This window comes from Pseudomonas sp. NBRC 111127 (assembly GCF_001320345.1).
Taxonomy (GTDB): domain Bacteria; phylum Pseudomonadota; class Gammaproteobacteria; order Pseudomonadales; family Pseudomonadaceae; genus Aquipseudomonas; species Aquipseudomonas juntendi.
This window is the reverse complement of sequence record NZ_BCBD01000032.1, coordinates 1-42,278: the sequence shown is the minus strand read 5'-3', so window position 1 is coordinate 42,278 and position 42,278 is coordinate 1. Positions and strand designations below refer to the sequence as shown.

The 42,278-nt window shown below is 63.6% G+C and carries 34 protein-coding genes and 2 pseudogenes; 24 read left to right on the top strand and 12 right to left on the bottom strand.

The window, feature by feature from the left end; all coding sequences use genetic code 11:
- From APH30_RS08715 to APH30_RS08635, 17 genes are all read left to right on the top strand, one after another.
- Positions 1-1,510 (top strand): glutamate synthase-related protein (locus APH30_RS08715; protein ID WP_256221976.1); only part of this gene is annotated, 1,510 nt, incomplete at its 5' end.
- 123 nt (positions 1,511-1,633) lie between these two features.
- The gene (locus APH30_RS08710) at positions 1,634-3,052 is read left to right on the top strand and encodes an FAD-dependent oxidoreductase (RefSeq protein WP_009684959.1); all 1,419 of its coding nucleotides are present in this window, start codon (positions 1,634-1,636) and stop codon (positions 3,050-3,052) included.
- 194 nt (positions 3,053-3,246) lie between these two features.
- Positions 3,247-4,311: a uroporphyrinogen decarboxylase gene (hemE, locus tag APH30_RS08705; protein WP_054904621.1), complete on the top strand. Its 1,065-nt coding sequence runs from the start codon at positions 3,247-3,249 to the stop codon at positions 4,309-4,311.
- Between the two features lie 197 nt (positions 4,312-4,508).
- Positions 4,509-5,972: an N-acetylglucosamine-binding protein GbpA gene (gene gbpA / locus APH30_RS08700; RefSeq protein WP_029886143.1), complete on the top strand. Its 1,464-nt coding sequence runs from the start codon at positions 4,509-4,511 to the stop codon at positions 5,970-5,972.
- Between the two features lie 51 nt (positions 5,973-6,023).
- Positions 6,024-6,536: a cytochrome b gene (locus tag APH30_RS08695; protein ID WP_009684962.1), complete on the top strand. Its 513-nt coding sequence runs from the start codon at positions 6,024-6,026 to the stop codon at positions 6,534-6,536.
- Between the two features lie 5 nt (positions 6,537-6,541).
- On the top strand, positions 6,542-7,036 hold the full coding sequence (locus tag APH30_RS08690) for a type II secretion system protein N (protein ID WP_054912256.1): 495 nt from the start codon (positions 6,542-6,544) through the stop codon (positions 7,034-7,036).
- Complete coding sequence (gene gspD / locus APH30_RS08685) at positions 7,033-8,874, top strand: type II secretion system secretin GspD (RefSeq protein ID WP_054912255.1); 1,842 nt, start codon at positions 7,033-7,035, stop codon at positions 8,872-8,874. Before APH30_RS08690 ends, gspD begins: the two co-directional genes overlap by 4 nt.
- Positions 8,871-10,334, top strand: a complete 1,464-nt coding sequence (gene gspE, locus APH30_RS08680) for a type II secretion system ATPase GspE (protein ID WP_054912254.1) — start codon at positions 8,871-8,873, stop codon at positions 10,332-10,334. The genes gspD and gspE overlap by 4 nt, the downstream gene beginning before the upstream one ends.
- A 1-nt stretch (position 10,335) precedes the next feature.
- Complete coding sequence (gene gspF, locus APH30_RS08675; protein WP_054912253.1) at positions 10,336-11,541, top strand: type II secretion system inner membrane protein GspF; 1,206 nt, start codon at positions 10,336-10,338, stop codon at positions 11,539-11,541.
- A gap of 1 nt (position 11,542) precedes the next feature.
- Entirely contained in the window at positions 11,543-11,989 is a 447-nt protein-coding gene (gspG, locus tag APH30_RS08670; RefSeq protein WP_054912252.1) for a type II secretion system major pseudopilin GspG, read from the top strand.
- Positions 11,986-12,450 (top strand): type II secretion system minor pseudopilin GspH, encoded by a 465-nt coding sequence (gspH, locus tag APH30_RS08665; protein WP_054904614.1) that lies wholly within the window; start codon positions 11,986-11,988, stop codon positions 12,448-12,450. The genes gspG and gspH overlap by 4 nt, the downstream gene beginning before the upstream one ends.
- Positions 12,428-12,811 carry a type II secretion system minor pseudopilin GspI gene (gene gspI, locus APH30_RS08660; protein ID WP_054912251.1) on the top strand — a complete coding sequence of 128 codons (384 nt, stop codon included), beginning with the start codon at positions 12,428-12,430 and terminating at the stop codon, positions 12,809-12,811. The genes gspH and gspI overlap by 23 nt, the downstream gene beginning before the upstream one ends.
- Positions 12,798-13,376 carry a type II secretion system minor pseudopilin GspJ gene (gene gspJ, locus APH30_RS08655; protein ID WP_054912250.1) on the top strand — a complete coding sequence of 193 codons (579 nt, stop codon included), beginning with the start codon at positions 12,798-12,800 and terminating at the stop codon, positions 13,374-13,376. Before gspI ends, gspJ begins: the two co-directional genes overlap by 14 nt.
- On the top strand, positions 13,373-14,230 hold the full coding sequence (locus tag APH30_RS08650; RefSeq protein WP_054912249.1) for a general secretion pathway protein GspK: 858 nt from the start codon (positions 13,373-13,375) through the stop codon (positions 14,228-14,230). Before gspJ ends, APH30_RS08650 begins: the two co-directional genes overlap by 4 nt.
- Complete coding sequence (gene gspL, locus APH30_RS08645; RefSeq protein WP_054912248.1) at positions 14,223-15,332, top strand: type II secretion system protein GspL; 1,110 nt, start codon at positions 14,223-14,225, stop codon at positions 15,330-15,332. Before APH30_RS08650 ends, gspL begins: the two co-directional genes overlap by 8 nt.
- Positions 15,329-15,808 carry a hypothetical protein gene (locus APH30_RS08640; protein ID WP_054912247.1) on the top strand — a complete coding sequence of 160 codons (480 nt, stop codon included), beginning with the start codon at positions 15,329-15,331 and terminating at the stop codon, positions 15,806-15,808. The genes gspL and APH30_RS08640 overlap by 4 nt, the downstream gene beginning before the upstream one ends.
- 61 nt (positions 15,809-15,869) lie before the next feature.
- Complete coding sequence (locus APH30_RS08635; RefSeq protein ID WP_047149598.1) at positions 15,870-16,217, top strand: YgiW/YdeI family stress tolerance OB fold protein; 348 nt, start codon at positions 15,870-15,872, stop codon at positions 16,215-16,217.
- A gap of 36 nt (positions 16,218-16,253) precedes the next feature.
- Here APH30_RS08635 and APH30_RS08630 read toward each other — a convergent pair whose 3' ends face one another.
- Positions 16,254-17,498 (bottom strand): MFS transporter, encoded by a 1,245-nt coding sequence (locus tag APH30_RS08630; protein ID WP_029885849.1) that lies wholly within the window; start codon positions 17,496-17,498, stop codon positions 16,254-16,256.
- A 107-nt stretch (positions 17,499-17,605) separates the two neighbouring features.
- On the opposite strand from APH30_RS08630, the gene APH30_RS08625 reads away from it, so the two are divergent.
- The 4 genes and pseudogenes from APH30_RS08625 to APH30_RS08615 all read left to right on the top strand — a co-directional run bounded on the left by APH30_RS08625 (position 17,606) and on the right by APH30_RS08615 (position 19,816).
- Positions 17,606-18,535 (top strand): LysR family transcriptional regulator, encoded by a 930-nt coding sequence (locus APH30_RS08625; protein ID WP_054912246.1) that lies wholly within the window; start codon positions 17,606-17,608, stop codon positions 18,533-18,535.
- Between the two features lie 16 nt (positions 18,536-18,551).
- Positions 18,552-19,325, top strand: a complete 774-nt coding sequence (locus tag APH30_RS08620; RefSeq protein ID WP_054912245.1) for a ParA family protein — start codon at positions 18,552-18,554, stop codon at positions 19,323-19,325.
- A gap of 13 nt (positions 19,326-19,338) precedes the next feature.
- Positions 19,339-19,470 (top strand): annotated as a pseudogene (locus APH30_RS27710) (type II toxin-antitoxin system HigB family toxin); the annotation flags it as partial.
- Positions 19,460-19,816 (top strand): type II toxin-antitoxin system HigA family antitoxin, encoded by a 357-nt coding sequence (locus APH30_RS08615; protein ID WP_054912244.1) that lies wholly within the window; start codon positions 19,460-19,462, stop codon positions 19,814-19,816. The pseudogene APH30_RS27710 and the gene APH30_RS08615, both read left to right, overlap by 11 nt.
- Before the next feature lie 3 nt (positions 19,817-19,819).
- Here the strand turns inward: APH30_RS08615 and trxC are convergent, their stop codons facing one another.
- From trxC to betI, 7 genes are all read right to left on the bottom strand, one after another.
- Positions 19,820-20,254 carry a thioredoxin TrxC gene (gene trxC, locus APH30_RS08610; protein WP_054912243.1) on the bottom strand — a complete coding sequence of 145 codons (435 nt, stop codon included), beginning with the start codon at positions 20,252-20,254 and terminating at the stop codon, positions 19,820-19,822.
- Between the two features lie 78 nt (positions 20,255-20,332).
- Positions 20,333-21,793 carry a protein adenylyltransferase SelO gene (gene selO / locus APH30_RS08605; RefSeq protein WP_054912257.1) on the bottom strand — a complete coding sequence of 487 codons (1,461 nt, stop codon included), beginning with the start codon at positions 21,791-21,793 and terminating at the stop codon, positions 20,333-20,335.
- A 127-nt stretch (positions 21,794-21,920) separates the two neighbouring features.
- On the bottom strand, positions 21,921-25,229 hold the full coding sequence (mscK, locus tag APH30_RS08600; RefSeq protein WP_054912242.1) for a mechanosensitive channel MscK: 3,309 nt from the start codon (positions 25,227-25,229) through the stop codon (positions 21,921-21,923).
- Positions 25,230-25,264: 35 nt separating this feature from the next.
- Complete coding sequence (locus APH30_RS08595; RefSeq protein WP_054912241.1) at positions 25,265-27,007, bottom strand: potassium/proton antiporter; 1,743 nt, start codon at positions 27,005-27,007, stop codon at positions 25,265-25,267.
- 196 nt (positions 27,008-27,203) lie between these two features.
- A complete protein-coding gene (gene betA, locus APH30_RS08590) occupies positions 27,204-28,895 on the bottom strand; it encodes a choline dehydrogenase (protein ID WP_054912240.1) in 1,692 nt (563 codons plus the stop codon).
- A gap of 157 nt (positions 28,896-29,052) precedes the next feature.
- Entirely contained in the window at positions 29,053-30,525 is a 1,473-nt protein-coding gene (gene betB, locus APH30_RS08585) for a betaine-aldehyde dehydrogenase (protein WP_009684988.1), read from the bottom strand.
- A 38-nt stretch (positions 30,526-30,563) separates the two neighbouring features.
- Positions 30,564-31,220, bottom strand: coding sequence for a transcriptional regulator BetI (gene betI, locus APH30_RS08580; RefSeq protein ID WP_054912239.1), 657 nt, complete (start codon positions 31,218-31,220; stop codon positions 30,564-30,566).
- 533 nt (positions 31,221-31,753) lie between these two features.
- On the opposite strand from betI, the pseudogene APH30_RS08575 reads away from it, so the two are divergent.
- The 3 genes and pseudogenes from APH30_RS08575 (at position 31,754) to APH30_RS08570 (ending at position 38,477) form a co-directional block, all read left to right on the top strand.
- Positions 31,754-33,291, top strand: a pseudogene (locus APH30_RS08575) (BCCT family transporter).
- 52 nt (positions 33,292-33,343) lie between these two features.
- Positions 33,344-33,700 carry a hypothetical protein gene (locus tag APH30_RS29930; protein WP_370593771.1) on the top strand — a complete coding sequence of 119 codons (357 nt, stop codon included), beginning with the start codon at positions 33,344-33,346 and terminating at the stop codon, positions 33,698-33,700.
- Positions 33,701-34,307: 607 nt separating this feature from the next.
- A complete protein-coding gene (locus tag APH30_RS08570) occupies positions 34,308-38,477 on the top strand; it encodes a dermonecrotic toxin domain-containing protein (RefSeq protein WP_256221974.1) in 4,170 nt (1,389 codons plus the stop codon).
- 7 nt (positions 38,478-38,484) lie between these two features.
- Here the strand turns inward: APH30_RS08570 and APH30_RS08565 are convergent, their stop codons facing one another.
- The 4 genes from APH30_RS08565 to APH30_RS29925 form a co-directional block, all read right to left on the bottom strand.
- A complete protein-coding gene (locus APH30_RS08565; protein WP_054912237.1) occupies positions 38,485-39,252 on the bottom strand; it encodes a divergent polysaccharide deacetylase family protein in 768 nt (255 codons plus the stop codon).
- Positions 39,253-39,260: 8 nt separating this feature from the next.
- Positions 39,261-40,577, bottom strand: coding sequence for a S41 family peptidase (locus APH30_RS08560; protein ID WP_009684994.1), 1,317 nt, complete (start codon positions 40,575-40,577; stop codon positions 39,261-39,263).
- A gap of 78 nt (positions 40,578-40,655) precedes the next feature.
- Entirely contained in the window at positions 40,656-41,969 is a 1,314-nt protein-coding gene (locus APH30_RS08555; protein WP_054912236.1) for a murein hydrolase activator EnvC, read from the bottom strand.
- 173 nt (positions 41,970-42,142) lie between these two features.
- Positions 42,143-42,278, bottom strand: a 136-nt coding sequence (locus tag APH30_RS29925) for a hypothetical protein (RefSeq protein WP_177333717.1), incomplete at its 5' end; no start/stop codon positions are given.

The following is a 42,278-nucleotide window of genomic DNA, read 5'->3' as shown; positions in this document are numbered from 1 at the left end:
GGCCCAGCTGATCTACGACCTCAAGCAGGTCAACCCGCAGGCCCTGGTGTCGGTCAAGCTGGTGGCAGAGGCCGGCGTGGGCACCATTGCCGCCGGTGTGGCCAAGGCTTATGCCGACCTGATCACCATTTCCGGCTATGACGGTGGTACCGGTGCGTCGCCGCTGACCTCGATCAAGTACGCCGGCGCCCCGTGGGAACTGGGCCTGGCCGAAACCCACCAGACCCTGCGCGGCAACGACCTGCGCGGCAAGGTGCGGGTACAGACCGACGGTGGCCTGAAAACCGGCCTGGACGTGATCAAGGCTGCCATCCTCGGCGCCGAAAGCTTCGGCTTTGGCACCGCGCCCATGATCGCCTTGGGCTGCAAGTACCTGCGCATCTGCCACCTGAACAACTGCGCGACCGGCGTAGCCACGCAGAATGACAAGCTGCGCAAGGACCACTACATCGGCACCGTCGACATGGTGATCAATTTCTTCACCTTCGTCGCCGAAGAAACCCGTGAGTGGCTGGCCAAGCTGGGCGTGCGCAGCCTCGGCGAACTGATCGGCCGTACCGACCTGCTCGACGTGCTGCCAGGCGACACCGAGCGTCAGCGGTACCTGGACCTGTCGCCGCTGCTGGGCAGCTCGCACATTCCGGCAGACAAGCCACAGTTCTGCGAAGTCGACAGGAACCCGCCGTTCGACGAAGGCCACCTGGCCGAGAAGATGGTGGAAATGGCCATGCCGGCCATTCGTGACCAGGCCGGTGGCGAGTTCAGCCTCGACATCTGCAACTGCGACCGTTCCATCGGTGCGCGTGTATCGGGCGAGATCGCCCGCCTGCACGGCAACCAGGGCATGGCCGCGGCGCCGATCACGTTCCGCTTCAAAGGGACCGCGGGCCAGAGCTTCGGTGTGTGGAACGCCGGTGGCCTGAACCTGCACCTGGAAGGCGACGCCAACGACTACGTCGGCAAGGGCATGACCGGTGGCAAACTCACCATCGTGCCGCCTGCTGGCAGCCCGTTCGCCACCCAGGACAGCGCCATCCTCGGCAACACCTGCCTGTACGGTGCCACTGGCGGCAAACTGTTTGCCGCCGGTACTGCCGGCGAGCGCTTCGCTGTCCGTAACTCCGGCGCCCACGCTGTTGTCGAGGGTACCGGCGATCACTGCTGTGAATACATGACCGGCGGCTTTGTCTGCGTGCTGGGCAACACCGGTTACAACTTCGGTTCTGGCATGACTGGCGGCTTCGCCTACGTGCTCGACATGGACAACAGCTTCGTCGACAAGCTCAACCACGAGCTGGTGGAAATCCAGCGTATCAGTGGGGAAGCCATGGAAGCTTACCGCAGCCATCTGGCGCGGGTCCTTGCCGAGTATGTGGAGGAGACCGGCAGCGAGTGGGGGCGTGAGCTCTCGGAGAACCTGGACGACTACGTGCGGCGCTTCTGGCTGGTCAAGCCCAAGGCAGCCAACCTGAAGCAACTGCTGTCCAGCACTCGCGCCAACCCGCAGTAACAACAGCTGCAAGTGGCAAGCCTCAAGCTGCACGCAGAAGCAGCACGAGGTTTGCCCGGCTTAAGTGATCGTCTTGCAGTTTGCAGCGTGTAGCTTGCAGCTGCTGTAAAGAGGTTTTGAAAAATGGCTGAACGTCTGAACAACGACTTCCAGTTCATCGAAGTGGGCCGCAAGGACCCGAAGAAAAAGCTGCTGCGCCAGCGCAAGAAAGAGTTCGTGGAAATCTACGAGCCGTTCAAGCCGCAGCAGTCCGTGGAGCAGGCGCACCGTTGCCTGGGCTGCGGTAACCCGTACTGCGAGTGGAAGTGCCCGGTGCACAACTTCATCCCCAACTGGTTGAAGCTGGTTTCCGAAGGCAACATCCTGGCGGCGGCGGAGCTGTCGCACCAGACCAACACCCTGCCCGAAGTGTGCGGCCGGGTGTGCCCGCAAGACCGCCTGTGCGAGGGTGCCTGCACCCTGAACGACGGCTTTGGCGCGGTGACCATCGGCTCGGTGGAGAAGTACATCACCGATACCGCCTTTGCCATGGGCTGGCGCCCGGACATGTCCAAGGTCAAGCCCACCGGCAAGCGCGTCGCCATCATTGGCGCCGGCCCAGCGGGCCTGGGCTGCGCCGACGTGCTGGTGCGCGCCGGGGTTACCCCGGTGGTATTCGACAAGAACCCGGAAATCGGTGGCCTGCTGACCTTCGGTATTCCCGAGTTCAAGCTGGAAAAGAGCGTGCTCAGCAACCGCCGCGAAGTGTTCACCGGCATGGGTATCGAGTTCCGCCTCAATACCGAGGTGGGCAAGGACGTGACCATGGAACAACTGCTCGCCGAGTACGACGCAGTGTTCATGGGCATGGGTACCTACACCTACATGAAGGGTGGCTTCCCGGGTGAGGACCTGCCTGGCGTGCATGACGCGCTGGACTTCCTGATTGCCAACGTCAACCGCAACCTGGGCTTCGAGAAGTCGCCTGAAGACTTCATCGACATGCAGGGCAAGAAGGTTGTGGTGCTGGGCGGTGGCGACACTGCCATGGACTGCAACCGTACCTCGATCCGCCAGGGTGCCAAGGCAGTGACCTGCGCCTATCGCCGTGACGAAGCCAACATGCCGGGTTCGCGCAAAGAGGTGAAGAACGCCAAGGAAGAAGGCGTGAAGTTCCTCTACAACCGCCAACCCATCGCCATTGTCGGCGAGGACAAGGTCGAGGGTGTGAAGGTGGTCGAAACCCGCCTGGGCGAGCCGGATGCCCGTGGCCGTCGCAGCCCCGAGCCGATTCCGGGTTCCGAGGAAATCCTGCCGGCCGATGCCGTGGTGATCGCCTTTGGCTTCCGCCCAAGCCCGGCGCCGTGGTTCGAGCAGCATGACATCCAGCTGGACAGCCAGGGCCGTGTGGTGGCGCCGGAGAAGGGCAAGTTCAAGCACCAGACCAGCAACCCGAAAGTGTTTGCCGGTGGCGACATGGTGCGCGGTTCGGACCTGGTGGTGACGGCGATCTTCGAAGGGCGCACTGCTGCTGAGGGTATCCTGGACTACCTGGAAGTCTGATTCTCGACCTGTTCGCGGGCACGCCCGCTGCCACAGGGTTCGGCGCAGAACCTGTGGGAGCGGGCGTGCCCGCGAAGCTTTTGTATACAAAAACGCTTGATCTGTGGCATCCAATAGACAAAACGCATGGCCATGGCCGTGCCTTTTGCGCTGGCGTCTGAGAAAATGCCCGCACTATTTTTCCGGATGCCGACATGACTGCCCTGAAGAACGATCGTTTCCTGCGTGCACTGCTCAAGCAACCCGTAGACGTCACCCCGGTGTGGATGATGCGCCAGGCCGGGCGCTACCTGCCGGAGTACCGCGCCAGCCGTGCCAAGGCAGGCGATTTCATGAGCCTGTGCATGAACCCGCAGTTCGCCTGCGAGGTTACCTTGCAGCCGCTGGACCGCTACCCGCTGGACGCGGCGATCCTGTTCTCCGACATCCTCACCATCCCCGATGCCATGGGCCTGGGCCTGTACTTCGAAACCGGCGAAGGCCCGCGTTTCAGGAAGGTCGTCAGTACCCCGGCCGATATCGAAGCCCTGCCGGTTCCCGACCCGCAAAAAGACCTGGGCTACGTGATGGATGCGGTCAGCACCATCCGCCGCGAACTCAACGGCCGCGTTCCGCTCATCGGTTTTTCCGGTAGCCCCTGGACCCTGGCCACCTACATGGTCGAAGGCGGGTCGTCGAAGGACTTCCGCAAGACCAAGGCCATGGCCTATGACAACCCGCAAGCGCTGCACCTGCTGCTGGACAAGTTGGCCCAGTCGGTGACCAGCTACCTCAACGGGCAGATCCTTGCCGGTGCCCAGGCCGTGCAGATCTTCGACACCTGGGGCGGCAACCTGTCAGCGGCGGCCTACCAGGAGTTCTCCCTCGCCTACATGCGCAAGATCGTCAGCGGCCTGATCCGCGAGCATGAAGGGCGCAAGGTGCCGGTCATCCTGTTCACCAAGAACGGTGGCCTGTGGCTTGAAAGCATCGCCGAGGCCGGTGCCGATGCCCTGGGCCTGGACTGGACCTGTGACATTGGCGACGCCCGTCGCCGTGTGGGCGACAAGGTGGCCTTGCAGGGCAACATGGACCCGACCGTGCTGTACGCCAAGCCAGAGGCCATCCGCCAGGAAGTGGCGCGCATCCTGGCCAGCTACGGCCACGGCAACGGCCACGTGTTCAACCTGGGCCACGGCATCACCCCGGAAGTCGACCCGGAGCACGCAGGCGTGTTCATCAACGCGGTGCACGAGCTGTCGGCGCAATACCACGTTTGAGTTTCCAGGCTCCCCGAACCAGGGTTTGGGGAGCCTGTGGCTGCCGCTGCCGTGCATTTCAGAAAATGTGTCGAACGTTCAGCCGTATTCCTACATATAGGCACAGATGTTTCTTCTAATGTCCGACCTCCCTTGAGCAGAGGGCACATTCGCCGCAAGTGAATGTGCCCTTTTGCATTCAACCTTCGGAGTTCGTGATGAATACAAGAAAAACCCTGCGCAGAAGCGTTGTTGCCACCGGTGTGTGGATGGCTATCGCAGGTGCAGGTTTGCAGGTTCAGGTTGCTCAGGCACACGGCCATCTGGCTGACCCGCCTTCACGTGCAGCGCTGTGCCATGCCAACCACAAGAACCTGAACAGCAACTGTGGCGGCGCTCAGTACGAACCGTGGTCGGTCGGTGAGGCCATTGGGCGTTTCCCGGCGGCCGGCCCTGTTGATGGGAAAATTGCCAGCGGTGGTGTCCGTGGCGATTTCGGTGCCCTCGACGAGCAGTCGGCCAACCGCTGGCATCTGACCCCCATCGTTGACCGGAACATTCAGTTCGACTGGCATTACCAGGCGCCGCACCCGGTAACCACGTGGGAATACTTCATAACCAAAGCCGACTGGAACCCCAATACCGCACTGAGCCGCGCCTCGTTCGACGACGCGCCGTTCTGTGTAGTCGATGGCAACAACCAGGTGCCTGCCAGCGGCACTGGCACCAACCCCAAGCATAGCTGCACCTTGCCAGCCGACCGTGCAGGCCAGCACGTGATCCTGGGTGTCTGGAAAGTGGGGGATACCGACAAGGCCTTCCATAGCGTGGCTGACGTCGATATTCAACTCGACGGCGGGCCTGCGCCCGAATGGCCGCGCCTGGCCGAGATCAGCGCCAGCCGAGACCTTGAAGTGGGCGACCAGGTGACGGCCCGCGCATTCGATGCCAATGGCGAGCGTCCGTCGCACCATGTGAGCGTCACCATCGACAACGCCGAAGAAGGTATCGCTGCCAACTGGGCTTACAAGCTCGCCAGGCAGATCAACGAAACCCAGACGCTGGTCCGTGCCGGGCAAATGGATGCCGACGGCAACATCGAGCCTGTCCAGGGCTCCAACAGCATCTTCGCCAAAGCCGAAAGTGGCCTGACCAACTACATCCTCGACTTCAAGGCCGCTGCCGGTGAGCCCGCCACCCTGCACCTGCATGATGTCAAACCTGAGTACACCATCGCTGATGGCCAGGGTAGCGTGGACTTTACCGTCATGACCAACAAGGCCTTGACCGTATCGGCGCGGCTGTTCGACGCCAGCAACAAGCAGGTCGCCTACGCACGGCAACTGGTCAACGGCAGCGCGCCGTTCGCCTTGAACGTCGCCAGCGTGCCGGGTGAGCACACCCTCAAGGTCGTCGGCGTGGACAAGCGCGAGCGCGAGCTGCTGCAGGATGAGCGCACGGTCCAGCTCAAGGCGTCGGGTGACGGGTCGTACGACTTTGTCTTCCCGGAGTCGCTGTCGAGCTACCAGGCCGGCACCAAGGTACTGCAGCCCAAGAATGGCAAGGTCTACGAGTGCCAGCCCTTCCCGAACTCGGGTTACTGCGTGCAGTACTCCGCCAATGCCGCCCAGTTCGAGCCAGGTACCGGCTCTCACTGGAACATGGCCTGGACCGAGAAGTAATGCAGCACACCTGGCCCCTCGACGGGGGGCCAGGCCCTTCGAGTACTGTTTATGCAAGCACGAAAATATGCCTGGCAGCAGATCCTCCTGCACTGGGTCTCTGCCTTGGTCATCATTTGGGTACTGCTCAGCGGCTTCTACGTGGCGCACCTGAGTGTCACCCCGACCACGTTTCACTTGGTTGCGTTCGTCAACGTGGCCATGACCACCCTGTTCATCCCGATATTCCTGCTGCGCTGGCTGCTGCGGCGGACCCTGTTCAAACCCGGCAGCCTGGAGGGTGCAGCCAGGGGCGAGCGGATCGCCCATCTTGTCCATGAAGGTTTGTACTGGACCACCGCGATCGTGCTGCTGTCCGGCGTATTGATGATGGACCGGCCCATCGACGTGTTCGGCTGGTTCACCCTCGCGCCGCTGTTGAGCGAACCGTTCTGGCACGGCCTGTGGTTCAAGGTCCACATCTGCGCGTGCCTGCTGCTGGCCCTGGGCGTGTCGGTGCACATTGGCGCCGTGGTGCTGCATGAGCTGGCCGGGCGCCGTGTACTGCGGCGCATGCTGCCCTGATTCGGATGAGGCGCTCATCGCATGTGATCTGGCTGGCGCTGGTGCTGGTAACGCTTGCCGGGCTGATAGCGCGGGAACGGCTGTATCCGTTAACTGCGCCCCCGCTGTTGCCGGCTCCGGCGCTGGTCATGGCAGCCGCCCCGGAGCAACCGTTCTCGACGACCGCCCTGGCCTTGGCATTCGGCTTTCAGCCTGAGCGCCAGCGGTCTAGCCGGGCGGACATCACGCTCAAGGCCTGCTTCGTATCCAGCCAGGGCGGGGCGCGGGCGTTGGTGAAAAGCGCTGGGGGCGAGGCTGTCTACCGGGTGGGTGAGCGGATTGCGGGCCACGGTGTGCTGCGCCGTATCGATGTGCGCTCCATCATGCTGTGGGTCGACGGCCGCGAGGAAGTCGTGGCGTTGGCTACCCCTGGCCCCAGCGTTTTTCTGCCCATGGGGGCGGCCCCTCGCCCGCGCCCGGTTTCTGATCCTTCATCCCGCCTGTTGCGGGAGGTGCAATGACTTTCAAGCGATATTTGCAAGGCGCCTCGTTCGGCGCCTGTTTGACCCTGTGCTGTTCCCTGGCGCTGGCTGAAATGCCCACCTGGCAACTGGCGATGAGCGATGCCGACGTACGCGAGGTGGTGCGTGAGGTGGGGGAAATCCTCGACCAGACCATCATCCTCGACCCCCGCGTGCAGGGGCGCATCACGGTGCTTTCCAACGAAGCCCTGGATCGTGAAGGCATACGCCGGCTGTTCTACTCGGTGCTCAATGCCCAGGGCTTTGCCGCCGTGAACGACGGCGACCGTTTGCTGGTGCTGCCGGCCAGCGAAGCCAAGGCCTGGGCCAACCAACAGGTGGAGGCCATACCGGCCGCGTTCACCACCCGCGTCTTTACCTTGTCGGGCAGCGTCGCTGCCGACCTGGCCGGCCTGTTGCGGCCGTTGGTGTCCAGCAGCGGCTACATTGGCCCCTCCAGCTCGGCCAACGCCTTGGTGGTGACCGACTCTGCAGCCAACCTTGAACGCTTGGAGAGCCTGGTCTTGCAGCTGGACAGCGGCCAGCGGCACGACTATGAGCTGGTGACCCTGCATAACGCCCAGACCGAGGCCGTGTTCGCCGTGGTCGAAGCGGCCGCCGGGGGGCCGGACAGCGGTGTGCAGGTGGTGGCCGACGCCAACGGTAGCCGCCTGCTGATCCTCGGCCCGGCCAAGTCCAGGCAGCGCCTGGCACAACTGACCCGTTCGCTGGATGTGGCGGCACCCGCCACCGCGCAGAACTGGCGTGTGGTGCGCTTGCAGCACAGTAACGCCGAGCAGCTTGCCGACGTGCTGGGTGAGGTGGGCAAGCGCCTGGATGGCGCGCCGGGCACCCGTGACTTGGGCGCCAACCTCACTGGCGACGCCGTGGTCAAGGCCGATGCCGACCAGAATGCGCTGGTGCTGCTGGGCGAGCCGCAGACACTGGGCAGCGTCGAGCAGATCATCCAGCAATTGGACCAGCCACGGGCGCAGGTCCTCATCCATGCGGCAATCGTCGAAGTCAGCGGCAGCATCGATGAAGCGTTGGGTGTGCAGTGGGGCGTGGGCACCGGCGGGCTCAACGGCGGGGTCACGTTCAGCGAAAGTGGCACCGTGCTGGCCGACCTGCTGGGCAAGGAGGCCAAGCTGCCGGGTGGTGCTGCCCTGGCCATTGGCACGGACCGTTTTGCCGCGCTGATATCGGCCTTGGCCAGCAGCCGCCGCAGCAACCTGTTGTCCACGCCAAGCCTGTTGACCCTGGACAACCAGGAGGCGCATATCCTGGTGGGGCAGAACGTCGCCTTCAAGACCGGCTCCTACGTTACCCCCGGCAGTGGTTCGGAGAACCCGTTCACCACGGTCGAACGCAAGGATATCGGTATCAGCCTGAAGGTGCGCCCGCACATCAATGAGGGGCAAAGCCTGCGCCTGGAGGTCGAGCAGGAAAGCTCCGAAATCGCGCCGAGCACGGCCGAGAACGACCTGGTCACCAACAAGCGTACGCTCAAGAGCACCATCCTGGCCTCCGACGGCGAGATCATCGTGATTGGCGGCCTGATCAAGGACAGCATGCGCCAGGTCGAGCGTGGGGTACCGTTGCTCAGCCGCATTCCGTGGCTTGGCGGTCTGTTCCGCTGGCGCAGCGACATTCAGGAGAAAACCAACCTGATGGTCTTCCTGCGCCCGACCATCCTGCGTAGCCAGGCGGAGCGGGTCGAGGTTGGGCGCAGGGCCTACGACGGGGTGCGCGCAGCCGATGATTCGCCTTTGCCGGCTGATGCCCAGCGCCTGTTCGAGCCGCGTCGCTTGCCAAGCGCGCAAGTGCCACAGCCATGAGCCCTGAGCTGCCATTCGGCTTCGCCCGGCGTCACGGGATCCTGCTCGACCGCCAGGCGCCCGAGCCGGTGCTGCTGATGCGAGAAGGCGCCTCCCTGGCCGCCCTGGCCGAAGCCTGCCGCTTGCTGGGCAATACCTGGCCGCTGCGCCAGGTGAGCGAAGCCGACTTCGCCGAGCGCCTGGCCAGTTGCTACGGCCTGGGTGAGGATGCCGCGCAATCGATCGTTCAGAGCCTGGACCAGGAAATCGACCTGCCACGGCTGGCCGAGGCCTTGCCGCAAACCAGCGACCTGCTCGAGCAGCAAGACGATGCGCCGATCATCCGCCTGCTCAATGCCCTGTTCAGCGAAGCGGTGCGCTCGCGGGCCTCGGATATCCACCTGGAAACCTTCGAGCATCAGCTGCGCGTGCGCATGCGCATCGACGGCGTCATGCGCGAAGTGCTGTCACCCCCGCGGGAACTGTCTGCCCTGCTGGTTTCGCGCATCAAGGTCATGGCGCGCCTGGACATCGCCGAGAAGCGCGTGCCCCAGGACGGTCGCATCAGCCTGCGCCTGGCTGGCCATGAAGTCGACGTGCGCGTATCGACTTTGCCTGCCACCCATGGCGAGCGGGTGGTGCTGCGGTTGCTGGACAAGCAGGCCGTGCGCCTGGACATCGACCACATGCAGATGCCGGCGGCTGTGCGTGCTGGCTTCATGAGCATGCTGGAAAAGCCACACGGCATTTTCCTGGTCACCGGCCCAACCGGCTCGGGCAAGACCACCACCTTGTACACCGCGCTTGCGTACCTGAACCAGGAGTCGCGGAATATCCTCACCGTGGAGGACCCGATCGAGTACCACCTGGCGGGCATCGGGCAAACCCAGGTCAACCCCAAGGTCGACATGACCTTCGCCCGTGGCCTGCGCGCCATTCTGCGTCAGGACCCGGACGTGGTCATGGTGGGCGAAATCCGCGACAAGGAAACCGCCAACATCGCGGTGCAGGCGTCGCTGACGGGCCACCTGGTGCTTTCCACCCTGCACACCAACAGCGCGCTGGGGGCAATCACGCGGCTTGCCGACATGGGCATCGATACCTGCCTGCTGGCTTCGTCGCTGGCCGGGGTGATGGCCCAGCGCCTGGTACGCCGGCTCTGCCCGCATTGCAAGGTGGCCTGCGAGGTGGACCAGGCCATGGCCAGCGCCTTGGGCAACCCTGCCGGGCTGCCCGCGCAGCTTTACCAGGCGCAGGGCTGCAGTGAATGCCAGGCGGGCTACAGTGGGCGCCTGGCCTTGCACGAGATGGTGGTGGTCAAGCCTGCACTGGCTCAGGCGATCCACACCCAGGCATCCCAGGCCGCCATGCATGAACTGATTCGCCAGGACACGCCGAGCCTGTTCCAGCACGGTGTTCAGCGTGTCTGCCAAGGGCAGACCAGCGTGGCAGAACTGCTGCGCGTGACCGGGCAGGACTGACATGCCGCTGTTTCGCTATCAGGCCCAGGATGCCAAGGGCGCCCGCCAGCGCGGTACGCTGGAAGCGCCGGGGGCGCGTCAGGCTCGGCAAACCTTGCGCGAGCAAGGCTGGCAGGTGCTGAAACTGCGCCCCGTACCGCGGTCACTGCTGGCGGGCGTGCTGAACCGCAGCGGTTTGAGCCTGGCCCGGCGCTCGCTGCTGACCCGCCAGCTGGCGACTCTGCTGCAGGCCGGGCTGCCGTTGACCGAAGCCTTGCAGGCGGTTGCCGAGCAAGGCACCCGGCGCCAGGAGCGGCAGGTGTTGCGCGGCGTGGCAGAGCGGGTTGCCGAAGGCCATGCCCTGGCCCAGGCGCTGGCCCAGTACCCGCGGGCGTTCCCGGTCATCTACCGGGCCACCGTGGCCGCAGCGGAGCGCTCCGGGCGCTTGGCGGACGTGCTCGAACGTTTGGCCGCGCATGGCGAGGACGAGCAAGCCTTGCGGCAGAAAGTGCAGCTGGCCATGGTCTACCCGGTGATTCTGCTGGCCGTCTCGTTGCTGGTGGTGGGGTTTCTGCTGGGCTATGTCGTGCCTGATGTGGTGCAGGCATTCTCCCGCGACCAGGCGCGCCTGCCGTTGGCCACGCAAGTGCTGATTGCCCTGAGCGATGCCGCCAACCAGTACGGCCTGGCAGCGCTCACGCTGCTGCTGGCCGGCATTGCTCTGGGCGCGTGGGCCCTGCAACAACCGCCATGGCGTAGCCGATGGCATGCCTTGGCACTGCGCCTGCCAGGTTATGGCGAATTCGCGCGGGCCAGCGAGGCGGCGCGGTTCATCAGCACCCTGGCGATCCTGGGGCGCAGCGGCGTGGCCTTGGTAGAAGCGATGAACATCGCTGCGGCGGTGATCGGCAACCTCACCCTGCGCGAGCGTCTGCTGCGGGCCGCCCGCGAGCTGGCCGAGGGCAGCGCCTTGGCCAGTTGCCTGACACGCAGCGACACCCTGCCACCGCTGATGCTGCACATGATCGCCAGCGGCGAACGCGCCGGTGAACTGGACACCATGCTTGAACGTGCCGCAGACCTCCAGGCCAGGCAACTGGCAGGGCGTATCGCGCTGCTGGTGAGCCTCTGCGAACCCCTGATGCTGCTGGTGATGGGGGGCATCGTGCTGTTCATCGTGCTGGCCATCCTGCTGCCGATCCTCAACCTCAACCAACTGGTCAACTGACATGTCCCTTCGTTCTACACGCCACGCGCAACGTGGCTTCACACTCATCGAAATCATGGTGGTGGTCATCATCTTGGGCGTGCTTGGCGCACTGGTGCTGCCCAACGTGATGAGCCGTCCCGACCATGCCAAGCTGACCGCGGCCCGCACCGACCTGCAGTCGATCGCCACCGCGCTGGAAATCTATCGGTTGGACAACGGCCGTTATCCAACGTCCGCGCAAGGCCTGGACGCCTTGGTAACACGCCCCAGCGTGGCGCCATTGCCGCGCAACTGGAGTGCCCAGGGCTATCTGAAGCGTACGCCTACCGACCCTTGGGGCTCGCCTTACCAGTACGTGAACCCGGGCAGCCGATCGAACCAGGGGTATGACCTTTACTCGCTGGGTGCCGACGGGCAGCCGGGCGGCGAACAGATGGATGCCGATATCGGTAACTGGTCTGAATGAAACGGCCACGCGCGCAAGGCTTCACACTGCTGGAACTGCTGCTGGTCCTGCTGCTGCTGAGCATCGTCATGGGCATGGCGGGGCTCGGTATCGGGCGCGACCCGCAGCGCCTGGCCAGCCAGGAGGCCAACCTGTTCCTGCAACTGGTGCAACACGCACGGCAACAGGCTGTGCTGGAGGGCGTGGCGCTGGGTATTCGAATCGACCCGCAAGGCTATCAACTGCTGAAGGCCCGCGGTGACAGCTGGGAGCCCGCGGGCCAGCAGCGCGATATTGGCCTGGACCTGCGCCTGCAGATCGATGGGCTGCCAGTGCCACCCGCCGTGCCTGGCAAGGCGCCGCAACTGGTGATGTACGGTAATGACGAGCACACGCCGTTTTCCCTGTATTTCGAGGCCGACACTGTGCGCCTGGTCTCCCTGTCGAGCGATGGCCTCAATGCCCCGCAGTTCCAGCCCTGAACGCGGCTTCACCCTGCTGGAGGTGTTGGTCGCGCTGGCGATCTTCGCGGTGCTGGCCGTGGCGGTGAGCACGGCCAGCCAGCGCATACTGGTGCAGTCGCAGGGGTTGCAGGACCGCCTTTTTGCCAGCTGGGTCGCCGACAACCACCTGCTGGAAATGCGCCTGCAACCGGCCCTGGCGCCAGGCCAGCGCAGTGTGGAGGTGATGTTCGGCCAGCGTCGCTGGACGCTGCAGGAAAGCCGGCAACGGCTGGGCGCGACTGGCCTGCTGGAGGTTCAGGTGCGCGTGGGCCTTGCGGCCGATCGCCAGGTGTTGCACCAGGCCACCGGGTGGCAGGGGGGCAGCGATGCGTCACGCTAGGCCCCGCCAGCGCGGTTTCACCTTGATCGAACTGCTGCTGGCCATGGCCCTCTTCGCCTTGTTGGCGGTGGGCAGTGCGCGTGTGCTGGATGTGGTCATGCGGGCCGAGCGTGCGCGCCAGGCCCAGGCCGAGCAGTTGCATGCGCTGGGCAGGGCCATGAGCCTGATCCAGCGCGATGCCTTGCAAGGGTATCTGCCGGCGAGCCTGGGCAAGGGCGGTTACGGCATCCTGCTGAACGGCGACCGGGCCCATTGGCTGACCCGCGAACCCGACCACCAGGCGCTCAAGCGCAGCGAACTGAGGGTGGTCGAATACTGGCTCGCCGACGGCGTGCTGTGGCGCCAGCGGCGCACCCAGGGGCAGGGCCAGCCGCGCCCGCAGCGTTTGCTCGAAGGTGTGGGCGAACTGCAGTGGCGCCTGCATGTACCCGGTAGCGGCTGGCAGGCGCATTGGCCAATGGCCCAGCGCCGGGCCCTGCCACCGCAGGCGCTGGAGGTGACCCTGTCCACCCGGCGCTTGGCGCAGATTCGGCGGGTACTGCCGCTTGGCGGGGCCAGCCAGTGAAGCGTCAACGGCAGAAGGGGCTGGCGCTGATTACCGTGCTGCTGGTGATGGCGCTGCTGACGTTATTGGTAGCCGGCATGTTGCACAGCCATCGCCTGCTGCTTGGCGGTGTTGCCCAGCAGCTCGATGCCACGCGCCTGTTGCGCCTGGCGCAAGCCGGCGAACAACAGGCGCTTGCGAGCCTGCGGGGTGAGGTAGGGGAGATCCTGCAGGTGACCCACGGGCGGCAGGGCTGGGGCCAACCCCGTGTGTTGACCCTGGGTGAAGGCCGGGTGCAGCTACAACTGGAGGACCTCGCGGGGCGCTTCAACCTCGGCGCCCTGACCGCAGGTAAAACGCCCGACCCTTTGCTGATCGAGCGCTGGCAGCGCCTGTGCCATGCATTGCAGGTGGCGCCGCCGGCCTTGGAGGCGCTGGCGGGCCAGCCGCTGCTGGACCCTACCCAGTTGCGGGCCCTGCCGGGCGTCACTGCCGAGGTGATGGCGCGTTTGCAGCCTTGGGTAGTGGTGTTGCCCAAGGAGGCGCGGCTCAACATCAACACGGCCCCGGCACGCCTGTTGGCAGCACTGGCGGAGTTGTCGCCAGCGGTGGCCGCCGACCTCATACGGCAACGCCCCGAGGCGGGCTACCCGACCGTGGAGCGTTTTCTGGCCTCTGCGCAATTGGAAGGCGTGGGCGTGAACCGGCGCGGGCTTGCCGTGACCAGCCGCTGGTTTCGCCTTGAGGTGCAGGCTCAGCAGGCGGGGAGGCGCATGTACCTGTACAGCGACCTGGAGATCGACTTGAACACGCACCAGGTTCGTGTGGTGCGGCGTGTGTTTACTGCAATGCGGGAGCGAAGAGCAGATGAGTGAAACCTGGCTGTACCTATTGCCCGCGGGCGTTGCGGCGGGCGATGCGCAATGGCCGGTGTGGCTGCGAGCAGCCGATGGCAGCGTGCGCAAGACGCGTCTGGACGCGCTCGGGGCGACCCTGGCCGGCCCTGTGATCCTTGTCTTGCCGATGGAAATGCTCGGCAGTTGCGAAATCGGCCCCGTGCCAGGCAAGCGGCCGAAGCCTGAAGCATTGGCCTACGCCGCCGAAGAGCAGTTGGCAGCGGCGCTGGAATCGGTGCACCTGGTTTTTGCCGCAGCTGATATGCAAGGGCACCGCCGTGCGCTGGTGATAGAGCGTCAGGTGCTGCGCAATGTCTTGGCCTTGTTGCAAACCCTGGGTATCGACCCGGCCGCGGTCCATGTCGACGCCGACCTGCTGGGTGGCGAGCAGCCCAGTGCACTGTGGCTTGATGGGCGCTGGCTGGTGGGCGGCGGTGGTGGGCCGTGGCTGGTCGCCACGCCCCAGGCAGCCGAAATCGTGGCGCGGCAATTGCCGCCGATGGCCTGGCAGGCCGCCGCTGCCGATGGCGGGCAACCGCTGGTCAACCACAGGGTCGACAATGCCTTCCAGACCTTGCTGCAAGGGCGAGCCAAGGCGCTGGACCTGCGCCAGGGGCCATTCCGCCGTCAGCGCCTGGCGTTACCCTGGTCGGCGTTGGCGGGCGCAGTGCTGCTAGGCTTCGCCATGCTGTGCGTGGCCGATCATTGGCGTGTCGAGGGGCTGTTGCAGCGCGTGGCTCAACAGCATGCCGAAAACGTTCAGGCATTCCAGCGGTGGGCGCCCGGGCAGCCCGTCACCGGTGACCTGGCGGTGCGCGTCAGGGCGTTGCAGGCCGGCCCTCGTGCGACCACCCGCATGGAAGGCCTGGCGGCCGTCGCGCAGCCGCTGGTGGAAACCGGGAACATCACCCTCGAGCGGGCTGCGTTCAGCCCGGCGCAAGGGTGGCGTATGGATGTGCTGGCCCTAGGGTTCGATGACCTTGAGCGCTTGCGCCTGCTGGCCCCTGCCGTGCTGGTGGACCAGGCCCGGCAGACCGCCCAAGGGGTGCAGGCAACCCTGACCTGGAGCGGGACTCGATGAAGCGCAGGTTTGAGCAGGCCCTTGTGCGCCAATGGCAAACGCTACCTGCCACTCGCCGGGCACTGATCAGGGTCACGCTATGGGGTGTGGCCATGCTGGCGCTCTGGCAACTGGCCTGGGTGCCTGGCAAGCAGCGCTCGCTGCAGGCCGAGCTTGCCCATGGGCAGGCGCTGGAGCTGGCCGGGCAGTTGCAGCAGGTGGCGTCAGCGCCGGTCGGGGGGCGCGAAGCGGTGCGGGCACTGACGCCCGCCGCGCTCAATGAGCGTGCCTTGGCCGCCGGGTTGCGCATTATCGCGCTGCAGGCTCGGGCCACGCAGCTCGACGTCAGCCTCGAAGGCCAGCCCGCGGCAGTGCTGAGCTGGCTGCACACGCTGGAACGTGACGGCGCACAGCTGCGCAGTGTGCAGCTACAGGTGACTGGCGAGCAGTTGCAGGTGCAGCTGGCGCTGGAACTGGACGAAGCCTGGGGCGATTAAGATTGGATTCAGCCAGCTTCGGTAGGCTGTTCCCATCCAAACCGAAACAGGACCTGCCTCCATGAAAACCCGTTACCTTGCCCTGATCCTCGCCCCGCTGTTCAGCACTGCTGCCCTGGCTGCCGGCTATACCGGCCCGGGTGCGCAAGCAGTAACCACCGTGGCCGCTGCGAACGATGCCGCCGATGACACGCCGGTGGTGCTGCAGGGCTTCGTCACCAAGAAGATCAACAACGACGACAAATACGAATTCAAGGACAACACCGGCACCATCACCGTGGAAATCGATGATGAAGACCTGCCACCGACGCCGTTCAACGACAAGACCAAGGTCAAGCTGACCGGTGAGGTGGAGAAACACCTGATGAGCCGTGAAGTGGATGTGGATATCGTCGAAATCATCAACTGATCCCCGGGCCAGTTCGCGGGCGTGCCCGCGAATGCCTCACCCCGACTTCGGTGGCAACTTGCTCAGGTGTAGCGCCACCAGCAACGCCACTGCCAGCAAGCTGCCTATGAACAGGCCGATGCCATTCCAGCCCCATTGGTGCCAGAAGACCCCGCCCGCCGTACCGGCCACGCTCGAGCCGGCGTAATAGCTGAACAGGTACAGCGACGACGCCTGCCCTTTGGCCTTCAGCGCCCGCCGGCCGATCCAGCTGCTGGCCACCGAGTGCGCGCCAAAGAAGCCGAAGGTGAACACCAGCATGCCCACGATCACCATGGCCAGTGGGCTGGCCAGGGTCATCAGCAAACCACACGCCATGACCACGATGCTGGCCCAGAACACCTTGCGTCGGCCCAGCTTGTCCGCCAAGGCGCCGACCTGCGCCGAGCTGTAGATGCCGGACAGGTACACCACCGACAGCAAGCCGACCAGCGCCTGGTTCATGTGGTAGGGCTCGGCCAGCAGGCGGTAGCCGATGTAGTTGAACAGGGTGACGAAGGCACCCATCAGCAGGAAGGCCTCCAGGAACAGCCAGGGCAGGCCGGCATCCTTGAAATGCATGACGAACCCGTCCAGCAGGCTGCGCGGGCTCATCGTCTGCGGGCGGAAATTGCGTGACTCCGGCAGCACCTTCCAGAACACCAAGGCGGCGCCCAGGGCCAGGCCACCGATGGTCAGCATGGCTGTGTGCCAGCTAACGAAGTCGATCAACACGCCAGTGATCAGCCGCCCGCTCATGCCGCCAATGGCGTTGCCGCCGATGTACAAACCCATGGCCAGGCCAATGTGCTGGGGGTGGATCTCTTCGCTCAGGTAGGTCATGGCCACTGCTGCCAGGCCGCTCAGCGACAGGCCGACCAGTGCGCGGGTGGCCAGCACCAGTTCCCAGCTCGGCATCACCGCGCTGGCCAGGGTGGAGAGCGCGGCGCACACCAGGGCGAACACCATCACCGGCTTACGGCCGATGCGGTCCGAGATCGGGCCGGTGACAAGCAGGCCGAACGCCAGCATCGCGGTCGACACCGACAGCACCAAGCTGCTCTGTGCGGCGTTGATGGCGAATTCTTTAGACAGCAACGGCATCATCGGCTGTACGCAATACAGCAGGGCGAAGGTGGCGAAGCCGCCGCTGAACAGGGCCAGCACGGTCTTCATGAAGGCGGGGGTGCCTTTTTCGATCCACATGTCGGTCAAGGTGGCAGGTTCGAGTTCGATGGGCTGCGCGGCTACAGCAGTTTTCACGGCGGGTACCTCTGGTGCAATGAAAAAAGCATATAGCTGGCTAATGATTAGATCCAATATATTGTTCGACCTATTTGAGATGTTTTGCGACTTGTTTGGAGCAACCCATGGAACTGCGCCATCTGCGTTATTTCATTGCCGTGGCAGAAGAGCTGCACTTCGGCCGCGCCGCCCAGCAACTGGGCATTTCGCAACCGCCGCTGAGCCAGCAGATCCAGGCGCTGGAACAGGAGCTGGGGGCGCGCTTGTTCGAGCGCACCAACCGCCGGGTCGAGCTGAGCGAGGCAGGCCGGCTGTTCCTGGGCGAGGCGCGCCAGGTGCTGGCGCAGGTGGAGAAGGCGGCGGATGTGGCGCGGCGTGCACAACTGGGTGAATTGGGCGAGATGAAGATCGGCTTTACCTCCTCGGCCCCGTTCACATCGAAGATCCCCAAGGCCATTCATGCCTTTCGCCAGCGCTTCCCCGCAGTGCACCTGAACCTCAAGGAAATGAGCAGCCGCGATGTTGCCGAAGGGGTGTTCGATGAGTCCATCGAAGTCGGCCTGATGCGGCCAATGCCGCTGCCGGAAGGGTTGCTGGCCACCGAGCTGTTCCGCGAGCCACTGGTGGCGGTGATCAATGCCTCACACCCGCTGGCCGAAGCCAGCGGGCAAGGCGTGCACATGGCGGCGCTGGCCCATGAGCCGTTCGTATTCTTCCCGCGCAGCTATGGCAGCGGCTTGCATGCGCAGTTGCTGAGCCTGGCGCGGCAGGCCGGGTTCAGCCCGCATTTTGCCCAGGAGGCAGGGGAGGCGATGACCATCATCGGCCTGGTGTCGGCGGGGTTGGGGGTGTCGGTGCTGCCGGCCTCGTTCCAGCGCATGCGTATCGAAGGGGTGGTGTACCGCACCTTGCTCGACGAGGGGGCGATGACCGCGGTGTGGCTGGTGCAGCGCGAAGGCGGCGGGTCGGCCATGGCCAAGGCGTTTGCGCAGCTGCTTCAGGCGAATGGCACTGGCCATGGCGGCGACACCGCCACATACTCGGGCATTCGTTGAAACACGGAGGTCAACCATGCGGCGCGTGGTGTTCAATCAGAAAGGTGGCGTGGGCAAGTCGAGCATCGCCTGCAACCTGGCGGCGGTCAGTGCCAATGAAGGCTACCGGACCCTGCTGATCGACCTGGATGCCCAGGCCAACTCGACACAGTACCTCACTGGGCTGACGGGTGAGGATATCCCCATGGGTATCGCCGATTTCTTCAAGCAGAGCCTGTCCAGCGGGCCCTTCAGCAAGAAGAACAAGGTGGATATCTATGAAACCCCGTTCGACAACCTGCATGTGGTGACTGCAACGCCTGAACTGGCCGACCTGCAGCCCAAGCTCGAGGCCAAGCACAAGATCAACAAGCTGCGTAAGCTGCTCGATGAGCTGGACGAGGATTACGAGCGGATCTATATCGACACCCCGCCGGCGCTTAATTTTTATGCGGTTTCGGCGCTGATCGCGGCTGACCGTGTGCTGATTCCCTTCGACTGCGACAGCTTTTCGCGCCAGGCCCTGTATGGCCTGCTGGCCGAAATTGAAGACCTCAAGGAAGACCATAACGAAGACCTCGTAGTCGAAGGCATCGTGGTCAACCAGTTCCAGTCGCGTGCCAGCCTGCCGCAGCAGATGCTCGACGAACTGCTGGCCGAAGGGCTTCCGGTGCTGCCGGTGTACCTTGGCAGCTCGGTGAAGATGCGTGAATCGCACCACGCCAGCCTGCCGCTGATTCATCTGGAGCCCAGGCACAAGCTGACACAGCAGTTTGTCGAGTTGCATGATTTGCTGGAGCGCAGCGAGTAGGTATCTAGCCCGCTTCCTTATTGGGGGTAACAAGTACCGGCTTGTGGTTGAGATGCAATACCGCGCCGGTATCGCCTGGGTGAAGTTCGTCGGTACGCACAAGCGCTATGACGAGATTGACGTGGAGACAATCTGTGAATATTAAGCCGATTCGTAACGAGGACGATCTTCGAGCAGCATTCCAGCGCCTTGAAGCCATTTTTCAGTCTGAAGCGGGCACGCCTGAGGCTGATGAAATGGAAGTGCTTGTGACACTGATCGAAGTGTACGAGAACAGGCACTATCCCATTCACCCCGCCAATCCCATCGAGGCTATCAAGTTTTGTATGGATCAGCAGGGGCTCACGCCAAGAGATCTTGAACCGTACATCGGTCCAAGCGGGCGAGTTTCGGGAGTACTGAGCGGGAAGCGCGGGCTGAGCCTTTCCATGATCAAGCGCCTGCATGATGGCCTTCGCATTCCCTATGAGTCGCTGCTGGCAAGCGCTTGAAAACTAAACCCCCTGGCTGCGCACCCACTCCAACAACGACTGGAGTGGAAACGCCCCGGCCTGACGGCTGACTTCGCGGCCGTTCTTGAACAGCAGCAGGCTGGGGATCGAGCGGATGCCCAGTTGCCCGGCCAGGTTGCGGTTGGCTTCGCTGTCGAGCTTGGCCAGGCGGCAGCGGCCGGACAGTTGGCGGGCGGCTTGTTCGAAGGTGGGGGCGAACGATTTGCACGGGCCGCACCAGTCGGCCCAGACATCCACCAGCAGCGGTAGGTCGCCTTTGATTTGGCTGGCGTAGCTGGCTTCGGTGAGTTCGAAAGGGGCGCTCAGCAGCACCTGCTGTTTGCAGCGGCCGCATTTCGGCGCGTCGCCCAGGCGCTCGGCAGGCAAGCGGTTGAGGCCGTTGCAGTGGGGGCAGGGGATGACCAGTGGTTCGGACATGTTGGTTCCTCGAGGTTATTGGGGCTGCTTGGCAGCCCATCGCGACACAAGGCCGCTCCCACAGGGGTAAAGCGCCAATCAGGAAGAGCAGCTGATTTCCAGGTGCTTGCCCCATTCCGGTGGGCGCTCGGCGTAGGCCTGCATCCCGGGTTGCTCCTCGAAGGGGTTGCTCAGCACCTGGTGCAGCCGCCGCACTTCACTGTAATCCCCCGTTTCAGCTGCCTCGATGGCTTTCTGCGCCAGGTAGTTGCGCAGCACGTACAACGGGTTCACTGCATGCATGCGTTCGCGGCGCCCCTCGGCATTACCGGCTTCACGCTCGCACCGGGCCAGGTAATCGGCGCCCCAGGCATCGAAGCCGGCCAGGTCGATGAAGTCATTGCGAACCACCTTCAACGCTTCGGCCACCGGTTGCTCGCCCAGCCGGCGGAAGAACAGGTTGTAGTCCACACCACCGCGCTGCATGCACTGCAGCAGGCGCTCGACCAGCGCCATGTCGTCATCCTCGGCCGTGGTTAGGCCCAGGCGCCTGCGCATCAGGTCCAGGTAATGGGCCTGGTACAGTGGCAGGAACAGGCTCAACGCCTGCTTCAACGGCTCCACCTCGACCACCGTGGTCAGCGCCTGGGCCAGCGCGCTGAGGTTCCAGTGGGCGATGGGCACCTGGTTGGCGTAGCTGTACCGGCCACGGTCGTCGGAGTGGTTGCAGATGACATTGGCGTCGAAGTCGTCGAGGAAGGCGTACGGGCCGAAGTCGAAGGTAATGCCGAGGATCGACATGTTGTCGGTATTCATGACCCCGTGGCAGAAGCCATAGGCCTGCCAGCGGGCGATCAGGTCGGCATTGCGCTCGACGATGGTGCGGAACATCGCCAGGTAAGGTTGCTCGGCGGTGCCGCACTCGGCGTAGTGCTGTTGCAAGACGTGGTCTAGCAGCACCCGTTGCTGCTCAGGCTGCTTGGTGTAGTAGAAATACTCGAAATGACCGAAGCGTACGTGGCTCTGCGCCACGCGGGTAAGCATGGCCGCGCTTTCACGTGTTTCGCGCCATACCGGGGTGCTCGAGCCGATGACGCACAGCGCGCGGCTAGTGGGAATGTGCAGGGCGTGCAGGGCTTCGGAGGCGAGGAACTCGCGGATCGATGAGCGCAGCACGGCGCGGCCGTCGCCCATGCGCGAGTACGGCGTCTGGCCGGCCCCCTTGAGGTGCAGGTCCCAGTGCTGATTGGCGTCGTTCAGGACCTCGGCCAGCAACAGGCCGCGGCCATCGCCCAGGCGCGGGTTGTACGAGCCGAATTGGTGGCCGGAGTACACCATCGCCCTTGGGTCGGCCTGGTCCCACAGCTTGTGGCCGCTGAACAGTTCGGCGAACAGAGGCAGTTCGGCCTGGGCCGGGTCGAGGTCCAGCAGCGCCATGGCCGACTCGCTCGCCACCACCAGGCGGGGCTCGGCGATGGGCTCGGGCAGCACCTGGGTAGAAAACGCATCGCCCAGGCGGGCGAAGCGGTTGTCGAAAGTGAGTTGGTCGAGGGCTTTCACGGGCTGCTCCTGGAAGTCGGTGCCATTGGGGCCGCTTTGCGGGGCCCAGCTGTGGGGGCTGGCTTGCCGGCGATCGAGGGCCAAGCCCTCGCAGGCATTCTGGGCGTTCATGCCCTATGGCGTCCACTCACACAGGTTGAGTGCCATCGGGTTTGGGCTGCTCCATCGGTATCAGCTGCTGCTTGCCGCCGGCTGCGTCCATCAGGAACACCTCGACCTGGCGTACCGAGATCTTGATGTCGTGCGCCTTGAACTCGCGGCTGATGAAGCGGTTGAGTTCATCCAGCGTCGGGTTGCGGTCACCCAGGTCGCGCACGTGCATGCGCAGTTCGTGGTCCAGCGAGCTTTCGCCGAAGTTGAGGAAGTACACGATCGGTTCCGGGTCCTTGAGCACCCGTGGATTTTCATGCGCGCCCCTGAGCAGCAGCTCGCGCACCAGGTCGAGGTCGGAGCCATAGTCGATGCCCAGCTTCAGCGTGACCCGGGTGACCGTGTCGGTCAGCGACCAGTTGATCAGTTGGCCGGTGATGAAGGTCTTGTTGGGGACGATGATGTCCTTGCGGTCGAAGTCGGTGATGGTGGTGGCGCGGATGCGGATCTTGCTCACCGTGCCCGACAGGTTGCCGATGGTGATGGTGTCGCCGATGCGTACCGGGCGCTCGAACAGGATCATGATGCCGGAAATGAAGTTGGCGAAGATTTCCTGCATGCCGAAGCCCAGGCCCACCGACAGCGCCGCCACCAGCCATTGCAGCTTGTCCCAGCTGACCCCCAGGGTCGACAGGGTGCTGACGATACCCACGCCGACGATGGTGTACGACAACAGGGTGGTGGTGGCGTAGGCGCTGCCTTGGGCAAGGTTCAGGCGTGACAGCACCAGCACCTCCAGCAGGCCTGGCAGGTTGCCGGCCAGGGCGAAGGTAATGCCGACGATCACCAGTGCCCCCAACAGGTCGCCCAGGCTGATGGGCACCATGCTGGCAGCGGCGCCGGTGCCGCTGGTGTATTCGTACAGCACGAAGTTGTTGAGGTAGGCGAACACCGAGAGCAGGTCGGCCCATACCCAGTACAGGCCAGCGATGAAACCGCCCAGCAGGGCCAGGCGGATCAGGCGCAACGATTGCTGGTTGACCTGCTCGATGTCCAGGGTCGGCTCTTCGACGACCACTTCGCCGTCCAGCCCTTCCTTGGCCGCCGCGCGCTTGCTCAGTGCCCGTTGGTAGGCCAGGCGGCGGGCCGCAACCGACAAGCCGCGCACGAAGGCGGCCTCGATCACCAGCCAGAACAGCAGCAGGTAGAGGGTGTAGATCAGCCGGTCGGTGAGTTTCAGGGCGGTGTAGTAGTAGCCGAAGCACACCGCGACGAACAGGGCGATTGGCAGCGCAGTGAACGCCACGCCGACCGCCTTGCGGAACAGCGAAGTGTCACGGTGCGCCGGGCTGCTGAGCAGCAGGCGGCTGAGCAGCCAGGCCATCAGCGCATAGCAGGCCAGCACCACGCCAATACCCAGTACATCGTCGGCCAGCGCCGACGGCTGGTGCTCGGCCACCGCCACTACCCCGACCAGGGCCAGCACCACGGTGCCCAGGCGGCGTACCCAGCCCCGCAGGAACTCGACCTGGGGTTTGTACCAGCGGAAATGCACTTCCGCCACGCCGCCGGGTGCAAGGATGCGGTAGGCGGTATAGAACACCAGCCACGCCTGGGCCAGTTGCCACAGGGCCGCGCCGAGGTTGGCGTTCTGCCCGCGGGCGTCGATTTGCAGGGCGTAGCTGCACAACGCCAGGACAAGGCTGACCGGCATCGCCAGCAGGATATTGATAAGAATCGCCTGTGGCGTATGCCACTGGCTGTCGCGGCGGAAATGGCCAATGTCCTGGTGCACCTTGCCCAGCCGTTGGTACAGGTACTTGCGCCGCCACAACAGAGCGCCGATCACCAGCAACAGCGGCAGGAACAGCAGCGGCCGGTGGCTGAGGCCGTCGGTCAGCTCGCTCAGGCTGGAGGCCCACGGCAGGTTGGCGACCTGGTCGGCCAGCCGTTGCGGCACGGTGCGCAGCCAGTCCCAGTCCAGGGGCTTGTTGCTGGGGATCCAGAACATCTGTTCGTCGAGGGTGGTGCGCAGGCTCTGGGCAGTGCCCAGCAATTGTTTCTGGTTGAGCTGCAGGGTGATCGATTCGTTGAGCAGCGCCGAAAGCTCGCGGTTCAAACGCTCCAGCAGGTCGCTGCGGGTGATCGCCAGCTCCAGCAGGGCCTTGCGCAGCTGCGGGGTTACCTGTTCCTGCGGTTGGGCTGCCAGCAGCTTGTCGACATAGGTCACCGGGCTGCTCATCACCTCGCGCTGCTGGCTGACCTCGAACTGGTACAGGCGGGTGTCGGCGATCTGGTCGGCCAGGTCACGGTCGAGTTTCAGGTGTGGCAGGGTCTGTTTCTGTTTGTAGAGGATCTTGGACAGCAGCAGGCTGCCCTTGAGCACGTTGATCTGCTCGTCCAGCGCCTGGTCGGCCTGGGTCAGGCTGTCCAGTTGCTGCTTGGTGCGCAGGTTCTGCTGGGTCAGCTCATTGAGGCGGTCGGTGCTTTTGAGCAGGTAGTCGGACAGCTTCAGGTTAGCTGCGCTTTCGGTGGCCAGCAGGCTGCTGCCGCCCGCCTTCTGCGCCTCGATCGATTGCTGGGTGACCGTTTCCTGGGACTGGGCCAGGCGCTTGTCGTTGATCAGCGTCTGCAGGTCCTGGATTTCCTGCTCAAGGCGCGCGGCACGCTCGATCAGCAGGTCATGGCGGGCGTTGCCAAGGTCCTGCAGCACGCTGTTGCCGGCCAGTTCCTGGCGGCGCAGCAGGGTCAGCGCGTTGAGCGAAGCCAGTTCTGCGTTCAGCTGGTTGCGCTGGTCGGCATTGATCGACTTGCCACCGTCCTTGCCGGTCTTGAGGATGGTGTTGATCTGCTGGGCGCGGGTCTGGTTGCTGCTGATTTCGGCCTGGGCACGTTCGGGGCGGGTCTGCGAGTTGATGATCAGGCTGTTGGCGTCGGACAGCGACTTCTGCAGCTCGCCCTGCTGGGTGTTGCGCTCGCTGAGCATCTGTTCGAGCTGCTGCACGTTGAGGTTGGCATAGCGCTGGGCAACCGGCTGAACCTTGGTTTGCTTGAGCCGGGCCAGCTCTTTCTGGCTGTCGTCGGTTTCCTTGGGTGCGGCACTGAGTTGCTGCTTGAGAGCGGCCAGCTTTTTCTCGTTGTCGTCCTTGCTGGCCAGCAGGCTCAGGGTCTGTTCCAGTACCTGCTGCAAGGCTTTCTGGTCGGCCTCGGGCAGCTTGCGCTCGGCAATCTTGTCGAGGCTGTTCTGAATGCTGGCAGCCGTTGGCGGCTCTGCTGCGGTGGCCGCGAAGGAAAGGGACAGGCACAGCCCGAGCAGGGCTGTGCGAAGGTATGCGCGCAGGGACATAGGCAGACTACTTGTGGATCCGGCAGAAACGAAGTTTAGAGGAACAATCCTGGTCCGGGTCGCGTTCCTTCGGGGAATCTGACGCCCACTTTCTGGATCTTGTTCCCGACCATGGTCGCCACGGTCCAGATCGTGCCGTGCCATTCCACCTGGTCACCTACTACTGGAGCGCCTCCGACCTTCTGTCGGATGAACTGCGCCAGCGGCATTTTCGCGTCCAGGCCATCGAGTTTCAGGCCATACAGTGCGGCCACCGCACCCAGTTCGGCATCGCCCTCGAGAACGAAGTCGCCGAAGAAGCGCAGGTCCAGGCCACGCTGCGGCGCCTGGCTGAACAGTTTGCCCAGCGCCGGCAGGTTGTGTTCGTGGCCGATCACGCAGAGCATGTCGTCGACCTCCAGCACGGTGCTGCCAGAGGGGTGCAGCAACTGCTCGCCGCGGAACAGGGCGGCGATGCGTGTGCCTTCTGGCATCTTCAGCTCGCGCAGGGCGGCGCCGATGCACCACTTCTCCTTGCCCAGGCGGTAGACGAACATTTCCCACTCGCTGGTGATGTGCACCTCCAGCGCAGAGCGGGAGATGGGCGCCGGATCCGGTGGTACCGTCACCTTCAGCAGCTTGGCCATCCACGGCAGGCTGGTGCCTTGCACCAGCAGCGACACCAGCACGATGAAGAAAGCCAGGTTGAAGAACAGCTGGGCGTCCGGCAGGCCGGCCATCAGCGGGAACACCGCGAGAATGATCGGCACCGCGCCGCGCAGGCCAACCCACGAGATGAAGCCTTTTTCGCGGCCGTGGAAGGCCTTGAACGGCAGCAATGCCGCCACCACCGACAGAGGCCGCGCCACCAGGATCATCCACAACGCCAGGCCCAGTGCCGGCAGGGCAATGGGCAGCAGGTCGTGCGGTGTCACCAGCAGCCCCAGTACCAGGAACATGCCGATCTGCGCCAGCCAGGCCATGCCGTCGAGCATGTGCAGGATGCCATGGCGGCTGCGGATCGGCTTGTTGCCCAGCACCAGGCCGCACAGGTACACGGCCAGGAAGCCGCTGCCGTGGAGGGCGTTTGTCAGCGAGAACACCACCAGGCCACCGGCCACCACCAGAATGGGGTAGAGGCCACCGGCCAGGTTGATCCGGTTGACCAGTTGCAGCATCAGCCAGCCGCCGCCCAGGCCCAGCAACCCGCCGATGCCGAACTCGCGCAGCAGGTGGGTGAGCAGGCTCCAGTGCAGGCCGGTCTGGCCGCTGGCAATCATGTCGATCAGCGTAACTGTCAGGAAGACCGCCATCGGGTCGTTGCTGCCCGACTCGATCTCCAGGGTGGCGGTAACCCGTTCGTTCAGGCCCTTGCCGCCCAGCAGCGAAAACACCGCTGCGGCGTCGGTGGAGCCGACGATGGCGCCGATCAGCAAGCCCTGGATCAGGCTCAGGTTGAACAGCCAGGCAGCAACAAGGCCGGTCAGGGCTGTGGTGATCATGACCCCGACCGTGGCCAGCGACAGTGCCGGCCATAGCGCTACGCGAAAGCTCGCCACCCGTGTGCGCAGGCCGCCGTCGAGCAGGATCACCGCCAGGGCGAGGTTGCCCACCAGGTAGGCGGTTGGGTAGTTGTTGAAGATGATGCCGCCACCATCGACACCGGCGACCATGCCCACGGCGAGAATGATGACCAGAATAGGGATGCCCAGGCGCGACGACAGCGAACTGACCAGAATACTCGCGCCCACCAGTAATGCGCCGATCAGGAACAGGCTGTTGATGGTGCTGGCATCCAAAGGCAGGTACTCCGGGATAACGCTGGAAAGGGGAATGACTGGCAAGTCGCGTGCCAATCGATTCTAACCTGATGAATTGGCAGCATGTAAAGCGTTTCTGCAGATGTGCAAAAGGCACCGCGGTGGGTGCCTTTTGTCATGTTGCCGGTGCTCAACCTGTGGCAGGCGGCTTGCCGGCGATGCGGCCGGTGCAGGCTTACGCCTGCTTCACTTCACGCATCGGCTTGCCTTTGACCGGGGCATCACCAGCCACGTAGTACTCGGCGGTGCTGCGTGGCAACGGCTTGCGACCACGGATCTTGTCCGAGATTTTCTCGGCAATCATGATCGTGGTGGCGTTGAGGTTGCCGGTGATGATCAACGGCATGATCGAGGCATCCACTACGCGCAGGCCCTGCATGCCGTGCACACGGCCTTCGCCATCGACCACCGCCATGTCGTCGGTGCCCATCTTGCACGAGCAGGACGGGTGGAAGGCGGTTTCGGCGTGCTCGCGGATGAACTTGTCCAGCTCTTCATCGGTTTGCACATGCGCGCCGGGGCTGATTTCGCGGCCACGGTACGGGTCCAGTGCCGGCTGGGCCATGATTTCGCGGGTCAGGCGGATGCCGTCACGGAATTCCTGCCAGTCCTGCTCGGAGGACATGTAGTTGAACAGGATGCTCGGGTGCTGGCGCGGGTCTTTCGACTTGGCCTGGATGCGGCCGCGGGACGGGGAGCGCATCGAACCCATGTGCGCCTGGAAGCCATGCTCCTTCACGCCATTGGAACCGTTGTAATTGATCGCCACCGGGAGGAAGTGGTACTGGATGTTCGGCCACTTGAATTCAGGGCGGCTGCGAATGAAACCGCCAGCCTCGAACTGGTTGCTGGCGCCAATGCCGGTGCCGTTGAACAGCCACTCGGCACCAATGGCCGGCTGGTTCCACCATAGCAGCGACGGGTACAGCGACACCGGCTGGGTGCAGGCGTACTGCAGGTAAAGCTCCAGGTGGTCCTGCAGGTTTTCACCCACGCCCGGCAGGTCGTGCACCACCGGAATGTCGAGGCTTTCCAGCAGGGCACGCGGGCCGACGCCGGAGCGCTGCAGCAGCTGCGGCGAAGCGATGGCGCCGGAGCTGACGATCACTTCCTTGCGGGCACGGGCTTCTACGCGCTCTTCGCTGTCGCCCACCAGGTAGGTGACGCCAACCGCGCGCTTGCCTTCGAACAGCACACGGTCGCTGAGGGCGTGGGTCACGATGGTCAGGTTCGGGCGTTTCTTGGCCTGGTCCAGGTAGCCACGGGCGGTGCTGGAGCGGCGGCCGTTCTTGGTCACCGAACGGTCCATCGGGCCAAAGCCTTCCTGCTGGTAGCCGTTGAGGTCTTCGGTACGCGGGTAACCGGCCTGTACACCGGCTTCGACCATTGCGTTGAACAGCGGGTTGTTGCCGGCTTTGGGCGTGGCGACGCTGAGCGGGCCGTCACCGCCGTGGTAGTCGTTGGGGCCGATGTCGCGGGTTTCGGCCTTGCGGAAGTACGGCAGGCAGTCGAGGTAGGTCCAGTCTTCCAGGCCTGGCAGTTCTGCCCAGCCGTCGAAGTCCATGGCGTTGCCGCGGATGTAGCACATGCCGTTGATCAGCGACGAACCACCCAGGCCCTTGCCGCGGCCACACTCCATGCGGCGGCCGTCCATGAACGGCTCCGGGTCGGTCTCGTAGGCCCAGTTGTAGCGGCGGCCTTGCAGCGGGAAGGCCAGGGCTGCTGGCATCTGGGTGCGGAAGTCGAAGCGGTAGTCGGGGCCGCCGGCTTCCAGCAGCAGTACGGTGACGCCGGCATCTTCGGTCAGGCGGGTGGCCAGTGTGTTACCGGCGGAGCCGGCACCGACGATGATGTAATCGTATTCCATGGCATTTCTCCGAAATGCAGCGGCAAGCTTCTAGCTACAAGCTGCAAGAAAAAGCAGTTGGGCGAAGCTTGCGAATGGATGGTATCTGCAAGGGCCGGCGGTCTGACGCCGACCGGCTCTTTCTTGCAGCTTGAAGCTTGCGGCTTGCAACTGTCGGTCAGAAGACCGAGTTGTAGCCGCCCAGTTCGACCTGAACCGACTTGATACGGGTGTATTGGGCCAGCGAGCTGACGCCGTTTTCACGGCCTACGCCCGACTGCTTGTAGCCACCGACCGGCATCTCGGCCGGCGATTCACCCCAGGCGTTGATCCAGCAGATACCGGCTTCGAGCTTGTGGATGATGCGGTGGGCGCGGGTGATGTCGTTGGTGCAGACACCGGCGGCCAGGCCGTAGTCGGTGTCGTTGGCGCGGCGGATCACTTCTTCCTCGGTTTCATAGGTGAGGATGCTCATCACCGGGCCGAAGATCTCTTCCTTGACGATGGTCATGTCGTCGCTGCAGTCGGTGAACACGGTCGGGGCCACGAAGGCGCCTTTGGCGAACTCACCGGTGGTCAGACGCTCGCCGCCGCACAGCAGGCGGGCACCTTCCTCTTTGCCCTTGGCGATGTAGCCCAGCACGCTTTCCATGTGCTGGAAGCTGACCAGCGGGCCGAAGTTGGTGTTTTCGTCTTCCGGGTTGCCGACGCGGATGCGCGCAACGCGCTCGGCGATCTTGGCTTCGAAGGCAGCCTTCATTTCAGCCGGGATGAACACGCGGGTACCGTTGGTGCATACCTGGCCCGAGCTGTAGAAGTTGGCCATCATGGCGATGTCGGCGGCCTTGTCCAGGTCGGCATCGGCGCAGATGATCAGCGGCGACTTGCCGCCCAGTTCCATGGTGACTTCCTTGAGCGACGAGCTCGAGGCGCTGGCCATGACCTTCTTGCCGGTGGTGGTGCCGCCGGTGAAGGAGACCTTTTCGATGCGGGGGTGCTCGGTCAGCCAGGTACCGACTTCACGGCCGCTGCCGGTCAGCACGTTGAACACGCCATTCGGCAGGCCGGCTTCGGTGTAGATCTCGGCCAGTTTGAGGGTGGTCAGCGACGTGACTTCCGATGGCTTGAAGATCATCGCGTTACCAGCGGCCAGGGCCGGGGCGGATTTCCACAGGGCGATCTGGATCGGGTAGTTCCAGGCACCGATACCTACGGTCACGCCCAGCGGCTCGCGGCGGGTGTAGACGAAGGACGATTCACGCAGCGGGATCTGCTCGCCCTCGATGGCCGGTACCAGGCCTGCGTAGTACTCCAGCACATCGGCGCCGGTGACGATGTCGACGTAGCGGGTTTCCGAGTACGACTTGCCGGTGTCCAGGGTTTCCAGCATGGCCAGCTCGTCGTTGCGCTCACGCAGGATGTCGACGGCGCGGCGCAGGATGCGCGAGCGCTGCATGGCGGTCATCGCAGCCCAGACTTTCTGGCCACGCTCGGCGCTTTCGACGGCTTTCTCGACGTCAGCCTCGGTCGCACGCTGCACGTGGGCAAGGACTTCGCCGGTAGCCGGGTTGATGGCTTCGAAAGTGGCATCGCTGCCAGCGTCGACGTAAGCGCCATCAATGTAGAGTTTTTGCGTTCCGAAACGGGCCATAGTGTCCTCGCAAGTGCAGTGTGTGGTTTGGCTTTGCGTCACGCTCCTGCCGGGTGGGCAAGGGCCGTGCGCGCTTGTTCAGCAGCCGGGTCGTTGGTGCCCAGGGTGTGCTGCTTAGCCAGTTGTAGATCCATGTATTCGTAAGCAATCCGTACTGCCTGGCCAGTGTCGAATGCATCACCCGACAAGGCACCGCGCAGCCACAGGCCGTCGATCAGGGCTGCCAGGCCACGGGCGGCCTTGCGCGCATGGTAAAGCGGCAAGGCACGGCGAAACTGGCAACACAGGTTGGAGTACAAACGGTGGTCGTTGATCCGTTGCAACCTGTGCAAATCGGGCTGGTGCATGCTGGAAGCCCAAAAGGCCAACCAGGTTTTCATCGCCGGGCCGTTCACCTGGCTGGCATCGAAGTTGCCCTCGATGATCACTTTCAGGTGAGCGCGCGGGCTGCCGTCCGTCAGGGCCTGGCGACGTGCTCGAACGCCTTCGTTGAGCATATTCATGATGTAACCCATCGTCGCTGCTATCAGGCCGTTCTTGTCCCGAAAGTAGTGACTGATGATGCCGTTCGACACCCCGGCCAAACGGGCAATCAGCGCAATGCTGGCGTCCCCCAGGCCGACCTGGTCGACAGCCTGCAACGTGGCTTCGATCAACTGCTGGCGGCGGATGGGTTGCATACCGACCTTGGGCATCTTGCTATCTCCTCAGGCCTGCGAGCAGGCGACAGGCGGCTGACTCGGCGAAGACCAGTCTATTTTGTTTTGATTGAACGTTCAATCAATAAAGAATAAGCTCTGCGACAATTTGTGCCATTGACAGTCTTTCAGGTCGTCGAGCAGGCACGAATTGACACCCCAGGAAATCGCGTAACCCCCGGAATACAAGGCGTTGACGGGCATCAGCGATGCGAAATGCAGATTCTGCCACGTGGCCCCGGCCCTGCGGCGGGCCCTTGGAGCGGGCGGGGTGATCTGTGACGAATGCGCGCACCCAGCGGGTAAAGCGTGGCATTTACAGCAGACCACCTGTCTGTTTTTTGCAACGTATCGATTCGGGATCACGGTTTCCAGGGTGCTTTTATAACACCTGATGCAGTGGGGATATTCCACCAATTGCTCGGGAAAGAATGATTAGCCTCCACAGCCGCACTGCCCGGAGCATTCGTGCAATGAGTTCTGCCTCACTTACCAAGCCCCCCGCCGAGAGGGTACGGGTCAACCGCGTGGTGTTCTTCACCTCGGCGCTGATGATCCTTGTTCTGACTGCCTTGCTGATCGCTGTACCCGAAACTGCCGGCCAGGTGCTGGGCGTGGCCCAGAAGTGGCTGACGCGCACCTTTGGCTGGTACTACATGCTGGTGATCTGCGGTTACCTGCTGTTCGTCGTCTACCTGGCCTTCTCCGATTACGGCAGCCTCAAGCTCGGCGGCAAGGACGACCAGCCCGACTTCAGCTATGGCGCCTGGGCCGGCATGCTGTTCTCCTCGGGCATCGGTATTTCGCTGCTGTACTTTGGCGCCTCCGAGCCCCTGGACCACTACTTCAACCCACCGGAGGGCACCCCGGCAAGCCTGGAAGCCGCGCGCCAGGGACTGCAGCTGACCTTCCTGCACTGGGGCCTGCATGGCTGGGCGATCTATGCGCTGGTCGGCCTGGCCGTGGGCTACTTCGCCTACCGGCATAACCAGCCGCTGGCGCTGCGCTCGGCGTTGTACCCCCTGGTCGGCGAACGTTGGGTCAAGGGTGCCGCCGGCAATGCCGTGGACATCTTCGGCATGTTCGTCACCCTGTTGGGCCTGGTCACCAACCTGGGCATCGGTGCCATGCAGGTGTCGTCAGGGCTGGAGTACCTGTTCGGCATGGACCACAGCAAGACCAACCTGCTGGTGGTGATCCTGGTGATGGCTGGCGTGGCTACCGTGGCGGCGGTTTCGGGTGTGGAAAACGGCATTCGCCGCCTGTCCAACCTGAACATCATGCTGTTCAGCGGCTTGCTGATCTTCGTCCTGCTGGGCGGCGAAACCCTGCACCTGCTGAACGGCTTCGTGCAGAACGTAGGCGATTACCTCAACGGTATCGTGCTGAAAACCTTCGACCTCTACGTGTATGAGGGCGAGGCTGGCAAGTCCGAACGCTGGTTGGGCCTGTGGACCGTGTTCTACTGGGCCTGGTGGATCTCCTGGGGCCCGTTCGTAGGCATGTTCATCGCCCGTATTTCCAAAGGCCGCACCGTGCGCCAGCTGGTCATGGGTGTGCTGCTGATCCCGCTGGGCTTCACCTTGGCCTGGTTGTCGATTTTCGGTAACACGGCGCTGGACCTGGTGATCAACCAGGGCGCGGTCGAGCTGGGCAAGACTGCGCTGGAACAACCCTCGATGTCGATCTACCAACTGCTGGAATACTTCCCGGCAGCCAAGCTCGTGATTGGTGTGGCGGTGTTCGTCGGCTTCGTGCTGTTCCTGACCCCGGCCGATTCCGGTGCGGTGATGATGGCCAACCTGTCCTGCAAAGGCGGCAAGGTCGACGAGGATGCCCCGCACTGGATGGTGGTGTTCTGGTCGGTGGTGATCACCCTGGTGACCATCGGTTTGCTGTTCGCCGGTAATTTCGAGGCCATGCAAACCATGGTCGTGCTGGCGGGCCTGCCGTTCTCGGTGGTGCTGGTGCTGTTCATGTTCGGCCTGTACAAGGCCATGAAACAGGACGTGGCGGTAGAGCAGGAGCGCGCCGAACTGGCTGCCCGTGGCCGACGTGGGTTCAGTGAGCGGCTGACCCAGCTGGAGCTGCAGCCGACCCAGGCCGTGGTGCAGCGCTTCATGGACAAGCAGGTCAGCCCGGCCCTGAAAGAGGCTGCTGCCCAGTTGCAGACCCTGGGCTTCGATGTGGAGTCCCGTGTTGGCCAGGCGCGCGACATGATGGGCCTGCGGGTGATGATGGAAGAAGGTAACCCGTTCGTCTACGAAGTGAGCCTGGACGGCTACCTGGCGGCACCCAGCGAGGCGCCGGTGGAAGGCGAGCCGGAAGTCCGTCAACGCTTCTACCGTGCCGAGGTTTACCTGCACGACGGCAGCCAGGAGTACGACCTGATGGGCTTTGCGCCCGAGCAGATCGTGCGTGACGTGCTGGACCAGTTCGAAAGCCATCGCCAGTTGCTGGGGCGAGTGTACAGCTGACGCTGCTGCAATGAAGAAAAGGCCTTGCCCACCGTGCAAGGCCTTTTTTTTGAGCAATATGTAGCGCGGGTATCGCACCTGAATACCGCAGCCTGCGGTTTTTTCAGCGGAGGCACTCAGCATGACGAGTTACAAGATACCCCCCTTCGATTTCCGCCAGGCCGTGGCCGGGCAGTTCAACGGCCGGCCGACCCTGCGCCAGGTCGCCAGTGCGCAGCTACTGCGCGTGCTGCTGCCGCACCTGCCATGGTTGGCCAACACCACACCAGCCCTGACAAATGCTGACCCACTGATGCTGGACAGCCCAGACCCCGCTACTGCGTATTGGACCACCACACCCTTTGTGGACCGGGTTCTGGAAGCCTTGCTCGACCCCCAGGCGTTGAGCCTGGCGCCACTGGCGGATGGGCGCCATTACAACCTCGGGCTCACCGGCAGCCATCGTTTTGCCGGCTCGTCGAGCGAGTTCGACACCCGGCAATTGCCTGACTTGTCAGCTGCCCTGAACCAGCTGGTTGAGGACTTGCCACGACACTTCTGCGAGGCCCAGCTCGAGTTCTGGCGAGGCAAGGGCAGCGCCGGGGTGAGTCGCGACGAATGGTTGCAGTTGCTGCTCAAGCTCGCGCTACTGCGCAGCTTGCCCTGGCAGGGACTGGACCCGCAGGAGCAGGCCTGTATCCGCGGCCTGCTGCACGGCGGCGATGAACAGCCCGCGGTGTACTTCGTGCAGACCCGGCTGACCAGTGCCTCCATGCAATATGATCAACTGCAGTGCCAGATGCTGATTGCCGCCGAGTGGGATGAGCGTAAGGTCATCCTGTGGTGCGCACCTTCGGGGATAGTACGCAGTTTCGAGTCGTTGCACGCGTTTGGCCTGGCCTTGCGTGACGAACTGGCGCAACGCTACGCCTTCGAACGGATGAGTTGGCAACGCTATCCCGCCACCGGCAATGTGTTTGCCCAGCAGGTCTCGCTGCTGCTCGATACGGTGCTCGCCAGGGTCGAGCTTGCGCGTTATGCCGACATCCAGGATGTTCCGGCCCTTGAGCAGCGTTTTGACCAGCTTGGCGACCCTTCTTCATGGTTCGTGGGGTACCCGGATGAAACCCCGGCAGTGCAACCTCCCCCTGGGTTGATGGCCAGTGCGCAGGACAGTTTTGCCTGCAGCGCTGCCTTGCTGCAGCTCGCGCTTTACCAGCTCGACTCGGGTGGGGTCTCAGCACTGGATGGCGTTCAGTCGCTGACCGATTACGCCCGTCAACGGCTGACCAGGCAGATCCGCGAGGATCACGGGGCAGACAGCTCGCCGGACGAGCTTGTATTCGACCTTTACCTGGCCCGTGGGATCCCTGGTGGGGCGGGCACAGGCACCGGCGGCGGCGAGCCATTGGCCTTCGCCGGGAGCAAGACGCTCACCGAATTTGCCATTGGCAACCTCGCGTCGCTCAAGGGGGCGGCGATCGAGCGCATTTACCTGCGTGGCGGGGGCGAGGCACCGGCATGGCTCGATGCCGACGCCGCCAGAGCCCTCGTGACCAAAGTGGATATCGGTAGCCATTATCCTGCCTATGTCGCGGCGCAACTGGACGATCCGGCCAAGCGCGCGGACCGGGTCAGGCGCCTGGGGCGGGAATGGCGTGCAGCACTGCTGGCCGCTGCACTCACTGCCAAGATGGACGGCAAGATCAAAGAGCCAGGCCTGCAATGCGTGGTCGACTATTGTGCGGGGCACGTCGACCCCGACGCGCCGCGCATGATCCTGTTTCCGCTGGCGTTCAGGCGTAGCGCAGCGTCCAGGGTCACGGACCCGGTACGCTGCATGTACATCCTGTTCTGCGCGGAACCCTCGCTGGTGTTGCTGTACCGGCCCTTGTTCGCCAAAGACACGCTGCGTGAATATGCCAGCCTCTCGGCTTTGCTCGAACACGTGCGTGAATCGGAGATTTTGCAGGAGAGTATTCTTGACTGGATGCAGCCCAGCGCCAGGCCTGTCTACGACCATGGTGGTTTCCGCGAACCGCACATCAGTGTCATCGGCATCGACCCCTATGCGCTGCCTGAGCGTCCGGAACCTGCCAGGCTGGCGATCGAATTCTGGCGTAGCAACATTGACGAGAAACTTTATACAGCCAATCGCGACCTGCTGCTGACGCTCGCTGATGAACAGTCTGTGTCCAACGCCGAGAGCCGCTGGCAGACATTGTGCGAGGGGGCATGGCTGTTGTTCGATGTCGTGACCTTGGCGCTTCGCGGGCCTGTGGCCTCGGTGGCCTGGTTGGTGCAATTGCTCAACGCGTTGCAGCAAGACATTGAGGCCTTGGAGCGTGGCAATGAGTTTGATCGGTCGGCGGCAACGGTTGACCTGATATTGAACCTGGGCATGGTGTTGCTGCATGCCAGGCAACCCGCCAAAGCCTTTCCCTCCTATGCATTGCCCGGTGCGGCGGAGGTCGAGGGGCCTGAGGCGCAGCGCGGCGCATTTGCCGAAATTGCAATCGCGCCTATCGAGGAAACGCCTGCGCTTGGCCAAGCGCTGCCGAGCCGCTGGCTCGATTTTTCATGGCGAGGTCAGAGTGACTTCAACTGGTTGCCGCGCGAACAGCGCGAAGCACTCAGGGCCATGCGTGCACCGGTCTCGCTTGCGGGCGTGCAGCCCTTGAACCAAGGTACGGCGACAGGCTTGTACCTGATCGACGGCGATCATTATGTAGCCCTGGCCAGTGATACCTACCGCGTGGAGCGGTTGCCAGAGGGTGTACGGGTGGTCGATGGTGGCGGAGCCGCGGGGCCCTGGCTGCGTTTCGTCGACGGCGTGTGGCGTGTGGACACGGCGCTTGGTCTGCGGGGTGGCATGGGGCGAGAGCGTACACAAAAGTGGCTGAGGGATCGGTTTCGCGACATGCACCAAAAGATAGAGGGCCTTGACAGTCGCGCCCGGGAGGCCAGAAAGCAAGCCGGGCCTTTTGCCAAGGCTGTGGACGAATTGCGCGAACAACTGCTGAAACTCAGGGAGCTTCGGGCCACCGCATCCGAAAGGCTGGCCGCGTTGCCCGCCGAAGACGAAGCGGGTAAGTCGCAGTTGCGCACAACGCTCGCGCTTTACGATAAGCGCAAGATTACGTTCGAGCAGGACCACTTCACACAGATGAACCGGATGCTGAAGGAGCTGGAAGCTGCGGTCGGCGCCGATATTGAAATACTGGCGCTGCACGCGACCATGCGAGAAGACAAATTTGCCCGTGAGCGGGAAAAGGGGGGCTGGGACGGGGTGCTTGCCGAGCACGATAAAGTTGTTCGCAACAGCGCTATCAACGATGCCGAGATTACTTTCACCGAGCTCTGGAGCCTTGCGAATTACCCCGAACTTGTGGAGATGCAAAACGCGCTGGATGGGCGGCCAGTCCGTGAATTCGCGGATTTGTATGAGAAGTTGCGCGTCAAACAGCAAGTCGTGATCGACGTGCAGGATCGCATGTTGGTCTGGAGTGAGCAGCTGGATCAATTGTTGACCGAAACGCCGGAAGATTTCGAGGTAAAGGATTGGGGGGGCAACGCCAAAGGCACCGTCGCAGACATAATTGCCAAGCGCAGCGTCAGTACAGTTCAACTGCGTTTCCACCAGGTGGTGAATCTGGCCGAGCTGGCGCTGCACCTGGAAAGCGACCGGCCAGACGTCATTGCAGGCTACAGAGCTGCCCTGGTCAGCTCAAGCCTGCGCAACGCGGCCGAAGCCCACGGCGAGCTGGCCTTCTCCAACCTGCCGGCGCAGGACAGGATCGTCATCCTGCACGAAGCCTGGGACGAATACAGTGCTGCGCTGGTCAACAGTGATCGCGTTCGCCGAGAGGGTGGGGCGTTGATCGAACCGGCCATGATCGAGCGCTATCGGGAGCACATCAGCAAACTCAAGCTCGATGTGAACGTACGTCTGGGCATAGCGTATGATGAGCAGGATCACCCCCTTCTACCGGCCGGGCGTAGGCCTTATCCGGCGTCCCGCGTGCCGCAGCGGTTGGTGCGTAATGGCCAGGGGCAACTGATGATCGGCAACCTTATCGAAGGGCAATCCTTGCTCGAGGTGCGTGAGAAGATCAGCGATAAGGTATTGGCCACCTTTGAACAAGTAGATGGCGAGTGGCGCGAGGTCCAGCAGCCATCGTTATCCGACGAAGCCCCCCTAGCCGATCTCGCTAGTTGGGTGCAGTCTCTACTGAATAAGAGCAATGCCCATCGAGCCTCAGCCAAGGCCTATGTCGAGATCGATATCAGCGGGTCGCTGGTGGCCAGGATATACGATCTTCAGCTGAGCAAACTGACCGAGGCAGTGAGCGTAGTGCGCGCTGCCGGTGGCGACGATGCGCTGATCAGGACCTTGGAACAGGAAGTGAATGCGCTGCGTACAGAGAAGGAGGTGCAACTTACCACCCTGTACACCCACACCAGCCGCCCCACTGCCGAAGCCCTGCGCTTTCTTTACGATTTGAAGGCGATCAAGGTCGTATACCTCAAGCGGCATGTCATGGCGGACGGTAGCGCTTTCGATGAGTACCTGGTCCAGCTCTTGTCAAACAACCGTAAACTCTGGGCTGTGCATTTCCATTTGCGGTCGCAGGCTGCCTACGCCCGGGATTTTACTTCGGGGCATCTGAAGGTGTGGGCCCAGCGTTACCTGAGCAGCCAGGTTGCCAGGGATACAGGGCAGCAGCTTTACCGCGGCAAGCTGACACTACAGCAAGCCACGGGGATCATTCCTTTCGATCGTCCAACAGCACAGTAGGTTCGGGTCATCGGTTGCTGTAGCGGCCCTGCCGGCCATGTGCCGGCATGGCCTGGTTGCTGCGCTCGGCAATCATCTGTGGCAGACCCAGCAGCGTGATGCCCTGGCTTTTCAGGCGGGGCAGTTCGCGGGCCAGCACCTCCAGCGTTTGCGGGTAAGGGTGGCCGATCAACACTGCCGAGCCTTGCTTGTGCGCCAGGGCCACGCCTTGTTGCAACTGCCCGGCAATGGCTTCGGTGGTGCGCACGTCATCGAGAAACACATCCCGCGAGACATGCGCCAGGCCTTGCGCCTGTGCTTCTGCAGCCGCGACGGTGGCGGCACTGGTGCGGCTGTCGACGAAGAACAGATGGCGACGTTGCAATTCGCCCATCAGCCAGGCCATGGGTTCGCGCTGGGCCGTCATGCGGCTGCCCATATGGTTGTTGATGCCGGCCGCGTAAGGCACCTTGAGCAGCGCGCTGTCCAGGCGCCGGGCCAGCTCTTCGCCGGCGATGCCGGGGTGCCAGGCATAGGGCCCGGTGGCCGGGTCCATGGGCATGTGCAGGATCACCGTTTTGCCAGCCTTGTGCGCTTGGCGGGCGAAGTCGGTTGCATGCGGGGTGTCGGGCATGATGGCCATGGTCACCGGGCCGGGTAGGGCCAAGGTGCGGCTGTCCCGCTCGGGGCTCTGGCCAAGGTCGTCGATGATGATGCTCATGTAGGCCTTGCCGGCCGGCGCCGCTTGCGCGACCCCGGCCAACAGGCAGAACACCAGGCACAGCAGGTACCGCATGGGCTGGATCATTTGCCCGAGGTGATGTTGAGGCCTTTGAGCAGGCTCAGTGCCTGGCTCAGTTGGAAGTCGTCGTCCTGTGGGCGCTCCTTGCGCTTGCTGCTGCCGGTCGGGCGGTCGGCGCCGCCGTTACCGTTGCCCAGGTGGCCCTGCAGGTCGGCTTCCTTGAAGTTGTCGGTGTCGACCTCGGCAGTGAGCTTGGCCTGACGTACTTCGATGTCGGGGACGATACCCTGGGCCTGGATCGAACGGCCATTGGGGGTGAAGTACAGTGCGGTGGTCAGCTTCAGGGCGCGGTCATTGGCCAATGGCAGCACGGTTTGTACCGAGCCTTTGCCGAAGCTGTCGGTGCCCATCAGCACGGCGCGCTTCTGGTCTTGCAGTGCGCCCGCTACAATTTCCGAAGCCGAGGCGCTGCCGCCGTTGATCAGCACCACCAGTGGCACCCCTTCGCTGGCGTCGGCCGGGTCGGCCGAGAAGCGCAGTTCGGAATTGGCGATGCGGCCCTTGGTGTAGACGATCAGGCCCTTGGTGAGGAAGTGGTCGGCCACTTCCACGGCCGATTGCAGCACGCCACCCGGGTTGTTGCGCAGGTCGAGCACCACCCCGCGCAGTTTCTTGCCGTTGTCCTTGCGCAGCTTGGCCAGGGCTTTGCCCACCTCGTCGCCGGTCTTGACCTGGAACTGGGTGATGCGGATATAGCCGTAGTCGTTTTCCAGCAGCTGGCTCTTCACGCTCTTGACCTGGATCACCGCGCGGGCCAGGGTCACGTCGAAGGGGTTACCGCCGTCGCGGACCAGGGTCAGGGTGATTTTGTCGCCGACCTTGCCGCGCATCTTGTCCACCGCTTCGGTCATGGTCTGGCCGCGGGTCGGGGCGCCGTTGATCTTGACGATCAGGTCGCCGGCCTGGACGCCTGCACGCGAGGCCGGGGTGTCATCGATCGGCGAGACCACCTTGATGAAGCCGTCTTCCTGGCCCACTTCGATACCCAGCCCGCCGAACTCGCCGCTGGTGCTTTCCTGCAGTTCCTGGAAGTCCTCGGGGCCTAGGTAGGCCGAGTGTGGGTCGAGGTTGCTGAGCATGCCCTTGATGGCATTCTCCAGCAGGGTCTTGTCATCTACCGGCTCGACATAGGCCGCTTTGATGCGGTCCATGACTTCGGCGAAGGTGCGCAGCTCTTCCAGTGGCAGTGGCGCCTTGGCAGTGACCTCGGTGGCCGGCACAGCTGCCGCCTTGGCCGGCTCCGCGGCAGTGGCCAGGGGCGCGCCGACCGCCAGGGCGATGGACAGGGCCAACTGGGTGAGACGAGGCGAGTGCAGCATGTCGAACGGACTCCTGATCCTGTAAGCGCTCCCTGCGGAGCATCGGTGCAGCGTTTGGGCCGCGCCGTAGAAAGTTGACTAACCCCGGCACCACTGCGAAGGGTCGGTAGGCCGGCCCTGCTGGCGGATGGCGAAGTACAAGCCTGCCGCGTCCTGGCCACCGCTGTCGCCGACGGTGGATATGGCTTCACCGGCCTTGACGATGTCACCAGCACTTTTCAGCAGGCTCTGGTTATGGCCGTACAGGCTCAGGTAACCGTTGCCATGATCGAGAATGACCAGAAGCCCGGCGCCGCGCAACCAGTCGGCGAACACCACACGCCCGCCGTGCACGGCGTGCACTTGTGTGCCGGGGTTGGCGCTGATCATCACGCCGTCCCATTTGGCCCGGGCATCGTTGCCGCGTGCATCGCCGAAGCGTGCCAGCAATCGACCATTGACTGGCCAAGGAAGTTTGCCCCGTGCTGCAGAAAATGCACCGCCGTAGTTGGCTCCGTCGCTGGAAACCATCGGCCCGAGGGTGGTACGGGCCTTTTTCGGCGGCTCTGCCGGCGCTTCAGGCTCGCGCGCCTGGTTGCGCGCAGCGGCCGCCAGGGCCTCTTGCTGCCGGCGTTTTTCCGCTTCCTGCTGCGCCAGCAAGGCTTTCTTGCGTGCCTCTTCAGCCTCGCGGGCCTGGCGTGCCAGGGTTTCCTCGATGGTCTTGAGGACTTTGGCCAGGTCGGCCTGGTCCTGCTGACGGGCCTGGAGCTCCTGGTCACGGTCTTTCATGTCGCTGTTGAGCTTGGCCAATACCTGCTGGCGCTTGCCGCGTTCGCTCTCCAGGGCCTGGCGGCGGCTGTCGAGGTCGGCGCGCTGGGCCAGCAACTGTTGCTGTTGAGCAGACATTTGCTGCTCGACACTGGCCAACTGGCGGAGGGTTTCGTTGAAGGTGCGCAGCTGCTCCAGGCGCGCCTTGCTCATGTAGTCGTAGTAGGTCAGGGTGCGGGCGAATTTCTCTGGGTTCTGCTGGTTGAGCAGCAGCTTGAGGTATTCCTCGCGACCGTTGTTCTGGTAGGCCGAGCGGGCTTGAATGGCGATCAGCCGTTGCTGTTCAACGCGGGCGGTCTGGAGTTTTTTTTTCTCGGTTTCAAGGCGCTCCAGCTCGCCCTCGGTCTTTTTTAGCGCTTGCTGCAGTGCCTCCACCTGCTTTTCGAGGTTGCCGATGTCGGTCTCGGTGGCTTTCAGGTCCTTTTGCACACCGGCTTTTTCTTCCTGGAGCTTGCCCAGTGTTTTCTTGAGCTCGGCAATGTCCTGGCGGGTGGCGTCCAGTTGCTGCTGGGTCTGTGCGCGCTCATCGGCGAAGGCCGGGCTGAGCAGGCATGACAAGGCTAGGAGGATCAGGGCGCGAAGCATGGGGTTTGGCGTACCAAGGATGGAGACTGGCCTAGTATGCCCGCCTGGGCGGGCAAAAAAAACGCCTCGCTGCCAGTGTCGCGAGGCGTTTGTCTGGAATTCAGGTGTTATCGGGGCCCTGTAGGAGCGGCCTTGCGTCGCGATGGGCCGCAAAGCGGCCCCAATACGCAGATTCAGGCGTCTACCAGAATCGAAGTGCCGGTCATTTCGGCAGGCTTTTCCAGCCCCAGCAGCTTCAACATGGTCGGCGCAACATCGGCCAGCACGCCGCCATCACGCACTTTCACGTTGCGCTTGCCGACGTAGATG

Excerpts from the sequence above, each read along its gene's own strand:
- APH30_RS08710 (WP_009684959.1), top strand. The coding sequence starts at position 1,634 with ATGGCTGAACGTCTGAACAACGACTTCCAGTTCATCGAAGTGGGCCGC.
- hemE (WP_054904621.1), top strand. The coding sequence starts at position 3,247 with ATGACTGCCCTGAAGAACGATCGTTTCCTGCGTGCACTGCTCAAGCAA.
- gbpA (WP_029886143.1), top strand. The coding sequence starts at position 4,509 with ATGAATACAAGAAAAACCCTGCGCAGAAGCGTTGTTGCCACCGGTGTG.
- APH30_RS08695 (WP_009684962.1), top strand. The coding sequence starts at position 6,024 with ATGCAAGCACGAAAATATGCCTGGCAGCAGATCCTCCTGCACTGGGTC.
- APH30_RS08690 (WP_054912256.1), top strand. The coding sequence starts at position 6,542 with ATGAGGCGCTCATCGCATGTGATCTGGCTGGCGCTGGTGCTGGTAACG.
- gspD (WP_054912255.1), top strand. The coding sequence starts at position 7,033 with ATGACTTTCAAGCGATATTTGCAAGGCGCCTCGTTCGGCGCCTGTTTG.
- gspE (WP_054912254.1), top strand. The coding sequence starts at position 8,871 with ATGAGCCCTGAGCTGCCATTCGGCTTCGCCCGGCGTCACGGGATCCTG.
- gspF (WP_054912253.1), top strand. The coding sequence starts at position 10,336 with ATGCCGCTGTTTCGCTATCAGGCCCAGGATGCCAAGGGCGCCCGCCAG.
- gspG (WP_054912252.1), top strand. The coding sequence starts at position 11,543 with ATGTCCCTTCGTTCTACACGCCACGCGCAACGTGGCTTCACACTCATC.
- gspH (WP_054904614.1), top strand. The coding sequence starts at position 11,986 with ATGAAACGGCCACGCGCGCAAGGCTTCACACTGCTGGAACTGCTGCTG.
- gspI (WP_054912251.1), top strand. The coding sequence starts at position 12,428 with ATGCCCCGCAGTTCCAGCCCTGAACGCGGCTTCACCCTGCTGGAGGTG.
- gspJ (WP_054912250.1), top strand. The coding sequence starts at position 12,798 with ATGCGTCACGCTAGGCCCCGCCAGCGCGGTTTCACCTTGATCGAACTG.
- gspL (WP_054912248.1), top strand. The coding sequence starts at position 14,223 with ATGAGTGAAACCTGGCTGTACCTATTGCCCGCGGGCGTTGCGGCGGGC.
- APH30_RS08640 (WP_054912247.1), top strand. The coding sequence starts at position 15,329 with ATGAAGCGCAGGTTTGAGCAGGCCCTTGTGCGCCAATGGCAAACGCTA.
- APH30_RS08635 (WP_047149598.1), top strand. The coding sequence starts at position 15,870 with ATGAAAACCCGTTACCTTGCCCTGATCCTCGCCCCGCTGTTCAGCACT.
- APH30_RS08625 (WP_054912246.1), top strand. The coding sequence starts at position 17,606 with ATGGAACTGCGCCATCTGCGTTATTTCATTGCCGTGGCAGAAGAGCTG.
- APH30_RS08620 (WP_054912245.1), top strand. The coding sequence starts at position 18,552 with ATGCGGCGCGTGGTGTTCAATCAGAAAGGTGGCGTGGGCAAGTCGAGC.
- trxC (WP_054912243.1), bottom strand. The coding sequence starts at position 20,254 with ATGTCCGAACCACTGGTCATCCCCTGCCCCCACTGCAACGGCCTCAAC.
- mscK (WP_054912242.1), bottom strand. The coding sequence starts at position 25,229 with ATGTCCCTGCGCGCATACCTTCGCACAGCCCTGCTCGGGCTGTGCCTG.
- betA (WP_054912240.1), bottom strand. The coding sequence starts at position 28,895 with ATGGAATACGATTACATCATCGTCGGTGCCGGCTCCGCCGGTAACACA.
- betB (WP_009684988.1), bottom strand. The coding sequence starts at position 30,525 with ATGGCCCGTTTCGGAACGCAAAAACTCTACATTGATGGCGCTTACGTC.
- betI (WP_054912239.1), bottom strand. The coding sequence starts at position 31,220 with ATGCCCAAGGTCGGTATGCAACCCATCCGCCGCCAGCAGTTGATCGAA.
- APH30_RS29930 (WP_370593771.1), top strand. The coding sequence starts at position 33,344 with ATGGACAAGCAGGTCAGCCCGGCCCTGAAAGAGGCTGCTGCCCAGTTG.
- APH30_RS08565 (WP_054912237.1), bottom strand. The coding sequence starts at position 39,252 with ATGCGGTACCTGCTGTGCCTGGTGTTCTGCCTGTTGGCCGGGGTCGCG.
- APH30_RS08560 (WP_009684994.1), bottom strand. The coding sequence starts at position 40,577 with ATGCTGCACTCGCCTCGTCTCACCCAGTTGGCCCTGTCCATCGCCCTG.
- APH30_RS08555 (WP_054912236.1), bottom strand. The coding sequence starts at position 41,969 with ATGCTTCGCGCCCTGATCCTCCTAGCCTTGTCATGCCTGCTCAGCCCG.